This window comes from Streptomyces sp. AK08-02, from assembly GCF_033795085.1.
GTDB classification, from domain to species: Bacteria; Actinomycetota; Actinomycetes; order Streptomycetales; family Streptomycetaceae; genus Streptomyces; species Streptomyces echiniscabiei.
This window is the reverse complement of sequence record NZ_JARAZV010000015.1, coordinates 57,672-111,921: the sequence shown is the minus strand read 5'-3', so window position 1 is coordinate 111,921 and position 54,250 is coordinate 57,672. Positions and strand designations below refer to the sequence as shown.

The window sequence follows — 54,250 nt, the reverse complement described above, 5'->3', positions numbered from 1 at the left end:
ATGGCGAGCAACGCCTCGCGGCCGGCCGTGCAGGCGATGATCGCGGACATCGTGCGCCCCGAGGACCGGGTCCGCGCCTTCTCCCTGAACTACTGGGCCATCAACCTGGGCTTCGCCGTCTCGTCCGCCGGCGCCGGCTTCATCGCCCAGGTCAGTTACACCGCCGGGTTCCTCGTCGAGGCCGGTATGACGCTGGCCTGCGCGATCGTCATCTTCGTCAAGCTGCCCGAGTCACGGCCGACGCGGGCCGTCAAGGAGGAGCAGGCCGAGGCGTCCGTCGGGCTCGGGACCGTCCTGCGAGACGGGCGTTTCATGGGCGTCGTCGGGCTGTGCTTCCTCGTCGCGCTCATCTTCCAGCAGGGCGCGGTCGGGCTGCCGATCGCGATGGGCGAGGCCGGGTTCACGCCGGCGGACTTCGGGATGGTCGTCGCCGTCAACGGCGTACTGATCGTCGCGTTGCAGATCCCGGTCACCCGGTTCATCGAGCACCGGGACGCCCGCCGGCTCCTCGTCCTCTCGTCCCTCCTCGCGGGGTACGGGTTCGGGCTCACCGCCTTCGCCGGGTCGGTCGGCGTCTTCGTCCTCACGGTGTGCGTCTGGACCCTGGCCGAGATCGTCAACGCGCCCACCCAGACGGGGCTGGTCGTCCGGCTGTCGCCGGTGCACGGGCGCGGTCGCTACCAGGGCATGTACACGATGTCCTGGTCGGTCGCCGGGCTGGTCGCGCCGCTGATGTCCGGGTTCGTCATCGACCACTTCGGCGCGGAGTGGCTGTGGGCGTTGTGCGCGGTCATCGGAACCGTGGCGGGGGCGGGGTACTGGGCGCTGATGGGGCGGGTCCCGGCGGTGGAGACGGCGGAGGGAACGGAAGAAGGAACGGCAGATGGAAAGGCAAAGGGGACGGTAGAGGGGGCGGCGCAGGAGGAGGCTGGAGGGGCGGCGGCGGAACCCGCCCAGGATCCCTCGCCTGCCGACGTGCTCTCCCCTGCCGAGGCGCTCTCGCGCGTCGACCTGCTCTCCCCCGTCGATACGGCCTCCCCCGTCGACACGGCCCCCGCCGCCGGGGCCGTCACGGGTGCATCCGTGACCCCTTGATCACCTTGTCCACCGCGTTCTTCGGCCCGTACACCGCCACCCCCACCACATCCAGCTCCCCGGCCCCCACGGCCCGTACCGCCGCCCGGTTGTCCCGGTCGTTGCCCGTGGTGAACAGGTCGGACGTGAAGACCGCGCACGGCAGGGCACGGGACACCGCCCGGCCGTGTGCCGTCTTCAGCGTCTCCTTCGTGGCCTCGAAGACGAGGACCGGCTGGCGGAACATCGGGAGGTACGGGGTGCCGTCCGCGTCCTCGTAGGGCTCGCCGATCACCTCGGGGACCCGCGTGCCCAGGCCGCTGACCAGGAACGCCGTCACGTTCAGGCGCTGCCAGGGTTCCAGGTCCTCGCGCAGGACCACGGTGATCTTGGTGTCGAAGCGGATCGGGGCGGGGGCGGTACCCGTCGGGGTCTCAGTGCTCGTGCTCATGCTTCGAGACTGCCGGGCGTCGTACGAACCCGTCTTGTACGTTCTTTGCATGGCCACCCGGCAGGAAGTCTCCGCCTGGCGCCCCAGTGTCCCGGGGGTCCTTGAGGTGTTCCACGCCCACTTCGTCGAGTACGCCTACCCGATGCACGTACACGACTCCTGGACGCTGCTCATCGTCGACGACGGCGCCGTACGGTACGACCTCGACCGGCACGAGCGGGGCACCCCGCACGACACCGTGACCCTGTTGCCGCCTCACGTGCCGCACAACGGGTCGCCCGCCACTCCGGGCGGGTTCCGCAAGCGGGTGCTGTATCTCGACTCCACCCATCTCGGCGACGAGTTCATCGGTGCCGCCGTCGACCGGCCCGATCTGCGGGATCCCCTGTTGCGGCTGCGCGTAGGGCAGTTGCACGGTGCGCTCGCCCGGTCCGGGGAGGAGTTCGAGGCGGCCGGCCGGCTGGCGCTCGTCGCCGAGCGGCTGCGTGCGCGGTTGCGGGCGGGCGGCGAACCGCGTCCGCCGCGTGCCGATCCGGCGCTCGCCCGGCGGTTGCGGGAGTTGCTCGACGAGCGGCTCGTCGACGGGATCACGCTCGACGAGGCCGCGCTGCTCCTGCACGCCCATCCCGCGCATCTCGTACGGGCGTTCAGCGCGGCTTTCGGGATGCCGCCGCATCGGTATCTGACGGCTCGGCGCGTCGAGCTGGCCCGGCGGTTGCTCCTCGACGGGCAGGCTCCCGGGGTGGTCGCCACCGCCACCGGGTTCTACGACCAGGCCCATCTCACGCGCCACTTCAGGAAGTTGGTGGGCGTGCCGCCCGGACGGTACCGGCTCGGGCGGTACGCGATCGGCTCCGGCGTCAGTCGGCCGTAGGGCGCTGGGTGAGGTGGGCGAAGGCGTCCAGGTTGCGGGTCGACTCCCCCCGGGACACCCGCCAGGCGTACTCCTTGCGGATCGCCGACGCGAAACCCAGCTCCAGAAGGGTGTTGAAGCTGCCGTCGGCCGCCTCCAGGACCGAGCCGAGGAGGCGGTCGATCTCGTCCGGGGTGATCGCGGACAGCGGGAGCTTGGCCGTCACGTAGACGTCGCCGAGGCGGTCGACCGCGTAACTCACGCCGTACAGCTTGAGGTTGCGTTCCAGGAGCCAGCGGTGGACGCCGGACTCGTTCTCGTCGGGGTGGCGGATCACGAACGCGTTCAGGGAGAGGGAGTGCTTGCCGACGAGGAGTGAGACCGTCGTCGAGAGTTTGCGGGTGCCGGGGAGTTTCACCACGTAGTTGCCGGGGTTCGGGCTCTCCCAGTCCAGGTCGGCCTCGGTGAGGACCTGCTCGATGATCGACGCCGAATCAGCCATGCAGCGAGCGTACGCGACGCCTGTGGGCCTGCATCGCGGCCGTGTAGACGTCCCCGGTGGCGGCGGCCGAGGCGTCCCAGCCGAAGCGCCGGGCGTGCTGGGCCGCCGCTTTGCCCATACGGGCGGTCAGGGTCTCGTTGTCGGCGAAGTCGCGCAGCACGCGCGCGTAGGCGGCCGGGTCGTGACCCTGTACGAGGAATCCCGTACGTCCTTCCGCGACCGCCACCGGGAGACCGCCCACCGCCGCCGCCAGCACCGGCGTGCCCGCCGCCTGGGCCTCTATGGCGACCAGGCCGAACGATTCGCTGTACGACGGCATGACGAGGACGGAGGCCGCCCGGAACCAGTCCGCGAGCTGTTCCTGGCCGACGGGCGGGCGGAAGCGTACGACGTCCGCGATGCCCAGGCGGGCGGCGAGTTTCTGCAGGCCCTCCGGCTTGGCCAGGCCGCTGCCGCTGGGGCCGCCGACTATCGGGACGACGATGTTGGCGCGCAGCTCAGGACGCTGGTCCAGGAGGACGGCGACCGCGCGAAGCAGCACGTCGGGAGCCTTGAGGGGCTGTATACGGCCGGCGAAGAGGGGGATCAGGGCGTCCTGCGGAAGGCCGAGACGGGCCCGGGCGGCGGCACGGCCGTCGGCCGGGGAGAAGCGGTCGAGATTGACGCCCGGGTGGACGACGGCGACCTTGCCGGGGTCCGCGTCGTAGTGGCGGACGAGTTCGTCGGCCTCTTCGGCGGTGTTGGCGATGAGGCGGTCGGCGGCGGCCACGACCTGCATCTCGCCGATCACGCGGGCGGCGGGCTCGGGGTTGTCGCCCGCGGCCAGGGAGGCGTTCTTGACCTTGGCCATGGTGTGCATGGCGTGTACCAGGGGGGCGCCCCAGCGTTCGGCGGCGAGCCAGCCGACGTGGCCGGAGAGCCAGTAGTGCGAGTGCACGAGGTCGTAGTGGCCGGGACGATGGCCGGCCCAGGCCTGCATGACGCCGTGCGTGAAGGCGCACAGCTGGGCGGGGAGGTCCTCCTTGGGGAGGCCTTCGTAGGGGCCCGCGTCGACGTGTCGCACCAGGACGCCGGGGGCCAGTTCGACGGTCGGGGGGAGGGCGGCCGTGGTGGCCCGGGTGAAGATCTCGACCTCGATGTTGATCGCGGCGAGGCGCTGCGCGAGCTCGACGATGTAGACGTTCATGCCGCCCGCGTCGCCCGTGCCCGGCTGGTGGAGCGGGGAGGTGTGCACGGAGAGCATGGCCACCCGGCGGGGCCTGCGGCGGCGTCCCAGTCGGCCGATGTACTGGCTCACGTGGCGTTCCTCCTTCTCGGCCCGACTCAACCCGCTCCGGATCGCAGAGCACCGAAGGGTCAACGCCCGGGGGAGGCGACCCATTTCCTCTTTGCCCAATCATTACCATTTACCGCTCAACCGTTCGATAGCACGCCGCCCCTTACCCTCGTACTCATGGCTCCCCGCGCATCGGCCCTCCCCCGCGTCGTGGGCACGGTGACGCGCGGGACGACCAATCCCAACCGGCTGCGCCGGATGGACCGCTGGATCGCGGCCACCCACGGCTCCGCCCTGCGCGGCGCCCCCTCCCCCGTCGCGGTCGACCTCGGGTACGGCGCCGCCCCCTGGACGGCCGTGGAACTGCTGACACGGCTGCGTACCGTGGCGCCACGCGCGCGCGTGGTGGGCGTCGAGATCGAACCGGCCCGGGTCGCGGCGGCGAAACCGTACGAGCGCGACGGGCTCGTCTTCCGGCACGGCGGCTTCGAGATCCCGGTGCCGGAGCGGCCGGCGCTCATCCGCGCGGCGAACGTGCTGCGGCAGTACGAGGAGGGCGAGGTCGCCGCGGTCTGGGCGCGGCTGTGCGCCCGGCTCGCGCCGGCCACGGAGATCCCGGGGGGCGGGCTGCTCGTCGAGGGCACGTGTGACGAGATCGGGCGCCGGCACGTCTGGGTCGCCCTCGGGCCCGAGGGTCCGCGCACCGTCACCTTCGCGACCCGGCTCGGCTCCCTGGACCGCCCCTCCGACCTCGCCGAGCGCCTCCCGAAGGCCCTCATCCACCGCAACGTCCCCGGCGAGCCGGTGCACGCCTTCCTGCGCGACTTCGACCGCGCCTGGGCGGCCGCGGCGCCCTATGCGTCGTACGGGGCCCGCCAGCGCTGGATCCGGGCGGTGCGGGACCTGACGGCGGACTGGCCGGTGACCGGCGGCCCGGTGCGGTGGCGGCAGGGTGAAGTGACCGTGGCGTGGGGGGCGTTGGCGCCTCGCAGCTGAGCCGCCGGCTCAACGGGACACCCGGGGCCGGATCTTCCGGCCTCCCTCACTTCCCCGGATGCCCTCACTCCCCCGACTCCCTCTGCTTCCCTGCCTTCCCCTGCTTCCCCGGCGCCTCAAATTGCTCACGATTCGTGGGCAACGATCTCCGTACGCCGTTCGTCACACATGCGGGGACGCGGAAAGGACAGGCAACTCGCGGGAGGCCTGTTGCTTTTTGCGGTGACATGGCACGATCCCCCGGGCGTCCGTAAGTTACTGACGGTTAATCACGTGGGCGAAAGGTACGGGGGTACGGCGAATGGGAGTCGGCAAGCGGAGTCTGATCGCGGCAGCCGTGGGACTGGTCTGCGCGGTCACCGTCCTGGGGGGCGCGGGCACGGCGTTCGCGAGCCCCGCACCGACCCCGACCGGGACCCCGACGCCCGCACCGACCACGACGCCGAGCGTGACGCTGCCGCCGAACAAGGACCTGGAAGCCGTACACAAGAAGCTGGAGCGGCTCTATCACGACGCCGCGGTCGCCACGGACGCCTACAACGCGGCGGAGGAGCAGACCGAACGGCAGTCCGCCGAACTCGTCGACCTGGCCCGGGAGATCGTCAAGGGGCAGAAGCGGCTGGCCGAGCTGAAGGACCGCGCGGGTGCCGCGGCGCGCTCCCAGTACCGCTCGGGCGGCCTGCCACCGGAGGCCCGGCTGTGGCTCAGCGGTGATCCGCAGGCATGGCTGGAGGGTGTCGACCGGATCCGGCAGGGCCAGAAGGCGACCACGGGCATGCTCGCCGAAATGGCGCGCACACAGCAGGACCTGGAGCTGTACGCGCGGGACGCCTCGGCCCAGTGGACGAAGCTGGAGACCAGCCGGAAGGCCCGGGCCGCCGCCCAGAAGCAGATCAAGCAACAGATCGCGGCGGCCGAGCAGTTGGAGTCCCAGCTGCAGAAAAAGGAGAAGGAACGCCTCGCGGAGCTGGAGCGCGAGGCCGCCGCCAAGGCGCAGACGTCCTGGCTCGGTTCCGGCATCCTCGACGACATCGACGGCAGTGCGACGGCCCAGGGCAAGAAGGCCGTGGAGTTCGCGACGGCCCAGATAGGCAAGGCGTACGAGTGGGGCGCCGAGGGCCCCGACACCTTCGACTGCTCGGGCATGACCTCGGCGGCCTGGGCGGCGGCCGGAGTACCCATCCCGCGCACCTCGCAGCAGCAGTGGGCCCAGCTTCCGCACGTCGACGTCAAGGACATGCGCCCCGGCGACCTGATCGTCTACTTCGACGACGCGAGCCACATCGCGATGTACATCGGCGACGGCAAGATGGTGCACGCCCCGCGGCCCGGGCGGACGATCACGATCGCGGGGGCAGGATCGATGCCGATACTCGGGGTGGTCCGGCCGGGCGCGTGAACGCGGGATCGCCACTGTCGCCGAGAGCACCCAGGACACCGAGCCGGCTGGGCTCGCCGGGTCGCCGGAAACACCGGACCACCGGGACCACCGGGACCACCGGGACCACCGGGACCACCGGGATGGAAATCGGGCCACTCTCCACATACGGCACCTTTCGCGCCGCGTTGAGAATCCCTCGCCGCGCGTGACCCGCCCCACGTGACCCACCGCACCACACCACCCCCACCGGCGACTCCCAACCCTCCGACGGACGTGACATTCGTCATTCCTGGGCGGGCAACCTCACGCCCAAGTGCGTTACGGGGCAAGGCATATGTCACCGGGGCGACCCCGGGGACGCGCCGGTGACCCCGTCAACCATTCCGCTGCGGGCCTGTCAACCGCTATGGTCCCGGTCGGTGGTTCGAGACCCCTCGCCCATCGTGCCCTCGGGGGGAGGGAAGGAACCCACGACGATGCCCGCACCCATACCGCGGCAGAGAGCGATCCCGGCCGCGGAAAACGGTCAGGCGCCGACCCCGGCCGTGCCCGGAGTGGCCCCGGCCACCCCCGTCATGCCCGGAGGGACCTCCGCAGGCACCCCCGGCCCCGGCGCGGCGATCAACGCGCCGACCAACGCGGCCGCCTCCGTCGCCTCCCCCGGCACGCATCTGACCCTGCTGCTGATCCAGGACGACCCGGGCGGCTCGCCCGTCGTTCCCGAGCTGCTCGACGCCACGGGCAAGCCGATCCGCGTCCGTACGGCCCGCAACCTCACCGAGGCCGAGCGGCTGCTCACCGACGACGTCCACTGCATCCTGCTGGACCTCGCGCTGCCCGCACCCCACCACGCCGAGGACGGCAACGACGACGAGCTGGCGGTGCTCAAGCACGTGCTGAGGATCGCGCCCCGGCACGCCGTCCTCGCGCTCACCGCCTCCGGCGACGCCGAGCGCGGTACGGAGGCGGTGCGCGTCGGCGCCCAGGACTACCTCTTCCGCGACGAGCTGGACGGACGGCTGCTGAGCCGTGCGATCCGCTACGCGGTGGAGAGGAAGCGCTCCGACCGGGCGGAGCGCCGGCTCACCGAGTCCCGGCTGCGGGCCCAGGAGAACGCCCGCCTGGAACGCGGCCTGCTCCCCACCCCGCTCCTCGACGGCTCCTCGCTCCGCTTCGCCGCCCGCTACCGCCCCGGCCGCTCCCGTGCCCTGCTCGGCGGCGACTTCTACGACACGGTCCGGACGCCCGACGGCACGGTCCACGTGATGATCGGCGACGTGTGCGGGCACGGCCCCGACGAGGCGGCGCTCGGTGTGGAGCTGCGCATAGCGTGGCGGGCGCTGACGCTGGCGGGCCTGTGCGGCGACGCCCTGCTGGGCACACTGCAGCAGGTGCTTGAGCACGAACGCGAGAACGACGAGATCTTCGCGACGCTCTGTACGGTCGACATCTCGCCGGACGGCCGTAGCGCGGGCCTGTGCCTGGCCGGCCACCCGGCTCCGCTGCTGATCCGCCCGGCGCCCGTGGCCTCCGGGTCGGAGACCGTGGCGGAGCTGCTGCCGTACGACAACAACGGCCCGGCGCTGGGCCTGCTGCCGGGGGCCCGCTGGCCTCGTACGCAGGTGCGGCTGGGGGCCGAGTGGACGCTGATGCTCTACACGGACGGCCTGATCGAGGGCCATATCGGCGAGGGCCGGGAACGGCTCGGCCAGGACGGCATGGTGGCGATGATCCGCCGCCAGCTCGCCCAGGGCCTGCGCGGCGAGAAGCTGCTGCGGGCGGCCGTGAGCGAGGTGCGCGAGCTGAACGGCGGGGAGCTGACCGACGACCTGGCCGTCCTGCTGCTCGACCGCCTGGCGTAGTCCGCCCGGGGCGGGGGCAGGACCGGCAGGGCGGGTTCGGTTCAGCGGCCGCCGTTGTACGGCCCGTACGGACCGTCACTGCTGGAGCCGCCGCCTCTGCGGCTGCGTCCGCCGCCCGGGAGGCCGCGCAGGGCCGGTCGTACGTCGACCATGTACACGATCGTCGCGACCAGGCCGATGATCGGCAGGAACGACAGGATGTTGAAGATCAGGTTCACCACGAAGGCGAGCCCGAGGACCACCAGCCAGAACGGCTTGGTCTTCTTGTCCGCCGCCCGATAGGCGTCCTCGCGGCGCACCGCGGCGTCGAACAGCGCGAAGCCGCTGAAAATGATCAGGGCCACGCTCAACAGCCACATGAACCCCGCGAACCCCTGCATCAGCACAACGTCCACCACCAAGCTCGGTCAGTTCGTATGTGCGGTCACCGTACCCGCAACCGCAAACCCGCTACCCGCCAAACGGGCCGGGCACTCATGGAGTGCCCGGCCCGTCCCTGTACCTACCGTTTCACCCGTTCGGCTCTGCCTACTTGGTGGGCGGGGTCGTCTTCCTGGCGGCGGGCTTGCGGGCCGGAGCCTTCTTGGCGGCGGGCTTCCGGGCCGACGCGGCCTTGGCCTCGACGGGCGCCGGGGTCGGGGCCGCGGCCGGGGCGGGCACCTTCTCGTCGGTCGCCACCTTGACCTCGACCGGCTCGGCGTTCGGCTCGACGGCGATCGCCAGTTCCTCGATCTCCTCGGCGGCCTCGCCGCGCCAGGTGCGCACGGCCTGCTCACCGTGCTCGGCGACCTTCTCGTACGTCTCCCGCGCCTTCACGGCGTACTCGGCGGCGACGCCGACACCGCGCAGGGCCAGGTCCTGGGCGCTCTCGCCGAGCTTCTTCAGGTCGGCGTCGATGGTGGAGCCGAGCTTCTTGAAGTCGCCGTCGAGCGTGTTGATGAACTCGCCGACCTTGGTCTGAAGGGTCTCCTGCGCCTCCTTGGCGCGGACAGAGGCCTTCTCCTGCGCCTCCTTGGCGCGAGCGGCGGCCTTCTCCTGCACGGCCTTCGGGTCGGTGCCCCGTACGGCCTCGATCCGGGCCGGCGCCTCGGCACGCAGCTGCTCGACCAGACCGGGCACCTTCTTGGCCTGCTGGAGAGCGAGGTCGGCGGTGCCGGCGGCGAAGTAGAGCGGCGTGGGGTCGCTGAAGGTCTTGCGCAGGTCGTCGGTGATGGCCATGGTGATGGTCCTCCCGTGTCACTTGGGCTGAGGGTTTTGGGTTGTCGCGTATCGCTTACGTCCGGCCGGTGTTGACGGACGCGCCCGGGGCGCGGAGTGCGTCCGTCACGTCGGGTGCGTCAACTGGCCGTCTGCTGTGGGTCGGCGTCGCTGCCGGTGCCTATCTCGGTGTCTCTGAGAGCACCGCTCGGAACGTCCGGCACAGGAACGTCCGTCGCGGCCGGGGCGCTGTCCTGATCGGCGATCTCGAACCCGTTCTCCTTGCGGAAGGACTCGTAGATCTGCAGGAGCACCTGCTTCTGCCGTTCGCTGAGCGTGGGATCGGCGAGTATGACGGCACGCGTCTCCACCTCTTCCCGGTCCCGCTCGGCGTCCAGGATCCCGGCCCGCACATACAGCGTCTCGGCGGAGATCCGCAGCGCCTTGGCGACCTGCTGCAACACCTCCGCGCTCGGCTTGCGCAGCCCGCGCTCGATCTGGCTCAGATACGGATTGGACACCCCGGCGGCATCGGCGAGCTGCCTGAGGGACAGCTGCGCGGTGCGCCGCTGATCACGCAGGTACTCACCAAGATTGCCGACGTTGAGCGTTGCCATGCCTCTACCTTGCCCCACGCCTGCTAACTATTGCAAGCGCCTGCTTGCAATAGTGCGCTACGCCACTTCGGCAAGGCGATGTGACTTCACGAGGTAGATGTCACCTTGCAGCGATACCAGAGCTTCGGTAGGTATCTGCTGTGGCTGCCGCGGAAGGTGCCGGTGCGGCAGGCGTCAGGCGACGGCCGCGCGGGCCTGCCGCGCGGTCTCCGGGCCCGGGGCTCGAAAGAAATCCTCCGCGCGGCGGTGCAACGAAATCCGATCCTCATGGACTCCTTCAACCATCTAGGAGGTGCCCATGTTGGATCGGAAAGAGGCTCGGGACGCGGAGTTCCAGAGCTTCGTCGTCGGCCGCTGGCCACGGTTGCTGCGCACGGCTTTCCTGCTCACGGGGGAGCAGCATGCCGCGGAGGACCTGGTCCAGTCGACGCTCGAACGGGCCTATGCGGCCTGGCGCAGGGTCGGCGCGGCCGACGACCCCGACGCGTACGTACGGCGCGTGATGATCAACGCGCACGCCCGCAGGCACCGCAGACGCCTCAAGGAGTTCCTGGCGCCGAAGGACCACTCGGGCCTCACCCACGAGCTGCCCGACGCCGACGACCGCATCGCGCGGTCGGACGACCGCGGCGCGCTGCTGACGGTGCTCGCCGCACTGCCCGCGCGACAGCGGGAGGCGGTGGTCCTGCGGTACTGGGAGGACCTGAGCGAGGCGCAGGCGGCGGAGGCCATGGGATGCAGCGTCGGCACGGTGAAGAGCAACGCGGCGCGGGGGATCGCGAAGCTCCGCGCCCTGCCGGGACTGGTCGAGGCACTCACGAACGGAGGGCGGAAGTGATGAGCGGGGACAGGGAGACGAACCACGACATGACGTACGACGAGGCGCACACGGACATCGCCCTCCTGCTGGCGGACGCGGCGGACGAGTTGGAGGTCGGCGCGGCCCCCTATCAGGCGGTGCTACGGGGAGGGAGGCGCCGCAAGACGCGCCGCTGGGCGGTGGCCGCCGCGGCCGCGACGGTGATCGCGGGGTCCACGGGGACGACGCTGGCGCTGGCGGGAGGCATGGGCGACGGGCACGGGGCGGGGCAGGTGGCCGCGCGGCCCTCGGCGGGGACGGTGAAGCAGAGTCCCGAACGGCGGGTGACGACTCTGGCCAGGGGCACGGACCACGGCAGGAAGTGGAAGGTCGACGCAGCCGTCTGGACCGCGCCGAAGACCACGGCGAAGGCACGCGCCCAACTCGCCGAGATGGCCCTGTACGGGGAGGAGCCGGTCAAGGTGGACAAGGCCTCGGACCTGGTGGGCGAGAGCTGGCACTTCGTGCACCTGACCGTGGGGGGCAAGCCGTCGACGGTGATCCTTAGAGCATTCAAGAAGGACGACGTGGTCGTGGGCAAGGCCCTCGAGGCGTACCCGATGCCGTTGGACACCGACCGGGTCGACGCCCCGCAGCGCCTGGTGATCGGGCAGGTCGCCCGGACCGTCCAGGAGGTCACCTGCACCTGGGGCGACGGCACGAAGACCCGGGTGGAACGGGCCCCTGCGGGGGCCGGCGACTTCAAGAACCTGATCCGCGAGGTGGACGGCTCCCCGAAGGACTGGTTCGTGTGCCTGGGACCGGACGGAGTGAACTTCGAGAAGGCGAAGGCCACGGGGTGAGGTGAGCGATGCGGGCAGGGCGGCGGCAGGGGTCACAACCCCCGCCGCGGCAGCAGGGTCACAACCACCCCTGCTGCCGCGCCTCCCGCATCGTCTCCATCCCGGTTGCGGGTGCCTGTCCTGCCGATCGCGGAGGAGAGGTGGTTGCGGACCGTGGACTCCGAGAGGTGGAGCTTGGCCGCGACGATCTTCCTCAGCGACGCGGCGCGGAGGGTGAATTCAACTGGTCGTCGCAGCACTTTGATCTCGGAGGTGTGCGACGTGGCCACGGCGGACTGGAGTTTGAAGACCTTCGTGCAGGCTGCTCGGTTTGTGGGGACGGTCGAGTCAGGAAGGCTTGACTGCCGAGACCGGGGTGACGGTCACCTTGTTGTCGCACTCGGCCCACACCCCGTCGTTCAGGGCGACCTGGTGCTTCCCGGAGGACGGCAGCCCGATGACCATCGTCGGATACGTCACCGGGGCCTTGCCCGACACGCAGTAGCCGTCGCCCTCCCCCTGGACCTGGACGAAGGTCAGCTTCACCCACGCCTTGCCCTGAGGCCGGACCGTCACGGTGGCCGCCCTGCCGGTGGGGGTGACCTTGAGCGGGGTGTTGCGGGTGGGGGAGCCGTTGCCTGCGCCCGCGACCGTCGGATGGCCCTTCAGGACGCACGTCCTCCGGGAGACGTTGGTGAACTCCACGACCGCCGCCCCGGTCCCGGTCCCGACGGGCCGGTGGGCGGCCTGCCAGGCGCTGACCTGGAGAGCGGAGGCCCGGCAGGCTGGCGGCGGGGTTGAGGCGGTGGTGCTCGCCGCCATGGCGGTGCCGGGCAGGATGCCGGTCACCGCCGCCGCGACGGCCGTGACCGCCGTCGTCGCCAGAGCCGCCCTGCGAATGCCGTTGCTGTGCCGCATGCTGTGGTCCCCCTGAGTCGTCTCGTCCGCGGGTTTCGGTGGTCGGTCGTTGCCCCGCGGTACGAGTGGTCGTCGTACGTGAGTGCAGACGGGGCGGGAGAGCGGCAGGGTTCCGTGCGGCGACTGCTCGTGACGGAACGGTGACGACAGGCCGCCCCCGGCGCGTACCGAAGGTGCGCTGAGTCGCTGGTCGCACAACCCGGCCCTCGTACGGACTCCGGGTCGCGGTGCTCCCCTCCTCAAGGGGACCGTCGGTGTCAGCTGCGGCCGGTCACGTACAAGGTCTGGGTGCTGCGGCCGAGTGGGCCCTTCTCGTCGTGCAGGGCGGACTCGGCGAGTCCGATGCCCGCGCCGTCCACCATCGTTCGGGCGTCGAGGCAGACCCATTCGCCCTGCGGGTGGCGGAGCAGGCTGACGGTGAGGTCGGCGTTGACGAAGGAGTAGTGGCGGAAGTCCAGCGCGGCGCTGACGCCGTTGCCGGAGTCGGCGGCCGTCAGTACCCGGCTGAGCGGTGTGGTCTCCTCGCCCGCGACCAGGGGGACCCGCATCCGCATCCAGGCCGTGGCCGGCCCTGGCTCCAGGAACGAACCGGCGGCGAAACGTACGTCCATCGCGGTGTGGTAGCCCTGGTCCCACGGCACCGGGAAGAACGCCTGCGGAGCCACGGCCCCGGGTACGGGCACCTGCTGACCCGGCGACACCTGCGGTACCGAGTCCGGCACGCTCTTCACCAGCAGAGCCGTCGCCCGCATCACCTCCTGGCCGCCGTCGGGTGTCAGAACGACCTCCACGAGCTCCACGCTGCGCCCGGCACGCAGCACCCGCGTGGCCACGCTCAGCGGCCGGATGGGGACCGGCCGCATGATCTCGTACGTGAGCCGGGCGACCCGCATGTCCGGGCGCCCGCCCGGCCGTTGTTCGACGGCCAGAGCGAGCAGCGCGGCCGGGGGACCGGCATGCTGGGATCCGGCGTCCCAGGGGCCCCGGGTGTAGGCGGTGGGGAGGAACCGGTCGTCGGCCTCCCGCTCGTAGAAGGCCTCGGCTTGCGACATCGGCATGTCTGCTCCTCCCGGGTCACACGGACTACCGAGGCATATTACTAAGCGCTTGGTCAGGACCCTGCGGCGGCGCCGAACCACCTGGTCAGCCGGCCGAGCAGCTCGCGCTGGTCCTCCCCGACCCAGGCCACGTATCCGTCCGGCCGCAGCAGCGCCGCGGGTACGTCGAGTTCGTCCAGTTCCTCGCCGGTGTCGACGACATGGTCGACCCGGTCCGCCCAGCCGGTCACCGAGAGCCGGCCCGTGGGGTCGAGGAGCAGGCCCCGGCCGGTGCGGGTCAGCTCGTAGAGGCGCCCCTGTTTCAGGGTCACGTCCCGCATGCGCCGGCCGAGCAGGTCGTGGCCCTCGCCGAAGTCGTAGCGGATGCCGATCCCGACGAGCTTCTCGATCAGGTGCCGCTTCACGTCCTCGAAGTCCATCAGCTCCGACAGCAGCCGGCGCACGGACCGCGGACCCGGCTCGGCGGACATCAGCAGCGTCTGGGCGCGGGTGCCGTCCAGTACGTCGGCGGCCACCTCGTGCCGTTCGTCGTGGTAGCTGTCCAGCAGCCCCTCCGGAGCCCAGCCGTTGATCTCCGCGGCCAGTTTCCAGCCGAGGTTGAACGCGTCCTGGATGCCGAGGTTGAGCCCCTGCCCGCCGACCGGCGGATGGATGTGCGCCGCGTCACCGGCCAGCAGCACCCGGCCGGTGCGGTAGCGCTCGGCCAGCCGGGTGCCGTCGCCGAAGCGGGAGATCCAGTGCGCGGAGTGCACACCGAAGTCGGTACCGGCGTACGCCCGCAGCTGCCGCTTGACCTCGTCGAGGGTCGGCGGGACCGAGCGGTCCTCGGCCACCCCGTCGGCGGGCACGACGACCCGGTACATCCCCTCGCCCCCCATGGGCCCGAGGCCGAACCACTTCTCGGTCTTGCGCACCTCGGCCACCACGGCGGCCACCGTCTCCTGCGGAACGCCCACCTTCATCTCGCCCAGCAACGCCTCCTGGCGGGTGGGTTCGCCGGGGAAACCGACGCCGAGCAGCTTGCGTACGGTGCTGCGCCCACCGTCGCAGCCGACCAGGAAGCGCGAGCGCAGCCGGGTGCCGTCGGCCAGTTCCGCGGTCACCCCGTCCTCGTCCTGGCTCAGCCCGACCAGCTCGCGGGAACGCCGGACCTCGACACCGACCTCGACGGCGTGCTCGTACAGCAGCCGGTCGGTGATGGTCTGCGGGATACCGAGTACGTAGGGATGCGCGGTGTCGAGCCGGTCGGGCGCGGGCTTCTCGATGGCGGCGAAGAACCCGCCGCCGACCGGATACCGCTTGCCGTGCTCCAGGAACCGCTCCAGCAGACCGCGCTGGTCCATCACCTCGATGCTGCGCACATGCATACCGAGCGAGCGGACGACCGGCGTCGGCTCCGCGTCCCGCTCCAGCACGACCACGCGTACGCCGTGCAGCCGCAGCTCGGCGGCCAGCATCAGGCCGGTGGGTCCGGCACCGGCCACGATCACGTCCATCATGAAACCCCCATTTCGGCAGCCTCGGTCGTCGCGATGCCCCGTTGCCCGCGATGCCCTCGATGCCCTCGATCCCCGCGTTCTCCGCAGGTCCGGGCTGCCTCGGCCGACGATTCTGCGGTACGAGGGGGGTCTTGCCACAAGCCCCCCACTGCGCTATAGCTTGAGAGTGGCAAGGAGTGCTGGACGACCTCCTTGCCTTTTCCTTTTCCTTCGGTGGCCCGGTGGTACCGTCGCGGAATGGACCCGCAGGAGCTCGCCAACCTCGCGCATCTGCGTCGGGCCCGGGATCTGATCGACCGGGAGTACGCGCGTCCGCTCGACGTCCCGACGATGGCCAGGCACGCGCTGATGTCACCGGCGCACTTCTCACGACGGTTCCGAGCGGCCTACGGCGAGACGCCGTACAGCTATCTCATGACCCGCCGGATCGAACGCGCGATGACGCTGCTCCGCGCCGGTATGAGCGTGACCGACGCGTGCATGACCGTCGGCTGTACCTCGCTGGGCTCGTTCAGCTCACGGTTCACCGAGATCGTCGGTCAGACACCGAGCGCGTACCGCGGCCGGGAGCACGACGCCGTGACGGCGATGCCCGCCTGCGTGGCGAAGGTGCGGACCCGGCCGAGCAGAAACCCTCCGGGCGACACCGGAAACGTACCGAGCAGGATTCGAGAAGCGGGCCCCACGGCCGCCGCCTAGCGTTGTCGGCATGGACATCGCACTGCACTACTGCCACATCACCGTCAACGACCCCGACGAGGCGCTCGCCTTCTACCGCGACGCTCTCGGCTTCGAGGTCCGCAACGACGTCGCCTCCGGCGAACACCGCTGGGTCACCCTCGGCAGCGCCGCCCAGCCGGACCTGGAGATCGTCCTCTCCGAACCGCACGCGGGCCGCTCCCAGGCCGACGGCGACGCACTCCAGGAACTGCTCACCAAGGGCGTCATGCCGATGTTCGTCTTCCGCACGGACGACCTCGATGGCATGTTCGAGAAGCTACGGGCCTCCGGCGCCGAGGTTCTCCAGGAGCCCATGGACCAGCCGTGGGGCCCGCGCGACTGCGCGTTCCGCGACCCCTCGGGCAACCTGGTACGGATCTCGCAGAAGCCGAAGGGCTGAGGGCTGAAGAGCTGAAGAGCTAGGGACTGCACCGCGGGAGCGACCGCGTCAGCCTCCAGGAAACCCGGACCAGCCAGACGAGACGGACGAGACGGAGACCCGATGAGCAGGACCCCGAGGTCGGACTCGCAGCCGGCCGCCGAGCCGCACGGTGCCGACACCCATGATCTGATCCGTGTGCACGGCGCGCGCGAGAACAACCTCAAGGACGTCAGCATCGAGCTGCCGAAGCGTCGGCTGACGGTGTTCACCGGTGTCTCCGGTTCGGGCAAGAGTTCGCTGGTGTTCGACACGATCGCGGCGGAGTCTCAGCGGCTGATCAACGAGACGTACAGCGCGTTCGTCCAGGGGTTCATGCCGACGCTGGCGCGGCCCGAGGTCGACGTACTCGAAGGGCTGACGACGGCGATCATCGTCGACCAGCAGCGGCTCGGTGCCGACCCGCGCTCCACGGTCGGCACCGCGACCGACGCCAACGCGATGCTGCGCATCCTGTTCAGCCGGCTGGGGCAGCCGCACATCGGGCCGCCGAGCGCGTACTCCTTCAACACGGCCTCGGTCCGGGCGAGCGGCGGTATCACCGTCGAACGCGGCGCGGAGAAGACGAAGACCGTCAAGGCGACCTTCAACCGCACCGGCGGTATGTGCACACGCTGCGAGGGCCGGGGCGCCGTCTCCGACATCGACCTCACCCAGCTCTACGACGACTCCAAGTCGATCGCCGAGGGCGCGTTCACCATCCCCGGCTGGAAGTCGGACAGCCAGTGGACCGTGCAGCTCTACGCCCAGTCGGGCTTCCTCGACCCGGACAAGCCGATCCGCGACTTCACCAGGAAGGAGATGCGGGACTTCCTCTACGGCGAGCCGACGAAGATCAAGGTCAACGGGGTCAACCTCACCTACGAGGGCCTGATCCCCAAGATCCAGAAGTCGTTCCTGTCCAAGGACAAGGAGGCACTGCAGCCGCACATCCGGGCGTTCGTGGAGCGGGCGGTCGCCTTCGCCACCTGCCCCGACTGCGAGGGCACCCGGCTCAGTGAGGGGGCCCGGTCGTCGAAGATCGGCAAGGTCAGTATCGGTGACGCCTGCGCGATGGAGATCCGGGACCTGGCCGAGTGGGTGCGCGGCCTCGACGACCCCTCGGTGGCGCCGCTGCTCACCGCGCTCCAGCACACGCTGGACTCGTTCGTGGAGATCGGGCTCGGCTATCTCGCGCTCGACCGCGCCTCGGGCACCCTGTCGGGCGGTGAGGCGCAGCGCGTCAAGATGATCCGCCACCTCGGTTCGGCCCTCACCGACATCACGTACGTGTTCGACGAGCCGACGATCGGCCTGCACCCGCACGACATCCAGCGCATGAACGACCTGCTGCTGCGGCTGCGCGACAAGGGCAACACGGTGCTGGTCGTCGAGCACAAGCCCGAGGTGATCGCCATCGCGGACCACGTCGTCGACCTCGGCCCCGGCGCCGGTACGGCGGGCGGCACCGTCTGCTTCGAGGGCACGGTGGAGGGACTGCGGACCGGCGGCACGGTCACCGGCCGCCACTTCGACGACCGGGCGTCCCTCAAGCCGGCCGAGGCGGTGCGCAAGCCCACCGGGCAGCTGCCGATCCGCGGCGCGACGAAGCACAACCTCCAGGGCGTCGACGTGGACATCCCGCTCGGGGTGCTGTGCGTGGTGACCGGTGTCGCCGGGTCCGGCAAGAGCTCGCTCATCCACGGGTCGCTGGTCGAGACGCGGGGCGCGGTCGACGGGGGTGTGGTGGCGGTCGACCAGACGCCGATCCGCGGCTCCCGACGCAGCAACCCGGCGACGTACACGGGACTTCTGGACCCGATCCGTACGGCGTTCGCCAAGGCCAACGGCGTCAAGCCGGCGCTGTTCAGCGCCAACTCGGAGGGCGCCTGCCCCACCTGCAACGGCGCCGGTGTCATCTACACCGACCTGGCGATGATGGCGGGCGTGGCCACGACCTGCGAGGACTGCGAGGGGAAGCGGTTCCAGGCGGCGGTGCTCGAGTACCGGCTCGGCGGGCGGGACATCAGCGAGGTGCTGGCCATGTCGGTGACGGAGGCGGAGGAGTTCTTCGGCGCGGGCGACGCGCGTACGCCGGCCGCGCACCGCGTCCTCGACCGGCTCGCGGACGTGGGCCTCGGCTACCTCAGCCTGGGCCAGCCCCTCACCACCCTGTCGGGCGGCGAACGCCAACGCCTCAAGCTGGCCACGCACATGGGCGACAAGGGCGGCGTGTACGTCCTCGACGAGCCGACGACCGGCCTCCACCTCGCCGACGTCGAACACCTCCTCGGCCTGCTCGACCGGATCGTCGACTCGGGTAAGTCGGTCATCGTCGTCGAGCACCACCAGGCGGTCATGGCCCACGCCGACTGGATCATCGACCTGGGCCCCGGCGCGGGCCACGACGGGGGCCGCATCGTCTTCGAGGGGACACCGGCGGACCTGGTGGCGGCCCGCAGCACCCTGACGGGGGAGCATCTCGCGGGGTACGTGGGGGTCTGAGGGCGGGGGCAGGGTCGGTCAAGGAGCGCGAGCGGGGCGTTCAGAACGGCAGCTCCCGTCCGTGCACGACCTCCAGCCGTGACACCGCCCGGGTCAGCACCACGTACAGCCGGTGCAACCCACGCCCGGTCGTGCCCTCGTCCTCCACGATCGCCGCCGGTTCCACCACGACCACATGGTCCCACTCCAGGCCCTTCACCGCCTTCGCCGGCAGCACCGCGACCCTTCCGCCGCTCACCGTGACCCCCGCCGCGCCCAGCGTCTCCCGCACCCCGGCCACCTCCCCGTCCGCCGCCACGACCCCCACCGACCCCTCCCCGGCCAGCGCCCGGCGTACCGCGGCCACCACATCCGCTGCCACGTCCGCCGACTCCACCACCCTCAACTCCCCGTCGCCGCGCAGGGATCGGGCCGGTGGCACCGGTACGTCCAGGTGGGCCAGCAGCCGGTTGGCGAAGGCGACCACCGTCTTCGGTACCCGGAACCCGATGGTCAGCGGGATCACCGTGGCGTCGGGTTTGCCCAGGTGGGCAAGGAGGGGCTGCCAGGCCCGGGCCGCCCACGGTGTGGTGCCCTGTGCCAGGTCGCCCAGGACCGTCAGAGAGCCGTACGGCACTCGGCGGGCGATCGCCCTGCACTCCATCGGGGAGAGGTCCTGCGCCTCGTCGATCACGACATGGCCGTAGCCCTCGGGGTGTTCGATCAGGCCGGCGACCTCGTCGAGGAGGACCAGGTCGGCGGCCGACCAGCGCGCCGACTTCCATGACCTCGGCGGTCGCGCCCAGTGCACCGCCCGCCGCTCCTCCTCGCCGAGGATTCCCTCGGCGGCTCGCGCCAACGCACCCTCGTCCGCCAGGAGTTCGGCCACCACCTCCGCCGGACGCACCCTGGGCCACACCGCCTCCACGTAGGCCCCGATCGGCCGCGCCCGCTCGATGCGCCGCACCCAGGAGTTCGGCTGCGGCCCCGCCCGCCGTTCCGCCTCCCGCTGGACGCGGTTCACGATCCGGGTCCGTACGCGCTCGCGGCCCACGGCGTACGGCGGTTGCTCGGCCCGTACGCCCGCCACGATCCGCGCCAGTTCCGCCGCCGGGATCCGCCAGCGGTACGAATCGTCCTTCACCTCAAGGGAGTTGGCGCGTTCCATGACCTCCTTGGTCGCCACGCGCGCGTACAGCGCCCGGCGCAGCACCTCCGCCATCCGCGCGTCGTGCTTCACGACGGCGGCCCGTTCGTCGTCCTCGGCGCGCACCGGGTGGCCCGCGATCTCGTCCGTGACCGTCGACTGCCGGACGCCCGTCTCGCCCAGGGCGGGCAGCACCTCCGAGATGTACGAGAGGAACGTGCGGTTGGGGCCGAGGATCAACAGGCCGCCGCGCTGGACGCGTTGGGGGTGGGTGTAGAGGAGGTAGGCGGCCCGGTGCAGGCCGACGGCCGTCTTGCCGGTGCCGGGGGCGCCCTGCACGCAGACGGAGACGCCGAGGCCCGCCCGTACGAGGTCGTCCTGTTCGGGCTGGATCGTCGCGGCGATGTCCCGCATGGGTCCGACCCGGGGCCGGGCGATCTCCCGGGCGACCAGACCGTCCGCGCCGCCCGCCAACTCCCTTTCCCTCGGGTCCGCTTCCCCCGCACCCGCCTCCGTGAGGTGCTCGTCCTCCAGGCCGGTGAGGTCGGCGGAGTCGCCCGTGCTGCCGGGTGCCCAGCCGAACCGGCGCCGTACGGCCACGCCCTGCGGGTCGCGGGCGCTCGCCTGGTAGAAGGCCCGGGAGACGGGTGCCCGCCAGTCCACGACGAGCGGCGGGCGCGTCGGGTGCTCGCTGATGCGCAGGCGGCCGACGTGGTAGCTCGCGCCTCTGTGATCGCCGCCCCGGTCGCCACCGGCGAAGTCCAACCGGCCGAAGAACAGGGGCCCTTCGGGCAGTTCGCCCAGTTCCTTCGCCTTGCTGCGCAGCTGGTAACCGAGCACCTCCGCGTCGGCCCCGGAGGCGGAGACGTCCGCGCCGGTGACGACGTGCTCCCGGGCACCGTCGATCATCGCTGCGAGGGCGGCGCGGCAGATGTCGTGATGGGCGCGTTCGCGGCGCAGCGAGTCGTGGAGCGGTGACTCGGGTGGCGGGGATTCGGAGCGCGGGGAGTCGGAGGGCGTCATTCCAGCCAGCCTACCGAAATAACGTAACCGAGTTACATATTTTACTCGGTCGCGTTGCTCACATCCCGCACCGCTTCCGCCGCCGACGCCGGCCGCAGCCACGGCAGCACCGCCTCCAGCTGCCCGAAGGCCTCCTCCGCCGCCGCGACCGCGTCCCCCCGCACCGCCTCCACCGACTCCCCCGCCGCGATCCGCCGCCAGTTCTCCTGCGCGAGAATCCGCTGTACGGCGATGATCTGGCCCGCCGCGAGCCGGGCCGCCAGGGTGTCGCCGAGGGCGGCGGCGAGCACGGCCTCAGAGCGCTGCTGGTACTCGTACGCCCGCGCGACCAGCGACGGGGTGCCGTAGAGCAGACGGTGGAAGGCGAGCACCGCCGGGGCGCCGTTGAGGCCGGTCACCGGGTCCTCGCGGCTCAGCCCGTCGAGGAAGTGCCGGCGCAACGCGTCGACCGGGGACAAGCCCGCACTCTCACCCTCGGCCGCCCGGGCCGCCCGCACCACCCGGGCCGCCTCGTCCTCGTGGTCCGCGAAGCGGTGCAGGACGAGGTCCTCCTTGGCCGGAAAGTACCGGAACAGCGTCGGCTTGGAGATCCCGGCCGCCGCGGCGACCTCCGCGACGGAGACCGCGCCGAAGCCCTTCTCCATGAAGAGCCCGATCGCGATCTCGGACACGTGTCGGTACGTCTGCTGCTTCTTGAGTTCGCGCAGTCCGGTTCCAGCCATGGGAGCGAGGGTACGCACCACCGCGCCCGCACCGGAAAATCGCGCCCACAGCGGTGGATGCCGGCCGCACGGCACGGGCTTCGGACAACCCACGGCAAACCCGCGGCTAACCCGGCAACGCGAGCCGCAGATACGGGTTCCCCATCGGCCCGGTCCCCAGGTTCAGCGCGGTCAGCGCGGCGTCCAGGGTCCGTCTGATCGACGCCACCGCCCGGTCGACGTTGGGTGCCTCCAGGTCGGTACGGGTGACCAGCCGGTCCAGGTCGACGTAGGCCGACCGGACGGTCTCCAGGCGTTCGTAGGTGGGCTGGTCGTGCCGCCAGTCGCGGGTGTAGTGCACCGGCAGGTTCCGCTCCCAGCGGGTCATCATGCTGTGCCGCTCGGCCGTACCGGACCGGGTGAGGTGCTGGTGGCGGATCAGGTCGTACAGCGGATCCCCCACCATCGCCAGTTCCCAGTCGACCAGCCCCAGAGAGAACCTTTCCTCGGTCAGGCGTACGAGGTTCCAGGGGTGCAGATCGCCGTGCAGGAGGGTCGGGGTGCGTGGGGTGACCCGGTAGCGGGACAGGATGCGGCGAAGGTGTCCGGGGTCGGGAAGGCCGTACTCCTCGGCGAGGCGGCGCGACCTCTCCGGCAGCGACTCGACCATGCGTACGAGGCGATCCGTCATCCGCTCGTAGAAGTCGCAGGCGGAGGCCGTCCGGTCGAGGCCGAGGTAGTCGACGGCGGTGAGCGCGCAGAGCTGGTCGACCAGGTCGTCGACCTCGTTCGGCCTGAGGCCGTCCACCGGGTGCTCGGGCGGAGTGTCACCGTCGCCCTGACCGACGTACGTCTGCACGGCGAAGGGGTCCCCCCGCTCACCGTCCACGCCCACGGCCAGCAGCCGAGGCGCCGACACATCGGGCGTCGCGCGCTCGATCTGCCGGAGCACCAAGTGCTCCGGCAGCACGCCCTGTTCACGCCGAGGGCAGGTGCCCTCGATCCGGCGGCGCACGACGACCGGGGTGGTCCAGCCCGGCACCCGCACCACCGAGTTGGCGTACGCCGTGCCCCTGCGCACGGCGCTCGCCGGCACCGACCGCTCCGCGAGGAGCGCGGCCCCGACCTGGGTGTCCGTGAAGTCGACCCGGTAGGGGTGGCCACGGCCCGGCCGCCAGTCGACGGACTCCGTCGCGCGACCGACGACGACCTCCTCGCCGTGCGCGAAGAGCGTCACGCGGAGCAGAATCCGGGCGATCGCCTCCGGGTCGGGAACGTCCCGCATGCCGAGTGGTTCGGCGGCGACCGTCAGGGCCCGGTGCACCCGCAGCACGGCGTCCGCGAGGTGGTGCCGGTCGGGCGAGCGTTCCAGGTCGCGCGCCGCGCGGATCACGTCGGGGAACACGGACTGGGCCCGTTCGAAGGCGAGATAGTGGGGCAGGTCCTCGTGCAGTCCGCGTACCGAGTCCGGACTCGTCCGGAGCATCCCCTCCTCCCAGGTGTCGATCACCTCCTTCACCTGCCACTCGGGGTAGCGCATGCGGATCAGATGGACGGCGAGATCGTGCAACGGATCGCCGTACGTGGCGAGTTCCCAGTCGACGACGAGCACCGACGGGTCGCCGGCGTACGGGATGACCACGTTGCCGCGGTGCAGATCGGCGTGGAGCAGGCTGTACGGGCGGGAGGTCATGTCGGGCAGCCGGGCGGCCAGCGTCGCCAGACCGTCCGCGGGGACACCCAGCGCCCGGAACAGCGGGCCGTACTCCGGCATGTTGGGCTTCCGGACCTCCCGGTCGGTGAGACCGGCGAGATGCCGCAGAAAGCCCCGACTGTCGCCGTCCCGCGGCCAGTCGGCGGGCAGCCGGGGCAGGGCGTCGCGCGGGACCAGCGCCAGCTGTGCCATTACGTCGGTCAACGCCACGATCCACTCCACGTCGACGGCGGAGTCGCCATGGTGGAACGCGGACAGCGGTTGTCCCTGCGCGAAGGTGTAGAGCTCGGACTGCCCCCAGTCCTCCATCAGGCACGTCGGGGCACCCAGCACGAAGTCCCTGATGGCGACGAGGATCGCGGCCTCCTCGAACGGCCAGGTCTTGACCGTCACGGTCGGCACGCCGGCCCTGGGTATCCGGACCATGACCTCCGTCCCCTCGGCGAGGGGTACGAGCCGGGCCATTTCCGGAGTGAGAGGGAGAACGAAGTTGTCGTTGTGTTGCCCGTTGTACAGCGTCCCGGTGTTGCGGGCCAGTTCCACGAACTGGCGGTACACGGTGGGCCGCCGGGCTGGATGTGCGCCCATGGAAGTCCTGTGCTCAGCGCTTCGAACGAGGGGATACTGACGATAGACCACGCGTGAGCACCCTGATGCCGAAGTCACTCGAAGGAGCTCAGGAGAAGCGGGTTTCCTTTTTCCTCCCACCCCGTTCCCAGTGCCAGCGCACTAGCGCCTTCATGACATCCCGAATAGTCGGTACGGCTGCGAGCCCCAGCGGATCCGCCGCACCCAGCAGAGCCTTGTGCACTTTCGAGGCCTCACGATAGAGCTGCGTCCAGTTGAACCTCGTACCGGAAACCAGAATCTGGGTCGCCCGGATGGAATCCGTGAAAACGGATTGCGCCCGTTTGAAGTCCATGATTTTCGGGAGGTCCTGTTCCCAGTTCTTCGCGCTGCCCGGCCTGATGTCCTCGGCGAGTGAACTCCAGCGCTCTGCCAGGGAATTCTGCTGCGCTCGCGGATATCGCATCAGGTACAGATGGGTGGCCAGGTCGTAGAGCGGGTCACCGAACATCGCCAGTTCCCAGTCGATGGTCCAGAGCCGGCCCTGGGGGTCCAGGACGAGGTTCTCCCTGTGGAGATCTGCGTGAAGCAGGCAGAACGGGCGTTCGGTCAGGTCAGAAACGTTCTTTCTGAGCCTTTTGAAGGAGTCCGCGTCGACGCCGAGCGCGTCGAAGAGGGACGCGAAGTCCGCCAGGTTGTCGCGGTAGACACGGTCCTCGGCGAAGGCGATGAGCCGTTCCAGGAATTCCGAGCTGTCTGGGTCCACGGCCCGGTCCTCGGGCTCGCACCGGCGCTTCGTGCCGAGAGTCTCCGCCGTGATGGCGAGCAACTGCCCGAAGAGCACGAGGATCTGGTCCACCAGCTCCTCCGGGACCTGCTGGCCGGAGCGATGGTGCGCGCCCAGCGTGCGGCCCTCGATGAACCGCTGGAGCCGCATGTCCCCGGCCGTGATGAGCTCGGGAATCCGGACCACACGCTTCTGGAGGTCCGCCAGCAGCTGTTCCTCCGAGACGAAGCAACGCCGGTCGAACCAGAGCAGGTTGCTGCGCGGCTCGCGCACCTTGCCGCGCAGTCGGCGGCCGTCCGCGGCCACCCCGGGCAGCGGGATCACGTGCGTCACGTGGTGGTAGCCCTGGAGCGTCTCCTCGACCACACGTACGTCGCCATCGGCCGGTCCGGTGGCACCCGCACGGCCCGCACCGGCGGCTCGCTCCGGAGCCGGAGACACTCGTTCGGCTGACATCGCCCGCTCTCTTGCCTGAGGACCCGTGAGGACCTGGGGTGACCCGGCTCGCCCCACCGGAACCCCTGGGGCCCGTTCCTGGCACCCCTCGTGACCCGCACCGACGATCGCGCACCACTGAACCCGCGGTGCCCACAACCGTGGTGGAGGAGTGATGCACGGTACTCCTCCGTGATTCAGCATGTTGCCAGAAGCGATTCTCCCGACCGCACCGGGCGATTGAGCGCCAGGTGCGCGCCCGCCGTAACTTCCGACGAACGAGGAGACTCATGAGTGGCGCCCCCGGTGATCCCCGCGCCCAGGACCCGCACCGTCTGCGCGCCCTGCTGCGCGACACGAACGCGGTACTGATCGACTTCGACGGCCCGGTCTGCGACCTGTTCGGCGGAGCCTCCACCGCGCACATCGCCACCGAGGTCAAGGCCCGTGCGGCACGGGTGTGGCCGCGAACCGAACTGGACGACGACGTCCGGGACTGCGACGACTCGCACGGCGTCCTCCTCCGGCTCGCCGCGATGGCCGACCGGCACGCGCCCGCGCTCGACGGTCCGCTCGACTGGGCGGACGAGATCGTCGAGAAGTACGAGTACACCGCGGTGCGTTCGGCCTCGGAGACAGCGGACGCCGGCCTTCTCGTCGAAGCGCTGCACGCCCTTGAGAAGCCCCTGGCGATCGTGAGCAACAACGCGGAGGGCCCCGTACGGGAACACCTGGAACGGGTAGGCCTGCTGAGGTTCTTCACAGCGGTCCGCGGCCGCGATCCGCACGATCCCCGGCTGATGAAACCCCATCCGGATTCGATCCTGCGGGCGTTACGGCTGCTCGGCGATCCGAAACCCGCGCAAACCCTACTGATCGGCGATCAGTTGACGGATCTGGCCGCCGCCGAAAGGGCCGGAGTACGTTTCCTCGGATTCACGCCGTACGACGACCGGGCCCGCGAAATGCTGCGCCGGGGCGCCGATTTCGTGGTCGCCTCGCACGCGCCGGTCATCAGCGTGGTGGAAAGTCTCACGGGCGACTAATCCGTCGCGACGTATTTCCAGACCGAGTCGAACCACGACTGCATACTTTCCACGAACAACGATCCCGAGGATTCAGGACCTCCGGAATCAGGACCGCCGGAAGCGGGACCTACGGAATCGGGGCGCCCTGAATCCGGGGTACCGGAATCGGGGCCCGCCTCGCCACGCACGTAGTGCATGAGGGTGGCGCCGATACCGATGACGTCGATCGCCGCGAGTGGCTTCGTCTCGTCCTCCAGCACGATGGGACGCTCGGTCACCTCGTACATGCCGTACAGCGCGTCCGTGCCGTTGAGCAGATAGAGCTTGAACACCGGGGCGATCGGCACCTGCCGGATCTCCACCTCGACGTTCTCCACCAGCCCTTCCGCCCGCAGCGTGCCCAGCACGTGCCGCAGCGAGGAGGTGTGCCGGTCGGTGATGGCCCGGAGGCGGTCCACGGGGCGGGTGTCGGTCGCGTCGCCGACGGCCCGTGGATACGGCAGGGGCAGATCGTCGGCGGGCAGCAGCATGCGCAGGGCGATGCTCCGCGGGGCGGCGATCTCCCTGGTCCTGATCCGTTCCGCCTGGAGCCAGATGTGGCCCTGGAGCGACTCGGACGTCAACGTGTAGACATCCAGGGTGACTTGGGGCTTCGTGAACGCCTCACGGATGTGCGGGGCCAGGGTCGTACGACCGGGATGCGCGATCCGCGCCGCGCCCACCGGTCGCACGGCGCCCACCGGTTGCGCACCGCCCGGTTGCGCACCGCCCGCCCGCCCGGGTTCCGGCACGCCGATCACCCGGGAGCCGCTGCCCTGCCGGGAATCGATCAGCCCCTCCCTGGTGAGCTCGCGCAGCACCCGCTGGACGGTGTCCCTCGACACCCCGAACTCCTGGGCCAGTTCACGCTGCGGAGGCAGCAGGGACCCCAGTGCGTAGACCGCGGGTTCCCCTTCGGTGACGGACATCCGGCCGAGCAGTTCGGCGAGGATCCGCTCGAACTCCCTACCGCCGCCCTCGGTGGCACGCTGACTGTCCTGTTGCTCACCCACACATCGACCGTACCTCTTCCGGACCGCCGCCACACCAATTTGCGTCAACCAACCAACCTACTGACCTGGGGAGTTAAGGGATCTCTCCATCCGGGAAAACCAATCCCGAAGGCAACCAGTCCAATTGGACGGCAAGTTGCGTGATTGACCGCTGCGGAAGGTGCGGGTGGGGGACATGCTTCTTCTTCAAGTGCTTTGGGCGTTATGCCAGTTCACACTGAGCACGCTGGCACAACTACGGCTCGGGCTCACCGGCCTGATCCTGCTGAGCGCGATATTCGTCGGAATCAGGGCGCGCCACAACGGCCTGGCCGTGGGCGCGGCCGTGGTGTTCACCCTGCTGATGACTCAGGCCTGACCCCGGAGCACCTTCAGCAGGGGCTCCAGTGAGCCCACGACCACCTCGGCACCAGCGTCCCGCAGCAGCTTCTCCTTGTGCTCGTTACGCGCGTAGCCGAGGAACGGAACACCCGCCTCCTGTGCGGCGAGGTAGTCCGAGGGGGTGTCGCCGATCATCAGGGCGGCCGACGGCGCCGCCCCCATCGCGTTCAGCGCACGGTTGAGACAGTGCGGGTGGGGCTTCAGATAACGGAGTTCCTGTGTACGGCCGTAGACGTGCGGGGCGAAGCACGAGGCGAGGCCTCGGCCGGCCAGATACTCGCGGACGACGAGCGGGGAGTTGTTGGTGGCGACCGCGAGCCGGGAGCCGACCGCCGACCAGGTGCGGATCAGCGGGTCGGCGTACGGGGTGGGCATCGCCAGGGACGCGGCCCGGAGTTCCTCCTGGGTGAGACGTTTCTCCAGCTCGTCCACCAGGTCGCTCCCGGGGTGCCGGCGGTCGACGGCGCGGAGCACGACGTGCGGGTCCAGGGACTCGCGCTCCGCGTCCGTCAACAGACCGTGCAGGCCCCGCCCTTCGAGCCACTCGACGAGTTCGACCGCCACCAGTTCCGCCGAATGGCCCGCGAACAGGCGGCAGACGGGTCCGTCGAAGTCCCAGAGCACGAAACGTGCGCGAGCGATCACTTCCCGCAGGTTCTCGGTCACGGAATCGTCCTTGGCGGTCGCCTGTTGGGTCTGTGCCGCATGGGTCTGTGTCGCGTCAGAGGTCACTAGGAGAGTGTCAGGTCCGTCGTGATGGTTTCCCAGAGGGCGTCGAACCACTTCTGGGATTGCTCGACGAACGCCGTGTCCCGTTCCCCGGCACCCTTCTCGAACGAGAAGAGGAGCGACTCGGTCCCCAGGGTGTCGTACATGTCGAGTGTCCCGCTCTCCATCGGCTCCTCGCGGCGGGCGATCATGTAGTACGCGATCAGCGCTTCCGTCTCGTTGAGCAGGTACAGCTTCACCGGCGGGGTGAACGGCAGCGCCCTGAACGTCACGCGTACGTCGATGCCGTGCGACGAGCGCAGGGCCAGCAGGTTGTGCCGGAGCACATGGCCCTGGGCGTTTCGCTGGGCCAGCCAGCGCTGGTGGACCGGGGCCTCTGCGTCGCCGCTGTCCTCGACGGGGACCGGGAAGGCCAGGGTGATGTCCCGGGACGGCAGCAGGATGCGTACGTCGATCGACTGAGGCCGGATGCGGCCCTCGTGGATCAGCCGGACCGGCTCGCCCACGGCCAGCATCAGGGTCTCCGCGGTGAGGCAGGCGGCGTCGACACGGACCTGCGGGGCCGAGAACGCCTCCGTCAGCCTCGGCGCCAGCCCCACCATCGTCGGCTGGGGGCCCTCCCGGGGCGGGAGGGCCTCGGCGACGCGCGGCGGGCTGCCCTTGCCGCCGTTGGTGAGCAGTTGCTCGGCGTGCAGGACGCGCAGCGCCTCCCGTACGGCTCCGCGCTCGACGCCGAACTCCTCGGCCAACTCCGCCTGGGTGGGCAGACGGTCGCCGGGTCGCAGATCGCCGGTGCGGATGCGGTCACGCAGGGCGGTTGCGATCTCCTGGGGCGACTGTCTTCTGCTGCCGTTCACTGTCCCGTTCTCCTGAGTCACGACCAAACGCTACAACTCCAACCCATCTTTGGGGAGTTGTTCGAAAGTTGTTTATGAGTAGTGCCCAAGTGGGGACAACTTAATCAGAGTTGGTTACCAACTTAGTGAAGTTGGCATAAGTTCCGCTCTCTACCCACCAACTCTGTGTGACACCGCTCCGGACACGCCCTGAAGGAGGAACCACCATGCCCGCCATCGCTCTCCTCGCCGCCGTCCTCATCACCGGCTTCCAGCAGTTCGTCAGCTGGCAGTACGGCACCTCCGGCGTCGTCGGCCTGACGCTGCTCACCATAGGCATCAAGGCCAGAAACCCGACCATCAGCTCCATCGGGGCCGTCGTGCTCGCCCTGCTCGTCACGGGGCCCGCCCTGTGACAGTGCCGGCACCAGGGACAGTCGACCGTGGGAGACCTCAGTCCGTGAGCACCAGCTCCGAACTGATCGTCTCCCACAGCGCGTTGAACCACAGGCGCGACTGCTCCACGAACGTCGTGTCGCGCAGTCCGGTGCCCCGCTCGAACGCGAACAGCATCGACCGGACGCCCTCGGCGTCGTACATCTCCACCTGCTCGTGGTCGATCTCCGCCTCGCGCCTCTTCAGCGTGTAGTACGCGAAGAGCGCCTCCGCCCCGTTGAGCAGGTACAGCTTCACCGGCGGTGTGAACGGCAGGGCCCGGAAGGAGACGCGCACGTCGATACCGTGCGTGCCGCGCAGGGCCAGCAGGTTGTGCCGGAGCACCTGCCCCTGGGCGTTGCGGTGGGTCAGCCAGCGGCGCTGCAGCCGACCGGTGGCCGACGCCCCGGCCGGGGAGCCGTCCGCGAGCTCCACGGGCGCCGGGAACGCGAGGTCGATGTCCCGGCTCGGCAGCAGCACCCGGACGTCGATCCTGGCCGGATTCAGCCCTCCGGCGTGGATCTGGCGCAGCGGTTCCCCGATGGCGAGGGTGAGCGAGACTGACGTCAGACACAGGGCGTCGATCTGGACGTGCGGCACCGCGAAGGCCGCCGCGATACGGGGCGCGAGGGCGACGGTGGTGGGCAGCGGCAGAGCGCCGGGGCCGGTCGGCACCGGTCCGGGGGTGGAAGCGACCGTCGCCGGACTCCCCTTGCTGACGTTGGTCAGCAGCCGCTCGGTGTGCAGGATGCGCAGCGCCTCCCGGACGGCACCCCGCTCGACGCCGAACTCCTGGGCCAGCCTGGCCTGGGTGGGCATGCGCTGACCCGGCCGCAGCTCACCGGTCCTGATCCGGGTGCGCAGGGCGTTGGCCACGTCACGGTGTGACGTCTGAGGCTCCACAGCCAAACCCTACAACTTCTTGCCATCTTTGTGCAGTTCAAGTGAAGATGGTTATGGGACGCCCCCAAGTGGAGATAAGTACAGTGAAGTTGGTGACCAACTTCCACAACATGGTGAAACCTTCCACAGGTTGGCGACCGAACTCTCTTCCGGAGGGGAGCCTGGAGCTCGGCAGCCATCACGACCGGAATCGAGGTCGGATCAGAAGATGTCCGGGCACCACGGCCGCCTGGACGTACGCAGCAGGGCGTCGGCCACCCGGGCGGCGCCCGCTCGTTCCTCCCGCACCCGACCCAGCGCGGCCAGCCGCACCGCCGACTCGTCACCGAGCCACAGCGCCGCCAACTCCCTTACATCCAGCGTAAGTTCGGCCGATTCACGCACCCCGGGCGTACACGAGCCGACGCCCTGCGGCGACACCTCCAGGCGGTACCGTCCCCCGGCGAAGCCGGCCTCGTCGACGACCTCCAGGACAAGACCGCGACCGCCGGCACCCCCCTCGTGACCGTCGTACGGACGCGCTTCCAAGGCCCGTACGACATCCAGGAGCCGCACCCACAACCAGTCCGCGTGCGTGGTGAGCCTGGCCGCCCGCGGGTCCGGCAGGAAGAAGGGGAGCAGGTCGTCCGGGGCCCGCCAGCCGGTCTTGACCTTGGTGATCCAGTCGATCGAGCAGAGGTACTGCCACAGGGCGCGCTCGGCGCCCGGGGTCGTGGCGATCAGCCAGTTGACGTCGGCGGTGTCGTGCGGCTGCTTGCCGTCCCACTTGTCGTCGGACTCGTACGAGACAAGCCCGTCGACCTGCCCGTCCGCCGACCGGTGGACGGCGTAGAAGGGCTCGTCCCAGGTCTCCCCGTACCGCACCACCCCGGTGTTGAGCTGCCACCAGCGCTCGTCGCGGCTGACGGCGCCCGGCTGCTGCCGGGCGAGCCGCGCGTGCAGCTCGGGCCCCAGCTTCCGTACGTCCGCCGCGTCCACGAGGTCGATACGGCCGCCGTCCGCCGGGCCCGCCCAGCGGGGGTCGAGGCCGGCGCGCGGGACGTCGATCGTCCACTCGGAGGTCGAGGTGGCGGGCCCGAAGCCGTACCGCCCGTAGATCGGGTACTCGGCGGCGATCAGCGTGGCGACGACGTCACCGCGCTCCTTCGCGGCGGCGAGGTCCCGCGCCATCATGCGGGTGAGGATGCCCCGGCGACGGTGGGTGGGCGACACGGTCACGTTCGAGACGGCGTCGGCGGGGACGGTCGCACCACCGCCGACGCTCAGTTCCTGCGGGAACGAGCGGAACGTCGCCACGCAGCGTTCACCGTCGAAGGCGCCGAGGGACCGCCCCGGCCGGAACGCCCCGCGGTTCGCCTCCAGCCCCGCGTCGGTGACCTCGGGCGACCGGAGGAACCCGACCTGCAGGGCCCTGGTCCACTCCCGGAGTCCGTCCTCGGTGACGGCGCGAATGTCGATGTCGGCACGGGGGGTCATGCATTCAGGCTAGGGGGAGGGGTGGAGGGTGTCGCGCGGATTTTTCTCGCCCGACCACTCCGACCGACCCGGGTCAGATGAGCAGGTCCTCCACCTGTGCCTCGCCCTCCCGGTACCGCCGGGTGATCTCGCCGCTGCAGTCGTCCGCCGTCCGCTGCAACCCCTGCCGCCGCTGGGAGACCTGCTGCTCGTACCCCACGAGCCTGCCCATCGCCGCCGTCAGCTCCGGGTCCGTCCGCGCGTCCAGGTCCGACAGCTCCACCTCGGCGAGCATCTCCGCCGCGAGCTGCCCGTACTCCTCGCTGTGCGGCGTCCCCAGCGTCAGGTGCCGCGCCGACGACCGGTGCCGGGCCGGGGCGTCCGTCAGGATCTCCGACAGCCGCTCGACGACCGACCCCTCCCCCACCGCGACCACGGACGTGGGCCCGCGCCGCGCCAGCTCCGCCCGCAGGATGTCGATGCGCCCCTGCAGCAGCCGCCGTACGTAACTGAGGTCGGCCTCGTCGCGCTGGGCGTCCCGGCGCAGGGCGCGCAGCTCGGACAGCCGCAGCACGGTGAGGTCGTGGCCGGGCGGAGCGGGGGCCAGCAGCGCACTGATCGACGTGACCGGAGCGGCCGGAACGGCCTGACCCGCGTTGCGCTGCGCGGGCGGCCGGGCGGCCGTATGAGGCCGCCCGGTACTCGGTGTGCTCATGTGCCTCAACCGTCCCCTCGACAGGCGAATGGGAGCATCGTGCCACCCCAAGTGGCCGCTATGTGACCGAGTGCCCCCGAACGGCCCCAGATAGGGGCTTAAGGATCAAAAAGAATCCCTCCAACGGCACGGCATGATGGGCGTATGCGAGCAGTGGTGCAGAGGGTGGACGGCGCGAGCGTCGTCGTCAACGGTGAGGTGACCGGCGAGATCACGGGCGAGGGCCTGTGTGTCCTCGTCGGGGTCACGCACGAGGACACCAAGGAGAAGGCGGCCCAACTGGCCCGGAAACTCTGGTCGATCCGCATGCTGGCGGACGAGAGGTCGTGCTCCGACATCGACGCCCCGCTGCTCGTCATCAGCCAGTTCACCCTGTACGGCGACGCCCGCAAGGGCCGCCGCCCCACCTGGAACGCGGCGGCCCCGGGCGATGTCGCCGAACCGCTCGTCGACGAGGTGGTCGCCCAACTCCGTTCCCTGGGCGCGACGGTGGCGACGGGCCGCTTCGGCGCCCAGATGCGGGTGACCCTGACGAACGACGGCCCGTTCACGGTCCTCGTGGAGATGTGAACGTGAACTACGGAACGTGAACTACGGCTCGACCACGACCTCCTGTGCGGCGGCCGTCGTGTCGGCCATCAGCCGTGCGTCCACCGCCACGTTCCGCTTCACCAGCGCGAGGGCGACCGGCCCCAGCTCGTGATGGCGTACGGACGTCGTGATGAACCCGATCCTGCGCCCGTCGGGCCCGTCGTCCGCGAGCCGCAGTTCCGTGCCGGCCGGCGGCAGATGGACCTCGCTGCCGTCCAGGTGCAGGAAGACGAGCCGACGCGGCGGCTTGCCCAGGTTCTGGACCCGGGCGACCGTCTCCTGGCCCCGGTAGCAGCCCTTCTGCAGATGCACGGCCGTGCCGATCCAGCCCAGCTCGTGCGGGATGGTCCGGTGGTCGGTCTCGAAGCCGAGCCGCGGCCGGTGCTGCTCGACCCGCAGCGCCTCGTACGCCAGCAGCCCCGCCGCCGGTCCGGCCTTCTCGGCGTACGACTCCAGGTCGGCCCGGGGCAGGAACAGATCCCGCCCGTACGCCGTCTCGCGTACGGCGACGCCGTCAGGGACCTCGGCGATGGCACCGGCGGGGAGGTGCACCACCGCGAACTCGTCGGTCCGGTCGGCGACTTCGACCCGGTAGAAGAACTTCATCGACTCCAGGTAGGCGATCAGCGCCTCCTGGGTGCCCGGTTCCACATGGGCCCAGGTGGTCGTACCGTCGTCGACCAGATACAGCGCGTGCTCGATGTGACCGTGCGCGGACAGCACCAGCGCCTCGGTGGCCTGGCCCACGGGCAGGTCGCTGACGTGCTGGGTGAGCAGCAGATGCAGCCAGGTCAGCCGGTCGTCGCCGGTGACGGTGACCACGCCCCGGTGGGAGAGGTCGACGAATCCGCTGCCCTCGGCGAGGGCCCGCTGTTCACGGAACAGCTCGCCGTAATGGGCGGCGACACCTTCGTCCACCCCCTCGGCGGACACGGCACCGGGCAGGAACAGCAGAGGGCTCTTCATGGGACAAGCCTACGACGACGCTTACGACTCGGTAGTTGAACCCTTGAGTTCCTTGCCGCCCACGGCCCCCTCGGCCCCGTTGGCCCCCTTGGCCGAGCAGTCCTTGCACCGGCCGAAGATCGCGAAGTGCTTCATGTCGGTCTCGAACCCGAAGTCCGCGCGCAGCTTGGCGGTGAAGTCGGCGGCGACGGCGACATCCGTCTCGATCACGTTGTCGCAGTCGCGGCAGACCAGATGGATGTGGTGGTGCCGGTCGGCGAGGTGGTAGGTGGGCGCGCCGTGCCCGAGGTGGGCGTGGCTGACCAGCGCCAGCTCCTCCAGGAGCTCCAGGGTCCGGTAGACCGTGGAGATGTTGACCCCCGACGCCGTCTTCCGTACTTCCACGAGGATGTCGTCGGGTGTCGCGTGCTCAAGGGTGTCCACGGCTTCGAGGACAAGCTGGCGTTGCGGGGTCAGCCGGTAACCGCGCTGTCGCAGATCACTTTTCCAGTCGGTGCTCACCACACCGCCCAGTCTAGGTCTACTTGAAAAATGCGATGCCGTCGTCCGGCATGTCGTCCGGAAGGGCCTTCGCCCAGCGTTCGACGTCCTCCGGGGTGACGACCTTCTTCAGGTGGGCCGACATGTACGGGCGCAGCTCGACGTCCGGGGTCTGCTTCTCGCCGACCCACATGAGGTCGCTGTGCACGTACCCGTAGAGCCGCTTGCCACCGGTGTACGGCCCCGAGGCCGCCGTCCGTGCCACGGCGTCGGTGACGATGTCGATCTGCGGCTTCTTGGCGGCCAGGTCGCCGTACCAGACCTCGACGACACCGTCCTGGCGGACCATGACGACCTCGACCTTGCGGTCGGCGTCGATGCGCCAGTAGCCGGACTCGGACTCCAGGGGCCTGACCTTGTTGCCGTCGGCGTCCAGCACCCACGAGTGGGAGTGGTACTCCAGGAAGTCACGTCCGTCGTGCGTGAAGGTGACCTCCTGCCCGAAGTTGCACTTCTCGTCGCCAGGGAAGTCATAGACCCCCGCGCCGGCCCACTCGCCGAGCAGGAAGACGAGAGGCACAAGGTCCTTGTGCAGGTCGGACGGGATCTCGATCATGAGCGACGGTTCCTGTGATTCCTGGAGAAGGGGGTCAGCGCTGGCCCTGGTACAGCTTCTTGACCGTCAGACCGGCGAAGGCGAGAACGCCGACGGCGACCAGAACAAGCAGGGCTTCGAAGAATGCCTCAAGCACGGGGTGCTCCTCGGACGATCGGTTGTGTGCACAAGAGCCGGGCCCAAGCTTACGCGGCCTGGGCCCGGCTCTCTCGGCCAGGTGGTGCAACGGTCAAGGGCGCGCCCTCAGCGGAGGAGCTGGCGCTGCAGGGTCACCGTCTGCTGGAAGGGCACGGCCAGGGCCTCGCCCTTCCGGGACTGCAGGATCACCGCGAGGGTGTCCCCGGCTGTCTGGTAGGCGTACCGGACCTGCTCCGCGCCGTACGGCTTCGCCTCGACGTAGGCGGCCGGCTGCGGAATGTCGTCGGCGTCGCCGACTTTCAGCAGGAAGTCCTCGTCGACCTCGGCGGCGAGACCGGTGCCGCGCATCTGGTAGCCCGCACTGGTGTACACGGCGAAGCCGTCGGCGAACAGTTTGTCCACGACGGCGGCGCCCTCGAAACGGAGCAGGTAGATCCGCGTGTGCGTACCGTCCTCCGTGGTCCAACCGCGCGCCGCGATGTGCCTCAGGCCGCTGTCGACGAGCTTCTGCCGGAAGGTGTCGCGCTCGCCCGCCTCGGCGAACTCCCTCAGCAGGACCCCCGGCGCGAGCCACCCGTCCGAGCCACGCAACGCCTTGTCCTCCGTCGCCCCCTCGGGCGCGGGCAGCACGAGCGCGCGCAGATCGGCGTGGTGGATCCCGGCCGTGTTCCCGTCGTCGAAGGGCCCCGGACTGCCGGACGGCAGGGGCGGCAGGGTGATCTCCGGGTACACCCATCGGCCGTCCGACGCGGTCGCCAGGCCCGGTACGTCCGTCCGCTCCATGCGCGTGATCCCGTAGGCCGCCGTTGTGCCGACCGCCGCGAACACGGCGACGGCGGCGGTCCAGCGCAGAGCGGCCCGCAGGCGGCGCCGGTCCTTCTTCACGACCGGTGGCACGAGCGGTGGCAGGACAGGCGCGGGCTGAGGCTCCGGCTGGGGCTCGGACTGGGGCTCGTTCCGGGACACTGCGGGTTCGGTGCTCTGCTCGGTCATACCGCCTCCCCCGGATCGACGATGCGGTCGAGCTGCGTGCTCAGAAGCATCGCGGCTCCCTTGGTGTCGAGTGGAGCGGGGCCCGTGGCGTTGACGGTGACCAGGACGTCTCCCTGATAGGCGGTGCAGAACATGCTTTCGAGGGCTCGGTAGTCGTACTCGTCGTCCGCATCGCCCTCGATCCCGTAGGCGTCCTCCGCCTTGGGCGGCAGGAAGCACTTGGCGTTCTTGTGGCCCTTGACCTCAGGGCCCTGACGCAAGCCGTCCTGGGCATCGAGGTACTGCTGCTGGAACCTGCCGAGGTTCCTCACGGTCGACGTGCTGGGGAACTGCGCCAGCGCGACGCGCACGGAGTAGATCCCGTCTTTGTCCCCGCCGGGGTCCACCGCCGAGCTGAGGTAGCTGCGTACCGCCATGCCCTTGATGTGCTGCTTGTCGATCTGCTTCTCCAGCTGCCTGCGCTGGGAACGGGGCAGCCCGCTCAGGGACTTCTTGCGCAGCGCCGTGGACTGGGCATCGCTCAGTACGGCGTCGTGCCCGAACTCCCCGAGGTCGGGCCCCTGGTACCAGCCACTGGCCCCGTACGGGACGAGCACCCCCGCGAGTCCGGCCGCGGACGCCTTCCTGACGTCGTCGCTGTCGGCCGGCGTCTTCGGGAGCGTGAAGGCGGGCGCATTCGCCTCCCGGTCCGCGTCGACCACGGTCACGACGGTGTAGCCGACGCCAGTGACGACGACCCCGGCCAGCAGCGACGCCCCGAGGACGGCGGCGATCCGGCGCGGCCGCTTCTTGGCGGGTACGGATTCGGGTACGGGTGCGGATTCGGGCACGGGGACCGGTGCGGATTCGGGTACGGGGTTATCGGTCACAGCCGCTCCATCTGGCGCTTGGCGAGGTCCACGATCCTCTGCCCCGGGATCGGCTTGGAGTCGTAGACCCAGATCTCCAGAGCGATGTCGCCCCGCCAGGCGTGGGCCTCGGCGCTGTAGTCGCCCTCGCCCTCGTCCGACTCCGTGTGGACGTACGCCATCCCGTCCCCGGTGCCGGGCACGGGATAGCTCTTGGTGCCGTACTCGTCCTCGTCGTCGTAATAGCTCTGGTCGACGGACTCGGCGGCGCCAAGAATCTCCTCCTGCCGGAACTGGACCAGCCGGATCTGCACGCCGTACTCGCCGGTCGTCCAGCCGGTGACGGCCGCCCTCCGGAACTCGTAGCCGACAAGGTCGCCGAACACTGAGCCCGGCATGCCGTACCCGCCCGCGTAGTCGGCCAGGTCCATCCAGCCGTCCCCGCTCGACAGGTACTCGTCCGCTCTCGCCCCCTTGGGCTTCGTCAGCAGCAGCTTTCGCAGATCACCGTCGGTCCTCACCCTCCGGTCCTGCGCGGCCGAGAGCGGCTCCGGTCCCTCGCCCTTGGCCTGTGCGACCACCGGCTGCGACAAGGAGGGCAGTTTGGTCGGCTCACGGTCCGCCTGCACGAGATACCCGGCACAGGTACCGGCGACCAGGCCCAGCACGGCCGCCGTGGCGATCAACAGGGTCGTACGGCCGCGTCGACGCGAAGGCGGGTCGGGTATTTCAAGTGCTTCGAACACGCTGATCACTTCTGCCACTCCGGGCACTTCCAAGACGTCCCCCACGCAACATGACGCACGGATTTCGTATCCGCGCGCACAGGAGACCCACGGGCCACACCCAGAGTTGTAAGAGAGTTGATTACGATTCGGACTCCCGCCCGGCCTACGATGCGGCCATGGCGAAGAAGCTCGTGATCAAGGTGACCGCCGGGGCCGACGCCCCCGAGCGCTGCTCGCAGGCGTTCACGGTGGCGGCGGTGGCCGTCGCCAGCGGGGTCGAGGTGTCCCTGTGGCTGACCGGGGAGTCGGCCTGGTTCGCGCTGCCGGGCCGGGCCGCCGAGTTCGAGCTGCCGCACGCGGCACCGCTGCCCGACCTGATCGACTCGGTCCTCGCGGCAGGACGCCTCACCCTCTGCACCCAGTGCGCGGCCCGACGGGACATCACGGAGAAGGACGTCATCGAGGGCGTACGGATCGCGGGCGCGCAGGTGTTCGTCCAGGAGGCGATGGCCGACGACACCCAGGCCCTCGTCTACTGAAGCGAGTCGTCCCTGACAGCCCCGACGAAGACGGCCCAGGCACCGGCCTCGACGACCAGGGCACCCCGGGCGGGGTCCTTACTGTCCCGGACGGGGACGATGGCGGGGAGGTTGGGGGCGACTTCGAGGCAGTTGCCCCCATCCGGATTGCTGTAGCTGCTCTTGCGCCAGGCGGCGGCGCCGAGGTAGTCGTCGGAGACTTCGATGCACTGGCCGCCGTCCTGGTTGCTGTAGCTGCTCTTGCGCCATGTCACGCTGCTCAGGTCGATGGCTCGCATGAGACTTCCTCCAACATCCGCCTGATGAACTTCCGCGATTCGTCCGGCGATAGAGCCAAATCGCGTACCAGATCGTATCGGAGCTGAAGCCGTTCGACGTCTGCGGTTTCCTGGACCAGTTCGCCCGAGTATCCCGTCTCCACCCACGCGACGGTGCGGCCGTCGGCGTTCCGCAGAAACATCGCGTCAGTGTTCGTCAGTCCGTGGAGTCCGGCGGACAGCGGCATCACATGGACGGTGACATTGTTGCGCTGCACCATGAGCAACAGGTGCTCCAGCTGCTCCCGCCACTTGGCGGCGTCTGCCAACGGCGTGCGCAACACGGCCTCGGAGAGGATCGTGCGGAACCGTGGGGCGCCGTCCGCCAAGAGCACGGCGCGACGGCCCACTCGCGCCTCGACCTGTACCTCCAACGCGTCCCCGTCGAGCCCACCCGCCGCGAGCAACTCACGCGCGTACTCCGAGGTTTGGAGAACACCAGGCAAGGCAGCAGCTGCATAGTGCCAGAGACTGACCGCCTCGGCCTCCAGCACCATGTATCGCCGATAGCGCTCTTTGAACTGAGCCGGATCCCCAACCGCCAGCTCCCACAAGGCAAGTAGGAGTCCAGGCGTCCCGTAATGCTGATCCAGCGCCTGAGCCACCTCAGGGCTCCCCAACGTCGCCCCGCTCTCCAGCTTCCCGAACAGAGACGCGTCCCACCCCAAGGTCTCCGCAAGCTGCCGCAGGCTCTCCCCCCGCTCTGCCCGGAGTAAGCGCAGCTCCTCCGCGAACCGTCGCCTGGGCTCCTGGCTGCGCCCGGTGATCACCCTTCTCGACGGCATCGCACCGCACTCCTCACTCCCACGCACGGAATTTGTGGAACTTGCGCCCCCGGGCGCCGAACAACCGCTAGTCAGCGGCGTTTTGGCGTCCTGGATGAGCCATGCTCAGCCTGAACCCGAATACGCAGAGTAGTACAAACAACGCATTCCGTATAGAAGTTGTACGAGTTGGATGAAAGGAACGGCATCCATGACAACCGAGCCGACGACATCCTTCGAGCCCGGCACACTGGTCCACGACCCGGAGACCGACAGGGTCGGCGCGTACCAGGCCGTCGTCGGCCCGTACGCGATGCTGCGCCCCGTAGGCGGCGGCCGCGAGTGGCAGGCGGCCCCCGCGTCGCTCCGCGTGGCCACGCCCGAGCAGCGGCTGAGCGCGGGCGTGCGGGCGGCCAACGAGCGTGCGGGACGGGCGACTTGGGGCTACCTGGACGTGGGTCTCCCGCCACAGCCGGTGGCCGGCTGCGAGACGTGCGCCGAAATCGTAGGGCTACGGAGGGCCGCGCAGGCCGAGTCGGACGGCAGCGCGGAGACCGACGCCGACGTCCTGCTGCGCAGACACCAGCGGGCGGAGCACGGTTCGTGACCCGACGGGTCTTCCGGTACGTGGCGTACGCGCTCGTGCAGGACCCGACCGCCTACCCGGAGTACTCCGCGCGCTGCGTCTCGGGCGATGACGCGGACTGCGGGGCCGAGTCCGGTATGCGGCCGGGTCCGGGAGACGTCGAGGAGTGGCAGCGCAGGCACACCCAGGAGACCCGGCACACGCGGTATCGCCGCATCTTCGCGGACTACGCGGTCATGGAGCCGCTGGAGGGGCCCGACAGCCTGCCCCCGGAGCTGGAACCGGCGCGCGTCCACAGGCAGAACGGGTGACCCGCCGGGGCCTGGGCCGTCTCCGCCCCCTACTGCTGTCGCCGCCTCTTGCCGTCCAGCTCGTCCCACCACTCGTCGGACTTCTGGTCGCCGGACGGGTCGTCCCACCAGCGGTCGTCCGGGCCCCGGCGGTTGGCGACGATCGCCGCCAGGGGCGGGATCACCATCGCCACCACGCACATACCGACCGCCACCGGCATCGACCAGAGGCGCACGACTCCCCACGCCAGGACGAAGAGCGTGACGCAGGTGCCCATCATGGCGAAGTACACGTGCCGGCGACGTGCGTACATACGTCCAGGGTAGGCCCGTACGCCCGTACACGGCGAAGGGCCGCACCCCGGAAACCCGGGGTGCGGCCCTTCGGACACCAGGTGTCAGACGGCGATCGCGACCTCCGAGAGGCCGCCCGTCTGGGCGACGACCGTGCGGTCCGCCGTGCCGCCGGGGACGAGTGCGCGGACGGTCCAGGTGCCCTCGGCCGCGTAGAAGCGGAACTGTCCGGTCGCCGAGGTGGGGACCTCGGCGGTGAACTCGCCGGTCGAGTCCAGGAGGCGGACGTATCCGACGACCGGCTCGCCGTCGCGGGTCACCTGACCCTGGATCGTGGTCTCACCGGGCTTGATCGTCGAGGCGTCCGGGCCGCCGGCCTTCGCTCCACACATGTCTTTTCTCCATCAGAGGTCTGACCGGAGGGAAGGCCGGTCGGGGTGAACGGGGTGCTCGCCTGCTACTGGGACTACTTGTTGGCGCCGAGCTCGATCGGAACGCCGACCAGGGAGCCGTACTCGGTCCAGGAGCCGTCGTAGTTCTTGACGTTCTCCACGCCCAGCAGTTCGTGCAGGACGAACCAGGTCAGGGCCGAGCGCTCGCCGATGCGGCAGTACGCGATGGTGTCCTTGGCGAGGTCGACCTGCTCGTCGGCGTAGAGCTCCTTGAGCTCGTCGTCCGACTTGAAGGTGCCGTCGTCGTTGGCGTTCTTCGACCACGGGATGTTGCGCGCGGACGGGACGTGGCCCGGACGCTGCGACTGCTCCTGCGGAAGGTGGGCCGGGGCGAGCAGCTTGCCGCTGAACTCGTCGGGCGACCGCACGTCGACCAGGTTCTGCGAGCCGATGGCCGCCACGACGTCGTCGCGGAAGGCGCGGATCGACTTGTTCTGCGGCTTCGCCTTGTAGTCGGTGGCGGGACGCGAGGGGACCTCCTCGACCAGCTCACGGGCGTCGAGCTCCCACTTCTTGCGACCGCCGTCGAGCAGCTTGACGCTGTCGTGGCCGTACAGCTTGAAGTACCAGTAGGCGTACGAGGCGAACCAGTTGTTGTTGCCGCCGTAGAGGACAACGAGGGTGTCGTTGCCGATGCCCTTCGCCGAGAGGAGCTTCTCGAAGCCCTCCTGGTCGATGAAGTCACGGCGTACCGGGTCCTGGAGGTCCTTGGTCCAGTCGATCCGGATGGCGTTGCGGATGTGGTTCTTCTCGTAGGCGGACGTGTCCTCGTCCACCTCGACGATGGCGATGTCGGCGTTGTCGAGGTTGGCCTCGACCCAGTCGGCATCGACCAGGACGTCGCTGCGGCTCATGCTGTTTCTCCTCCGGGGCAGTTGCGGCGGGGTGGTGCGTAGTGCGTGAGCTGGGGGTACGTACGTGTCGGTCGTACCCGGTCGTGTGCGGTCAGGCCTGCTGCGACGCGCGCACGAGGGCCCTGGGGACAGGGCGCCGGGGGACGCGGGGGTGGTGCGCTGCTGGACGCCGCGCGCTCCCGCTCAGAAAGGGCGACAGAGCATGGCGGCGACGCGGCACAGGTCTACTGCCCGCCGCTTCGTGAGATCCGCCTGTCGGTGCATAGCGTCGATCGTAGGGACGGATTGCCGGGGATGTCACCGGCGTGTCGCATGATGAGACGCGATCGTCCGCGATGTGAGATGCGAGGGGGGAAGGGCCGGTGATTGCGGGAGCGCGGGTGCGGGAGCGCGGGATGTGCCCGCCGTCCCATCTGCGGTACGGACGGACCCGTCTCGCCAGTTGGACGCCTGTCCGACCGGCCGATGCTCCCGGTCCGACTCCTCACGCCTTCTGCCCGGCCGCCTCCTACCCGGCCAGGTTGACGTTCGAACCCTTCACCGTGATGTCCACGCCGGTCTTCGCCGCCTCGACCGAGTCCAGCTTGATACCGCCGGGCAGGCCCTCGATCTTCTGCTGGAAGTCCGTCACCGCGCGCATCCTGCCGTCGGCGAGGTCGATGCCCAGGTTGGGCAGGGAGTCCGCCTTCACCTTCACCGTGTCGCCCGCGACCGTGACCGTGCTGAGGACCGTCACCGGCTGCGGCAGCTCCTTGCCGAGCACCGTCGCCTCGACGGCGACCTTGATCTTGCCGTTGCCGCCGTCCGAGAGGCCCACGACCTTCGCTGTCACACCGGGCACCACCTGCGTGGGCTCCGATCCGGTGGTCGCCCTGGCCGCCTTCAGCAGCTCGGCGTACGTGATGTCGGCGCTGCCGGTCGCGGTGGCCGCGGTGGCGGAGCTGTAGTCGCCGCTGAACGCGACACCGCGCATCCGGGCGTTCAGGTCGTCGATGCGGATGTTCTGGCCGGAGGTGCCGGTGGCCGCGTCGTAGTCCTTGATGCCGACCTCGACGTCGTCCAGCTCACCGCCGGCGACCTGGGTGAGGAAGGGGAAGCCCTTGATGGACACGTCCGGGGTGGTGGCCAGGCCCTCGTTGGCCTTGAGGCGGTCCGCGACCTCGTCCTCCGCGAAACCGACGGCGACGCGGTCGGCGATCACGAAGAGGCCGCCGAGGATCACGGCGACGATGAGGAGTATTCGGAGTGCACGCATGTTCGTGACGGTACCCGGCCTGCCCGGAAGTACCGGTGGGGGCGGCCGGGTTGTCGATCAGCTGTGACAGGGCCCGGGGACTGTCCGGATGGGGCCGGCCGGAGGGGGCCGGCCAGAAGGAGCTGTCCCGGGACCGGGCGAACATCGCCCGGCGCGGTACTGGGACTAGTACTCCAGTCGCAGATCGCGACCTGACGTGGTGTCATTCATTGAGGGCGAGTCGGGTTTGGTAGTGGTGCCAGCGGGCTCGGGCCTGGTGTTGTCGTCGCCAGTCGGACCAGTTCAGATGCTGGGCGATCCGGGCGCGCATTGCCGGCGGCGGCAGGTCGCGGATGCGCGTGGTGAGCAGGTGAAACAGTCGCTGGGCCTCGGGGACGGTCAGCGCGATCGCGCCGCAATCGGCTGGCGGGTCCTGGTCGGGATCGTCGGGCAGGATGGGGGTGGGGTGTCTGGTCTTGTCGAGGGCCGCGAGCACGGCGAGCAGGGCGAGGGCCGCCATGGTCATGGTGACGTGGCGTTTCCACGCCCGGTAGCGCCTGACCTGGGTCTGGTCGAGTGAGACGGTGGTTTTCGAGTCCTGGAAGTCGTCCTCCACCTTCCATCTCATCCCGGCGATCTTGATCAGGTCGGTCAGGGGGCAGGGATGGTCCTCGGTTGCGTACGCGTAGAAGTACGCGATCGCGCTCCGGTCGGCGATGGAGCGGCGGATGAGCAGCCATCGGCGCGGGTGGTCGGTGGCGATCCACGCCCAGTCGTAGTAGCGAGGGCCCTTCGCGCCCGCTCCACACGAGCGGCGGTTCCATCCGTCCGGCTCGACCAGGTGCAGTGCCTGGTCCGCGCGCATGCGCCCGCCGCCGGAGCTGGTGAACTGGTGGTCGACGGGCACCGCGAACACATAGCCGATGCCGGCGCCTTCCAAGAACTCGCGCAATTCCCGGCTGCGTCCGTACACCTCGTCCCCGGTCGCCCACTTTGGTCTGATCCCGGCGGTCAGCGCCCGTTTCGCCTGCGCGAGGGCGAGCGCCGGCTTGGTGGCGAATGCGTGACCCTTAGGGAAACCCGCCGTCGCCATCCGCGCCGGATCGTCGAACCAGGCGGCCTGCACATACAGGTCCCGGTCGATCAGGGCGTGGCCCCGCTGGGTCGCGTACGTCGTGTACACCGCAACGATCACGTTCTCGACCCGGCCCATCGTGCCGGAGTACTGCCGACCTACGGCCGCCGTCTTCGTCCCCTTCTTCGCCTGACCCGTCTCGTCGAAGATCAGGACCCCGCCGTCGGCGCCGAGGTGCCTGGTCAGGAACGCGCGCACCACGTCTCTTGCGGTGTCCTCCTCCCAGCGGGCACGTTCGAGCAGGTGGTGCAGGCGATACGGCCGGTCCAGGCCGACTGCCTCCGCGATCGACCAGCAGTTGCCCGCAACGCCCGGCATCAGTAACCCGCGCAGGTACAACACGCCGTTGGCCCGCAGGTCGCGGCGGCGGTAGACCGGCGCGAGGTCTGCGGCGAGTTCGGCGAATACCGTTTCCATCTGCTCGGGATCTGCACTGCGGCGCGGTGCAGATCCCGAGCCGTGGGCATCGTGTGCGAGGCCGGTCATTTCCGATACCGCTGGGCCACTGCCGTGAAGGCGGCCTTGGGTTCCCATTCCATGTCGGGGTAGGTCTGCCCCCGGCGTCCTTCGAGGAGTTTGACGATGCCCAGGCCGGCCCGGTCCAAGTCGTCCCTGGGGTCGCCGTCCGGGCGGTGCGGGTATCCGGGCAAGGCGAACAGGAACACGAACGCGCTGTCCACGCCCTCGGTGTCGAAGATTTCCAGGAGTTCGCTCAGATATGCGGCCTGGCCGGCTTCGTCGCGCTCGTATATGCCGTTCAGTCGTACAGGGGCCTTGGTCTGCGGGTCGTGCTCGACCACTTCCAGCACGCGCCCGCCGCGGTCTCCCGCGCCGCGGTAGGCGGCGGTGCCGAACCCGGTGATGGCGAGCGGCTTCGGGCCTTGGGCCAGGGTGCGCACCGCGTCCCGGAACCGGTCGGCGACCTCGGCGGAGCGGATCAGCTCGAACGTCACCAGGTCGAAGGGAGTCCAGTCGACCTGCTCGAACTGGATGGATGCGTAGGTGAGCTTGCCCTGGAAGCGCTCGCGGACCGTGCTCGCGGCATCGCGGAGGAACGCGTTGATGCGCACGCCGAGCTCGCGCATCACTTCGGCCCGCCGCTCGGGCCGGCTCATCAGCTGCTCGACCCGTTCCTCGGGGCTTTCTCCGGGCAGGAACCCGCAGTTCATCACGCTCAGCTCGGCCCCTGCGACGAACACGACTGTGGCCCCCTGCTGCCGGAGCCGCTCCGCTCGCGCGGCGCAGTCGCGGAAGAGCGTGAGGATCTGCTCCGGGTCCAGTTCCAGCGGATAGGGCGAGAACCAGACCTCCAGGCCGAGCTCGGCGGCGGCACCGGCGGCCAGCTCCAGTCGGTCCGGGTCGCCGCCGATGATCTGGACCGCGTTGCAGTGCAGGTCGTCGCGGATGATGGCGAGCTCGCGCCGGACCACCGCGGGGTCGAAGTGCTCGCGGGATATCTGGCCGTGCACGACGAATCCGGTGTCGTAGGTCATTCCTCGTGCTCGCATGGTGACGTCCTCTCTGTCGGTCTCGGGCGGGTCGAGGCTGACAGGAAAAGTGCGTGCACGCAAGTTTGCGTGCACGCAGTCGAGTGTGGAACGCTAAGCACCGTGACGACACCACCGCCAGGGCTGCGGGAGCGGAAGAAGCAGGCCACGCGTGAGGCGCTACGCGAGGCGGCCCTGCGCCTGGCCGTGGAGCGCGGACCGGACCAGGTGAGGGTCGAGGACATCGCCGAGGCCGCCGGCGTCTCGCCGCGCACCTACAACAACTACTTCGCCAGCCGCGAGCAGGCGATCGTCTCCGCCGTTACCGCGGACCGGGAGGCGCGGATCGCGGCGGCGGTCACGGCCCGGCCCGCAGGAGTGCACCTAGCCGACGCCGTCACCGAAGCAGTGGTCGAGCAGTACACGAACACCGGCGAGCGCGAACAGCAGGCGCTGCTGCTAATCACCACCCGGACCGCGCTGCGCGACGCATTCCTCGACACCACCGCCGACATCGAGCCCCCGCTCACGGCGGTGATCGCCGAACGCCTAGGTGACACCGGAGCGCACACAGCCCGCGTTCTCGCGGCAAGCGTGGCTGCGGCGGTTCGAATCGCGCTGGAAGGCTGGCTCCGGCCGGCCGGGAACGCAGAGGCCGCCGAGAGTTTCGGCGCCGGAGGACTCGTCGTGCCCTCCGGCTCACTGCCCGACCAGCTCCGCGCGGCACTGGCCCCGCTCGCGCCCGCGTTCGACGCCGCCGAGCGACGCACCCAGCCGTGAAGCCGACCCAACTGGGGCATTCCGCTGGACAAACCGTAGATCCGGAACATGCCGATGCACCCGGCCGTCATCATCCTCGTCAGCCGAGTCAACATAGATGACACCGCGTCAGGTCGCGATCTACGACTGGAGTACTAGGCCGTGGTGCGCCCCCGTACCGTGTCGCGGAAGGCGATCGGGGTCTGGCCCGTGCGCTGGTGGAAGTACTTGCTGAAGTGGGTCGCGCTGGAGAATCCGAGCCGGTCCGAGATGCCGGCGGCGGTCACTTCGCTGTGGACCAGGAGGCGTTTGGCCTCCAGTACGACGCGACGGTCGATGAACTCCTTGGCGCCCAGGCCGGTGGCGGCCAGGGTGGCGCGGGAGAGGGTGCGGGCCGAGTAGCCGAGCGCCCGCGCGTAGTCCTCCACCCTTCGGGTGCGGGCGAAGTCCCGTTCGACGGCGTCACGAAAGCGCGGCCAGGTGGCGTCTGGCTCGGGAGCGTGGCCGCCCGCGGGGGTTGTCAGGTGGGCCAGCCGCAGGACGAGGACGGACAGCAGGTGGCGCAGGGCGGCGGTGTGCACCTCCAGCGGCAGCTGTCCGAGTGCGCGGAACTCCGCCGCGAGGTGTTCCGTGGCCAGGCGCAGTGCCGCGTCGATGTCGGGCGGGCAGCGGCGCAGTACGGGGGCGTGGGGGTCTTCCACGCGGGCGCGGACGGTGGTGGCCGGGTCGAGGAAGTCCTGCTGGAACAGGATCAGGGTGCCGTCGGCGCCGGTGAGGTCTCCCCACTGCTGGACCTGCCCCGGGCGTACCCACAGCCAGGAGCCGGGTTCCAGGGCGTAGGCGGTGAAGTCCACCGTGTGCCGCAGGGTTCCGCCGGTGAGGGTGATCAGGTGGTGGAAGTCCGGGCGCAGGGGAACCACGAGACGCTCGGCCGGTACCCGGTGACACAGCTCGGCGAGGGACAGCACCTCGACCCCGGCCGGGGTGCCGACGGGCGCGGCGAAGGGGAGTTCCCGGATTCCCCGGTCGGCATGTTGTCGGTTTCTGACCATGGCTGGTCGCCAGCGTATCCGGATATGCCTGCTCACCGCCCCTAGCGTGAAGGTGTCATCTCGTCCGGCGGCACGTAGCTGACGGAAAGCAGTAATCGGCACCATCAACTCCGTTTCGCGCAAGGAGCACCCGTCATGAGCGATGCCAAGAACGCCAAGCACACCGTCCTCACCGCCGCCGGTGAACTGTTCGGCGACAAGGATCCGGGCGCGGTGGACCGCTGGGTCGCCGCCGACTACACCCAGCACAGCTCCCTGGCCGCCGACGGCCCCGATGCCCTGCGCCTGCTGGTCGCCGGGCTGCCGGAGGGCTTCCGGTACGAGGGCGCCCGCGTGATCGCCGACGGTGACCTGGTCGCCCTGCACGGCACCTACCACGGCTTCGGCCCCGATCCGCTGGTCGCCTTCGACCTCTTCCGCGTCGACGCCGACGGCAGGCTCGCCGAGCACTGGGACGCCCTGACCCCGGTGGTGGCCCGGACCGTCTCGGGCCGCTCGCAGACCGACGGTCCCGCCGAGGTCACCTCGCCGGAGACGACCGAGGCCAACCGCGCCCTGGTCGCCGAGTTCGCGCAGAAGGTCCTGGTCGGCGCCGACTACTCGGTGCTCACCGACTACATCTCCACCGAGACCTACCACCAGCACAACCCGGAGGCCGCCGACGGCCTCGACGGCTTCGGCGCCGCGGCCGCGAAGTGGGCCGAGGAGGGCAAGAACCTCGTCTACAAGACCGTCCACGGGGTCGTCGCCGAGGGCGAGTTCGTCCTGCTCCAGTCCGAGGGCGAGTTCGGCACCCCCGTCGCCTACTACGACCTCTTCCGGGTCCAGGGCGGCCGGATCGTCGAGCACTGGGACGTCATCGCCCCCGTCCCGGCCGAACTCCCCCACGGCAACGGACTGTTCTGACCCCGCCTCATCCCGACTCATCCCGAGTCACACCGACTCGCCCGACACGCCGTCGCGCCCGCCCACCGGGCCGGGAGAACACGGCGGCGTGCCGCACCCCGCGCGCATCCGCGCCGCACCCGGCGCCCGACCCTACGGTGGCACCATGAGCGATCTTGAGCAGAACAAGAACACCGCGAAGGCGTTCTACGACCTGATGTTCAACCAGTGCCGTCCGGCCGAGGCGATCGACCGGTACGCCGGGGACACCTACACCCAGCACAACCCGCACGTCGCCGACGGCAAGCAGGCGTTCATCGACTACTTCGACCGGATGGCCGCCGAATACCCGGGCAAGCACGTCGAGTTCAAGCGGGCCTTCGCCGAAGGCGACCACGTCGTCCTCCACTGCCACCAGACCTGGCCCGGGGAGGAGTACGCGGGCATCGACGTCTTCCGCTTCGACGGCGACGGCCGGATCGTCGAGCACTGGGACGTCCTCCAGGTCATCCCGCCCACCTCGAAGAACGACAACACCATGTTCTGAGGAGCGGCCGACGCCGGTGTGCCGGCCCCTCGGATCAGACCAGCGCCCGTCCCACCAGCCACACCGCCGGTGCCGCCGCTGCCAGCGGAAGGGCCACGCCCGCCGTGAAGTGGACGAACCTGGACGGGTAGTCGTAGCTGGCCACCCGGTGTCCGACAAGCGCGCAGGCTCCCGCCGCCGCCCCCAGCAGCGCACCCCCGCTGCCCAGCCCCGTCATCCCGCCGACCGCGATCCCCGCGCCCGCGGCGGCCAGCAGGGCGACGACCACCGAGGCCGCCGTAGGCATCGGCAACGCCCGGGCGAGCACCGCCGCCGCGACCGCCGCCGCCCCGACGCTCACCGCGTCCGGGTCCGCCGCGAGGTGACCGGTCGCGATGATCGCCAGCGCCGCCGAGGCGACCGTCGCCATCAGGCTCGACATCCGGGTGTCCGGGTCGGCGTGGGACCGCAGCTGCAGGACCAGGGTCAGCAGGACCCAGGCCCCGAGCGTGCCGAGGATCGCCGCCGGCGCGTTCTCGCGGCCCACCGCCAGCAGCGCCACGTCCGCCGTCACCGCGCCCAGGAAGGCGAGGGCGATGCCCTGGCGGGCCGGCCACATCCCGTTCAGCCGGAACCAGCCCGCCGCCGTGACCGCCTGGAGGATCACGAGGGGCACGACCAGCGCGTACGAGCCGATGGCCGCCGTACCGGCCAACAGCAGCCCGAGCACGGCGGTGAGGGCGGCCGGCTGCATCCCCGGCTCGATGATCGGCGAACGTCCCTCAAGGCGGGCCCGCTGCGCGTCGGTGACACGGGTGTTGCCCGCGACCGTGGCCGGACCGTACCCGGCGTCCGCGGGGGCACCCTGGGGCGGCAGGTACGGAGCCGGCGTCTCCGGCACCTCCGCCTGCGCGACCGGGGCCACCGGAGCGGCCGTCACCGGGACGACGGGGGCGTGCATCTGCGTCTCCCAGGTCTGTCCCTGCCACTGCTGCGTGTACTGCTGCGCCTGCGCGTCGTCGTACGCCGGCTGCTGCCCCGGCCAGGCCTGGGGCTGCTGCCCCCCGTACGGCTGCGGCTGCTCCTGCTGCTGTTGTTGCTGCTGCTGGTACGGGTCGTAACCCTGGTACCCATCCTCGTACTGCCCGTTGTGCTGCCCACTGTGTTGCCCGTTGTACTGCCCATATGGCTGCTGGTCGTTCATGACGCTGTGCTCACCCTCCTGCGAACGGCGGGAGCACCTCGACCGTGCCGCCCTCGGCCAGCCGTACCGTCTCATGTGCGCGGGTGCCCACGGGGTCACCGTCGATGAGGAACGAGCATCGGCGCAGGACCCGGACGAGTTCGCCGGGATGCCGCTCGCGGACCCCGTCGAGCGCCTCCGCGAGGGTGGCCGCGTCGTACGGCTCCTCGGCGACCCCTGCCGCGGCTTTCGCGGCGGCCCAGTAGCGCACCGTGACCTTTGGCATCTGCCTGTCTCTGCTCTCTGCTTCCTCGATCAACCGGCTGTGACTACGTTCAGGCTAGCCCGCCTTCGCGACAGCCCAGTCCCCGATGCGCCGCAACAACTCCTCGCCCGCCGCGTGTTCCGCGTGCCCCATCCCCGGCTCCAGCCACAGTTCGCCCGCGTCACCGGCCGCTTCCGCGAGCATCCGGGGGTGGTCCACCGGGAAGTAGCCGTCCCGGTCGCCGTGCACGATCAGCAGCGGCCTCGGCGCGATCCGCGCCGCCGCCTCCACCGGAGAGAGGGGTACGGGGTTCCAGTCCCGGTGATGGATGCGCGTACGGAGGCCGTAGCGGCCGACCAGGCGGCCCTCGGGACGGGTGATCAGCCAGTGCACGCGCCGCATGGGGGCAGTACCCCGGTAGTACCAACGGGCCGGCGCACTCACCGAAACCACCACGTCCGAGGCAGCCCCCGTGCGCCCCTCGTGCTCCTGCCGCCCGGAACCCCCGTACAGCGCCGCGTGCCGCAGGACCACCGAGCCGCCCATCGAGAAGCCGACCGTGGCCACCCGGGTGTGCCCGAGCTCACGTGCCCAGCGGACCGCGGCGGCCAGATCGAGGACCTCGCGGTCGCCGACCGTCGAGCGCCCGCCGGACGCCCCGTGCCCCCGGAAGGAGAACGTCACGACGGCCCCGTACTGCGCGAACACCTCCGCCACCCGTCGAACGTGCGGCCGGTCCGCGTCGCCGGTGAAGCCGTGCGCGACGACGATGGCGACACGATCGGAGGGGTTACCGGAAGGTGGCGCGGAGCCGTCGTATACAAGGCCTCCCGGCTCGTATACGGCATCGATCGTCACCCCGTCGTCGGTGGTCAGAAACCTACGCAGAGGGGCGCGATCGGCCGTCTCAGAGTTCGGGACGGCGAAAGATCGCGTCACATGACCTGCCGGACCAGTGCTCATGTGGGCTATTCTGCTGGGCAGAGGACTCGGGCAGCGCAGCCCCCGAGTCCTTTTGTGCTTTCGGTGGCGCTGTATACGAAGCGGACCAGGAGCGGAACGCTCAGGGAAACCGCAGGTGTACGGCGCATGGATCGCGCAGCAGTGCCGCAAACGTCCTCGCAGGGACCGAGGAGGAACCAGACGTTATGGGCGAGCGAAACGTGTACGACCGTATGACGACGACTATCCGGGTGGGTGGGACGCGATGAGTTCACTTCTCCTCCTGACCAATGCCCTCCAGCCGTCGACGGAGGTACTTCCCGCCCTCGGCCTGCTGCTGCACAACGTGCGCGTAGCTCCGGCCGAGGGACCCGCTCTCGTCGACACCCCAGGTGCCGACGTCATCCTGATCGACGGCCGGCGGGACCTCCCGCAGGTGCGCAGCCTCTGTCAGCTGCTGCGCTCCACCGGACCCGGCTGTCCTCTCATCCTCGTCGTCACCGAGGGCGGCCTCGCGGCCGTCACCGCCGACTGGGGCATCGACGACGTCCTGCTGGACACCGCCGGGCCCGCCGAGGTCGAGGCACGACTGCGGCTCGCCATGGGGCGCCAGCAGATCGTCAACGACGACTCCCCCATGGAGATCCGCAACGGCGACCTCTCGGTCGACGAGGCGACGTACAGCGCGAAGCTGAAGGGCCGGGTCCTCGACCTCACCTTCAAGGAGTTCGAGCTCCTCAAGTACCTCGCCCAGCACCCGGGCCGCGTCTTCACCCGCGCCCAGCTCCTCCAGGAGGTCTGGGGGTACGACTACTTCGGTGGCACCCGTACGGTCGACGTGCACGTACGGCGGCTGCGCGCGAAGCTCGGCCCCGAGCACGAGTCGCTGATCGGGACCGTCCGGAACGTCGGTTATCGATTCGTTACGCCGGAGAAGGGCGACCGCACGAGCGACGAGGCGAAGGCCAAGGCGGCCCTCGCGAAGTCGGACGATGCGGGCGGTACGACAGGCGCTACGGGCGATACGGCGGCCCTGGACGCCGTCACGGAGTCGTCCGAGGTCAACGCCGAGGCGTGACCGGCGCTACGGCGACGCGATCGGTGACAGCGCACGCCGTGGTCCGCGCTCCGGGCGGGTGGTAACGAAGTCCTTACGCCCTGCCCAGAGCCGGTCCATCCGCGTAGACTCCGCGAGTGGCCAAGGTGACTAGGGATGATGTGGCTCGGCTGGCGGGTACCTCCACCGCCGTCGTCAGTTATGTCATCAACAACGGACCCCGGCCGGTTGCCCCGGCCACGCGCGAGCGTGTCCTCGCAGCTATCAAGGAACTGAGCTACCGGCCCGACCGGGTCGCCCAGGCGATGGCGTCGCGGCGCACGGACCTCATAGGCCTGATCGTGCCGGACGCGCGCCAGCCCTTCTTCGGGGAGATGGCGCACGCCGTCGAACAGGCGGCGTCCGAGCGCGGAAAAATGGTGCTGGTCGGCAACTCCGACTACGTCCCCGAGCGCGAGGTCCACTATCTGCGGGCCTTCCTCGGGATGCGGGTCTCCGGGCTGATCCTGGTCAGCCACGCCCTCAACGACAACGCGGCGGCGGAGATCGAGGCCTGGGACGCCCGGGTCGTCCTCCTCCACGAACGCCCCGAGGCGATAGACGACGCCGCCGTCGTCACGGACGACCTCGGCGGCGCCCACCTCGCCGTCCGCCATCTCCTGGAGCACGGCTACGAGTACGTCGCCTGTATGGGCGGTATCGCCGAGACCCCGGCGGTCGGCGACCCGGTCTCCGACCACGTCCAGGGCTGGCGCAACGCCATGGACGAGGCCGGCATCCCCACCGAGGGCCGCCTCTTCGAGGCCCTCTACAACAGGTACGACGCCTACCAGGCCGCCCTGGAGATCCTCGCCGACCCGGACCGCCGTCCCCCGGCCGTCTTCTGCTCCACCGACGACCAGGCGATCGGCCTGCTGCGCGCGGCGCGCGAGCTGCGTATCGACGTCCCCGGTGAGCTGGCGGTGGCCGGCTTCGACGACATCAAGGAAGCGGCCCTGGCGGACCCGCCGCTGACCACCGTCGCCTCCGACCGCTCGGGCATGGCCCGCGCGGCCGTCGACCTGGTCCTCGACGACGGCGTGCGGGTGGCGGGTTCGCGCCGCGAGCGCCTGAAGCTGTTCCCGTCGCGACTGGTCACCCGGCGTTCCTGCGGCTGCGAGTAACCGCCCGGAACCGTTCGGTCGCGCCTTTATATCGGGCATACGAGGTTCTGCCGGGCTTCTCAGGGAGCACTCAGCCAGCTCTCATGCTGGGGCGACAAGCTCTCTTCCATGACCGAGAGCTTCCGCCGCAGCGGCGAGTACGAGACCCCCCAGGGCCACGAGCCGCAGTCGGCGTACCCCCAGCAGCAGTACGCTTCCGCACCCCACACTTCCTCCCCGGTGAACCCCGAGTGGCCGCCCCCGCCGGCGTA

At 70.1% G+C, this 54,250-nt stretch carries 61 protein-coding genes and 1 pseudogene (2 of these 62 only partly in view); 23 read left to right on the top strand and 39 right to left on the bottom strand.

Annotated features, from left to right (window positions below; genetic code table 11):
- Positions 1–1,095, top strand: the 3' portion of a protein-coding gene (locus PV734_RS30015; protein WP_319292788.1) for an MFS transporter. The gene continues 354 nt to the left of window position 1, outside the view; only the last 1,095 of its 1,449 coding nucleotides appear in the window; its start codon lies off the left edge, out of view; the stop codon is at positions 1,093–1,095.
- Here the strand turns inward: PV734_RS30015 and PV734_RS30010 are convergent.
- On the bottom strand, positions 1,070–1,525 hold the full coding sequence (locus PV734_RS30010) for a DUF2000 domain-containing protein (protein ID WP_319292786.1): 456 nt from the start codon (positions 1,523–1,525) through the stop codon (positions 1,070–1,072). The genes PV734_RS30015 and PV734_RS30010 overlap by 26 nt on opposite strands.
- A gap of 49 nt (positions 1,526–1,574) precedes the next feature.
- Between PV734_RS30010 and PV734_RS30005 the strand changes: the two genes are divergently transcribed.
- A complete protein-coding gene (locus PV734_RS30005) occupies positions 1,575–2,399 on the top strand; it encodes an AraC family transcriptional regulator (protein WP_319292784.1) in 825 nt (274 codons plus the stop codon).
- On the opposite strand, the gene PV734_RS30000 is transcribed toward PV734_RS30005, so the two are convergent.
- A complete protein-coding gene (locus PV734_RS30000) occupies positions 2,386–2,880 on the bottom strand; it encodes a YbjN domain-containing protein (protein ID WP_319292782.1) in 495 nt (164 codons plus the stop codon). The genes PV734_RS30005 and PV734_RS30000 overlap by 14 nt on opposite strands.
- The gene (gene mshA, locus PV734_RS29995; RefSeq protein ID WP_415924287.1) at positions 2,873–4,177 is read right to left on the bottom strand and encodes a D-inositol-3-phosphate glycosyltransferase; all 1,305 of its coding nucleotides are present in this window, start codon (positions 4,175–4,177) and stop codon (positions 2,873–2,875) included. The genes PV734_RS30000 and mshA overlap by 8 nt, the downstream gene beginning before the upstream one ends.
- 156 nt (positions 4,178–4,333) lie before the next feature.
- Here mshA and PV734_RS29990 point away from each other — a divergent pair, with 156 nt between their 5' ends.
- From PV734_RS29990 to PV734_RS29980, 3 genes are all read left to right on the top strand, one after another.
- Entirely contained in the window at positions 4,334–5,152 is an 819-nt protein-coding gene (locus PV734_RS29990) for a class I SAM-dependent methyltransferase (RefSeq protein ID WP_319097155.1), read from the top strand.
- A gap of 301 nt (positions 5,153–5,453) precedes the next feature.
- Positions 5,454–6,551, top strand: coding sequence for an NlpC/P60 family protein (locus tag PV734_RS29985; RefSeq protein ID WP_319097154.1), 1,098 nt, complete (start codon positions 5,454–5,456; stop codon positions 6,549–6,551).
- A gap of 458 nt (positions 6,552–7,009) precedes the next feature.
- On the top strand, positions 7,010–8,395 hold the full coding sequence (locus PV734_RS29980) for a PP2C family protein-serine/threonine phosphatase (RefSeq protein ID WP_319097153.1): 1,386 nt from the start codon (positions 7,010–7,012) through the stop codon (positions 8,393–8,395).
- Between the two features lie 41 nt (positions 8,396–8,436).
- On the opposite strand, the gene PV734_RS29975 is transcribed toward PV734_RS29980, so the two are convergent.
- The 3 genes from PV734_RS29975 to PV734_RS29965 form a co-directional block, all read right to left on the bottom strand.
- Positions 8,437–8,775: a DUF2516 family protein gene (locus PV734_RS29975; protein WP_079061340.1), complete on the bottom strand. Its 339-nt coding sequence runs from the start codon at positions 8,773–8,775 to the stop codon at positions 8,437–8,439.
- A gap of 148 nt (positions 8,776–8,923) precedes the next feature.
- Positions 8,924–9,613 carry a hypothetical protein gene (locus PV734_RS29970; RefSeq protein ID WP_319097151.1) on the bottom strand — a complete coding sequence of 230 codons (690 nt, stop codon included), beginning with the start codon at positions 9,611–9,613 and terminating at the stop codon, positions 8,924–8,926.
- 119 nt (positions 9,614–9,732) lie between these two features.
- On the bottom strand, positions 9,733–10,209 hold the full coding sequence (locus tag PV734_RS29965; RefSeq protein ID WP_319292779.1) for a helix-turn-helix domain-containing protein: 477 nt from the start codon (positions 10,207–10,209) through the stop codon (positions 9,733–9,735).
- A gap of 298 nt (positions 10,210–10,507) precedes the next feature.
- Here PV734_RS29965 and PV734_RS29960 point away from each other — a divergent pair, with 298 nt between their 5' ends.
- On the top strand, positions 10,508–11,047 hold the full coding sequence (locus PV734_RS29960; protein ID WP_319097149.1) for a SigE family RNA polymerase sigma factor: 540 nt from the start codon (positions 10,508–10,510) through the stop codon (positions 11,045–11,047).
- Positions 11,047–11,871 (top strand): hypothetical protein, encoded by an 825-nt coding sequence (locus PV734_RS29955; protein ID WP_319292777.1) that lies wholly within the window; start codon positions 11,047–11,049, stop codon positions 11,869–11,871. Before PV734_RS29960 ends, PV734_RS29955 begins: the two co-directional genes overlap by 1 nt.
- 58 nt (positions 11,872–11,929) lie before the next feature.
- On the opposite strand, the pseudogene PV734_RS29950 reads toward PV734_RS29955, so the two are convergent.
- The 4 genes and pseudogenes from PV734_RS29950 to rox form a co-directional block, all read right to left on the bottom strand.
- Positions 11,930–12,056, bottom strand: a pseudogene (locus PV734_RS29950) (LuxR C-terminal-related transcriptional regulator); the annotation flags it as partial.
- Between the two features lie 142 nt (positions 12,057–12,198).
- Positions 12,199–12,768 (bottom strand): DUF4232 domain-containing protein, encoded by a 570-nt coding sequence (locus PV734_RS29945; RefSeq protein ID WP_319097147.1) that lies wholly within the window; start codon positions 12,766–12,768, stop codon positions 12,199–12,201.
- Positions 12,769–13,025: 257 nt separating this feature from the next.
- Positions 13,026–13,826 carry a thioesterase family protein gene (locus PV734_RS29940; protein WP_319097146.1) on the bottom strand — a complete coding sequence of 267 codons (801 nt, stop codon included), beginning with the start codon at positions 13,824–13,826 and terminating at the stop codon, positions 13,026–13,028.
- Positions 13,827–13,879: 53 nt separating this feature from the next.
- Entirely contained in the window at positions 13,880–15,325 is a 1,446-nt protein-coding gene (gene rox / locus PV734_RS29935; protein WP_319292775.1) for a rifampin monooxygenase, read from the bottom strand.
- 237 nt (positions 15,326–15,562) lie between these two features.
- Between rox and PV734_RS29930 the strand changes: the two genes are divergently transcribed.
- From PV734_RS29930 to PV734_RS29920, 3 genes are all read left to right on the top strand, one after another.
- Positions 15,563–16,024 (top strand): helix-turn-helix transcriptional regulator, encoded by a 462-nt coding sequence (locus tag PV734_RS29930; protein ID WP_319097144.1) that lies wholly within the window; start codon positions 15,563–15,565, stop codon positions 16,022–16,024.
- A 10-nt stretch (positions 16,025–16,034) separates the two neighbouring features.
- Entirely contained in the window at positions 16,035–16,445 is a 411-nt protein-coding gene (locus PV734_RS29925) for a VOC family protein (protein ID WP_319097143.1), read from the top strand.
- 102 nt (positions 16,446–16,547) lie between these two features.
- A complete protein-coding gene (locus PV734_RS29920; protein WP_319292773.1) occupies positions 16,548–18,968 on the top strand; it encodes an excinuclease ABC subunit UvrA in 2,421 nt (806 codons plus the stop codon).
- A 40-nt stretch (positions 18,969–19,008) separates the two neighbouring features.
- On the opposite strand, the gene PV734_RS29915 is transcribed toward PV734_RS29920, so the two are convergent.
- From PV734_RS29915 to PV734_RS29900, 4 genes are all read right to left on the bottom strand, one after another.
- Positions 19,009–21,117: an AAA family ATPase gene (locus tag PV734_RS29915; RefSeq protein ID WP_319292771.1), complete on the bottom strand. Its 2,109-nt coding sequence runs from the start codon at positions 21,115–21,117 to the stop codon at positions 19,009–19,011.
- A 41-nt stretch (positions 21,118–21,158) separates the two neighbouring features.
- Positions 21,159–21,839, bottom strand: coding sequence for a TetR/AcrR family transcriptional regulator (locus PV734_RS29910; protein WP_319292769.1), 681 nt, complete (start codon positions 21,837–21,839; stop codon positions 21,159–21,161).
- A gap of 106 nt (positions 21,840–21,945) precedes the next feature.
- Positions 21,946–24,120, bottom strand: a complete 2,175-nt coding sequence (locus PV734_RS29905) for an aminoglycoside phosphotransferase family protein (protein ID WP_319292767.1) — start codon at positions 24,118–24,120, stop codon at positions 21,946–21,948.
- 88 nt (positions 24,121–24,208) lie between these two features.
- Positions 24,209–25,342 carry a phosphotransferase gene (locus PV734_RS29900; RefSeq protein ID WP_319292765.1) on the bottom strand — a complete coding sequence of 378 codons (1,134 nt, stop codon included), beginning with the start codon at positions 25,340–25,342 and terminating at the stop codon, positions 24,209–24,211.
- 269 nt (positions 25,343–25,611) lie between these two features.
- Between PV734_RS29900 and PV734_RS29895 the strand changes: the two genes are divergently transcribed.
- On the top strand, positions 25,612–26,367 hold the full coding sequence (locus tag PV734_RS29895) for an HAD family hydrolase (protein WP_319292763.1): 756 nt from the start codon (positions 25,612–25,614) through the stop codon (positions 26,365–26,367).
- Here PV734_RS29895 and PV734_RS29890 read toward each other — a convergent pair.
- Entirely contained in the window at positions 26,364–27,401 is a 1,038-nt protein-coding gene (locus tag PV734_RS29890) for a winged helix-turn-helix domain-containing protein (protein ID WP_319097136.1), read from the bottom strand. The genes PV734_RS29895 and PV734_RS29890 overlap by 4 nt on opposite strands.
- Before the next feature lie 175 nt (positions 27,402–27,576).
- Here PV734_RS29890 and PV734_RS29885 point away from each other — a divergent pair, with 175 nt between their 5' ends.
- Positions 27,577–27,759 carry a hypothetical protein gene (locus PV734_RS29885; protein WP_319097135.1) on the top strand — a complete coding sequence of 61 codons (183 nt, stop codon included), beginning with the start codon at positions 27,577–27,579 and terminating at the stop codon, positions 27,757–27,759.
- On the opposite strand, the gene PV734_RS29880 is transcribed toward PV734_RS29885, so the two are convergent.
- Positions 27,750–28,565, bottom strand: a complete 816-nt coding sequence (locus PV734_RS29880; RefSeq protein ID WP_415924286.1) for an HAD family hydrolase — start codon at positions 28,563–28,565, stop codon at positions 27,750–27,752. The genes PV734_RS29885 and PV734_RS29880 overlap by 10 nt on opposite strands.
- Positions 28,514–29,395 carry a GntR family transcriptional regulator gene (locus tag PV734_RS29875; RefSeq protein ID WP_319097133.1) on the bottom strand — a complete coding sequence of 294 codons (882 nt, stop codon included), beginning with the start codon at positions 29,393–29,395 and terminating at the stop codon, positions 28,514–28,516. Before PV734_RS29875 ends, PV734_RS29880 begins: the two co-directional genes overlap by 52 nt.
- A gap of 179 nt (positions 29,396–29,574) precedes the next feature.
- On the opposite strand from PV734_RS29875, the gene PV734_RS29870 reads away from it, so the two are divergent.
- Positions 29,575–29,763 (top strand): hypothetical protein, encoded by a 189-nt coding sequence (locus PV734_RS29870; RefSeq protein ID WP_319097132.1) that lies wholly within the window; start codon positions 29,575–29,577, stop codon positions 29,761–29,763.
- A gap of 37 nt (positions 29,764–29,800) precedes the next feature.
- Here the strand turns inward: PV734_RS29870 and PV734_RS29865 are convergent, their stop codons facing one another.
- The 3 genes from PV734_RS29865 to PV734_RS29855 all read right to left on the bottom strand — a co-directional run bounded on the left by PV734_RS29865 (position 29,801) and on the right by PV734_RS29855 (position 32,855).
- Positions 29,801–30,685, bottom strand: coding sequence for a winged helix-turn-helix domain-containing protein (locus tag PV734_RS29865; RefSeq protein WP_319097131.1), 885 nt, complete (start codon positions 30,683–30,685; stop codon positions 29,801–29,803).
- 201 nt (positions 30,686–30,886) lie between these two features.
- The gene (locus PV734_RS29860) at positions 30,887–32,161 is read right to left on the bottom strand and encodes a GNAT family N-acetyltransferase (protein WP_319097130.1); all 1,275 of its coding nucleotides are present in this window, start codon (positions 32,159–32,161) and stop codon (positions 30,887–30,889) included.
- A gap of 73 nt (positions 32,162–32,234) precedes the next feature.
- Positions 32,235–32,855, bottom strand: a complete 621-nt coding sequence (locus PV734_RS29855; protein ID WP_319097129.1) for an aerial mycelium formation protein — start codon at positions 32,853–32,855, stop codon at positions 32,235–32,237.
- Positions 32,856–32,999: 144 nt separating this feature from the next.
- Between PV734_RS29855 and dtd the strand changes: the two genes are divergently transcribed.
- Entirely contained in the window at positions 33,000–33,425 is a 426-nt protein-coding gene (gene dtd, locus PV734_RS29850) for a D-aminoacyl-tRNA deacylase (protein ID WP_319292761.1), read from the top strand.
- Between the two features lie 21 nt (positions 33,426–33,446).
- Here the strand turns inward: dtd and PV734_RS29845 are convergent, their stop codons facing one another.
- The 6 genes from PV734_RS29845 to PV734_RS29820 form a co-directional block, all read right to left on the bottom strand.
- Entirely contained in the window at positions 33,447–34,412 is a 966-nt protein-coding gene (locus tag PV734_RS29845; RefSeq protein WP_319097127.1) for a folate-binding protein, read from the bottom strand.
- 21 nt (positions 34,413–34,433) lie between these two features.
- A complete protein-coding gene (locus tag PV734_RS29840; RefSeq protein WP_319292759.1) occupies positions 34,434–34,916 on the bottom strand; it encodes a Fur family transcriptional regulator in 483 nt (160 codons plus the stop codon).
- Positions 34,917–34,932: 16 nt separating this feature from the next.
- Entirely contained in the window at positions 34,933–35,508 is a 576-nt protein-coding gene (locus PV734_RS29835; RefSeq protein WP_319097125.1) for an FABP family protein, read from the bottom strand.
- Positions 35,509–35,751: 243 nt separating this feature from the next.
- Positions 35,752–36,639, bottom strand: a complete 888-nt coding sequence (locus tag PV734_RS29830; RefSeq protein ID WP_319097124.1) for a hypothetical protein — start codon at positions 36,637–36,639, stop codon at positions 35,752–35,754.
- On the bottom strand, positions 36,636–37,508 hold the full coding sequence (locus PV734_RS29825; protein ID WP_319292757.1) for a hypothetical protein: 873 nt from the start codon (positions 37,506–37,508) through the stop codon (positions 36,636–36,638). Before PV734_RS29825 ends, PV734_RS29830 begins: the two co-directional genes overlap by 4 nt.
- Positions 37,505–38,233: a hypothetical protein gene (locus PV734_RS29820; protein WP_319097122.1), complete on the bottom strand. Its 729-nt coding sequence runs from the start codon at positions 38,231–38,233 to the stop codon at positions 37,505–37,507. The genes PV734_RS29825 and PV734_RS29820 overlap by 4 nt, the downstream gene beginning before the upstream one ends.
- 158 nt (positions 38,234–38,391) lie before the next feature.
- Between PV734_RS29820 and PV734_RS29815 the strand changes: the two genes are divergently transcribed.
- The gene (locus PV734_RS29815) at positions 38,392–38,754 is read left to right on the top strand and encodes a DsrE family protein (RefSeq protein ID WP_319097121.1); all 363 of its coding nucleotides are present in this window, start codon (positions 38,392–38,394) and stop codon (positions 38,752–38,754) included.
- Here PV734_RS29815 and PV734_RS29810 read toward each other — a convergent pair.
- Complete coding sequence (locus tag PV734_RS29810) at positions 38,748–39,032, bottom strand: DUF397 domain-containing protein (RefSeq protein WP_319292755.1); 285 nt, start codon at positions 39,030–39,032, stop codon at positions 38,748–38,750. The two genes, PV734_RS29815 and PV734_RS29810, sit on opposite strands and share 7 nt — an antisense overlap.
- Positions 39,014–39,856 (bottom strand): helix-turn-helix transcriptional regulator, encoded by an 843-nt coding sequence (locus PV734_RS29805; RefSeq protein WP_319292753.1) that lies wholly within the window; start codon positions 39,854–39,856, stop codon positions 39,014–39,016. Before PV734_RS29805 ends, PV734_RS29810 begins: the two co-directional genes overlap by 19 nt.
- Positions 39,857–40,046: 190 nt before the next feature.
- Between PV734_RS29805 and PV734_RS29800 the strand changes: the two genes are divergently transcribed.
- Positions 40,047–40,442, top strand: coding sequence for a hypothetical protein (locus tag PV734_RS29800; RefSeq protein WP_319292751.1), 396 nt, complete (start codon positions 40,047–40,049; stop codon positions 40,440–40,442).
- On the top strand, positions 40,439–40,732 hold the full coding sequence (locus tag PV734_RS29795) for a hypothetical protein (RefSeq protein WP_319097117.1): 294 nt from the start codon (positions 40,439–40,441) through the stop codon (positions 40,730–40,732). Before PV734_RS29800 ends, PV734_RS29795 begins: the two co-directional genes overlap by 4 nt.
- Before the next feature lie 29 nt (positions 40,733–40,761).
- On the opposite strand, the gene PV734_RS29790 is transcribed toward PV734_RS29795, so the two are convergent.
- From PV734_RS29790 to PV734_RS29765, 7 genes are all read right to left on the bottom strand, one after another.
- A complete protein-coding gene (locus tag PV734_RS29790) occupies positions 40,762–41,025 on the bottom strand; it encodes a DUF3099 domain-containing protein (RefSeq protein ID WP_319292749.1) in 264 nt (87 codons plus the stop codon).
- An 84-nt stretch (positions 41,026–41,109) separates the two neighbouring features.
- The gene (locus PV734_RS29785; RefSeq protein ID WP_055524959.1) at positions 41,110–41,397 is read right to left on the bottom strand and encodes a DUF1416 domain-containing protein; all 288 of its coding nucleotides are present in this window, start codon (positions 41,395–41,397) and stop codon (positions 41,110–41,112) included.
- 74 nt (positions 41,398–41,471) lie between these two features.
- A complete protein-coding gene (locus tag PV734_RS29780) occupies positions 41,472–42,311 on the bottom strand; it encodes a sulfurtransferase (RefSeq protein ID WP_055524958.1) in 840 nt (279 codons plus the stop codon).
- Positions 42,312–42,494: 183 nt separating this feature from the next.
- Positions 42,495–42,575: an Ms5788A family Cys-rich leader peptide gene (locus tag PV734_RS45915; protein ID WP_408647551.1), complete on the bottom strand. Its 81-nt coding sequence runs from the start codon at positions 42,573–42,575 to the stop codon at positions 42,495–42,497.
- Positions 42,576–42,819: 244 nt separating this feature from the next.
- A complete protein-coding gene (locus PV734_RS29775; protein ID WP_319097115.1) occupies positions 42,820–43,566 on the bottom strand; it encodes a DUF2993 domain-containing protein in 747 nt (248 codons plus the stop codon).
- A gap of 202 nt (positions 43,567–43,768) precedes the next feature.
- Positions 43,769–45,214: an IS701 family transposase gene (locus tag PV734_RS29770; protein WP_319292747.1), complete on the bottom strand. Its 1,446-nt coding sequence runs from the start codon at positions 45,212–45,214 to the stop codon at positions 43,769–43,771.
- Positions 45,163–46,173, bottom strand: coding sequence for a hypothetical protein (locus tag PV734_RS29765; RefSeq protein ID WP_319292974.1), 1,011 nt, complete (start codon positions 46,171–46,173; stop codon positions 45,163–45,165). Before PV734_RS29765 ends, PV734_RS29770 begins: the two co-directional genes overlap by 52 nt.
- Positions 46,174–46,290: 117 nt before the next feature.
- Here PV734_RS29765 and PV734_RS29760 point away from each other — a divergent pair, with 117 nt between their 5' ends.
- On the top strand, positions 46,291–46,947 hold the full coding sequence (locus PV734_RS29760; protein ID WP_319292745.1) for a TetR/AcrR family transcriptional regulator: 657 nt from the start codon (positions 46,291–46,293) through the stop codon (positions 46,945–46,947).
- A 134-nt stretch (positions 46,948–47,081) separates the two neighbouring features.
- Here the strand turns inward: PV734_RS29760 and PV734_RS29755 are convergent, their stop codons facing one another.
- A complete protein-coding gene (locus PV734_RS29755; RefSeq protein ID WP_319292743.1) occupies positions 47,082–47,978 on the bottom strand; it encodes a helix-turn-helix transcriptional regulator in 897 nt (298 codons plus the stop codon).
- A 135-nt stretch (positions 47,979–48,113) separates the two neighbouring features.
- On the opposite strand from PV734_RS29755, the gene PV734_RS29750 reads away from it, so the two are divergent.
- Both PV734_RS29750 and PV734_RS29745 read left to right on the top strand, forming a co-directional pair.
- On the top strand, positions 48,114–48,884 hold the full coding sequence (locus PV734_RS29750) for a nuclear transport factor 2 family protein (protein WP_319097111.1): 771 nt from the start codon (positions 48,114–48,116) through the stop codon (positions 48,882–48,884).
- Between the two features lie 145 nt (positions 48,885–49,029).
- Positions 49,030–49,410 (top strand): nuclear transport factor 2 family protein, encoded by a 381-nt coding sequence (locus PV734_RS29745; protein ID WP_319097110.1) that lies wholly within the window; start codon positions 49,030–49,032, stop codon positions 49,408–49,410.
- Between the two features lie 34 nt (positions 49,411–49,444).
- On the opposite strand, the gene PV734_RS29740 is transcribed toward PV734_RS29745, so the two are convergent.
- The 3 genes from PV734_RS29740 to PV734_RS29730 are packed head-to-tail and all read right to left on the bottom strand — an operon-like array spanning position 49,445 to position 51,800.
- On the bottom strand, positions 49,445–50,593 hold the full coding sequence (locus tag PV734_RS29740; protein WP_319292741.1) for a hypothetical protein: 1,149 nt from the start codon (positions 50,591–50,593) through the stop codon (positions 49,445–49,447).
- A gap of 10 nt (positions 50,594–50,603) precedes the next feature.
- Positions 50,604–50,858, bottom strand: coding sequence for a MoaD/ThiS family protein (locus tag PV734_RS29735; RefSeq protein ID WP_319097108.1), 255 nt, complete (start codon positions 50,856–50,858; stop codon positions 50,604–50,606).
- Between the two features lie 54 nt (positions 50,859–50,912).
- Positions 50,913–51,800 carry an alpha/beta hydrolase gene (locus PV734_RS29730; protein WP_319292739.1) on the bottom strand — a complete coding sequence of 296 codons (888 nt, stop codon included), beginning with the start codon at positions 51,798–51,800 and terminating at the stop codon, positions 50,913–50,915.
- 244 nt (positions 51,801–52,044) lie between these two features.
- Between PV734_RS29730 and PV734_RS29725 the strand changes: the two genes are divergently transcribed.
- The 3 genes from PV734_RS29725 to PV734_RS29715 form a co-directional block, all read left to right on the top strand.
- On the top strand, positions 52,045–52,857 hold the full coding sequence (locus tag PV734_RS29725) for a response regulator transcription factor (protein WP_319097106.1): 813 nt from the start codon (positions 52,045–52,047) through the stop codon (positions 52,855–52,857).
- 116 nt (positions 52,858–52,973) lie between these two features.
- The gene (locus tag PV734_RS29720) at positions 52,974–53,999 is read left to right on the top strand and encodes a LacI family DNA-binding transcriptional regulator (protein ID WP_319292737.1); all 1,026 of its coding nucleotides are present in this window, start codon (positions 52,974–52,976) and stop codon (positions 53,997–53,999) included.
- Between the two features lie 108 nt (positions 54,000–54,107).
- Positions 54,108–54,250, top strand: the 5' end (the start) of a protein-coding gene (locus tag PV734_RS29715; protein ID WP_319097104.1) for a S1C family serine protease. 994 nt of this gene lie beyond the right edge of the window; only the first 143 of its 1,137 coding nucleotides appear in the window; it begins with the start codon at positions 54,108–54,110; its stop codon lies beyond the right edge, outside the window.

Bases quoted from the DNA above. Each gene is read 5' to 3' on its own strand.
- PV734_RS30000 (WP_319292782.1), bottom strand. From the start codon at position 2,880: ATGGCTGATTCGGCGTCGATCATCGAGCAGGTCCTCACCGAGGCCGAC.
- PV734_RS29990 (WP_319097155.1), top strand. From the start codon at position 4,334: ATGGCTCCCCGCGCATCGGCCCTCCCCCGCGTCGTGGGCACGGTGACG.
- PV734_RS29800 (WP_319292751.1), top strand. From the start codon at position 40,047: ATGACAACCGAGCCGACGACATCCTTCGAGCCCGGCACACTGGTCCAC.
- PV734_RS29975 (WP_079061340.1), bottom strand. From the start codon at position 8,775: ATGCAGGGGTTCGCGGGGTTCATGTGGCTGTTGAGCGTGGCCCTGATC.
- PV734_RS29885 (WP_319097135.1), top strand. From the start codon at position 27,577: ATGCTTCTTCTTCAAGTGCTTTGGGCGTTATGCCAGTTCACACTGAGC.
- PV734_RS29785 (WP_055524959.1), bottom strand. From the start codon at position 41,397: ATGTGTGGAGCGAAGGCCGGCGGCCCGGACGCCTCGACGATCAAGCCC.
- PV734_RS29810 (WP_319292755.1), bottom strand. From the start codon at position 39,032: ATGCGAGCCATCGACCTGAGCAGCGTGACATGGCGCAAGAGCAGCTAC.
- PV734_RS29925 (WP_319097143.1), top strand. From the start codon at position 16,035: ATGGACATCGCACTGCACTACTGCCACATCACCGTCAACGACCCCGAC.
- PV734_RS29870 (WP_319097132.1), top strand. From the start codon at position 29,575: ATGCCCGCCATCGCTCTCCTCGCCGCCGTCCTCATCACCGGCTTCCAG.
- PV734_RS29780 (WP_055524958.1), bottom strand. From the start codon at position 42,311: ATGAGCCGCAGCGACGTCCTGGTCGATGCCGACTGGGTCGAGGCCAAC.
- PV734_RS29930 (WP_319097144.1), top strand. From the start codon at position 15,563: ATGGACCCGCAGGAGCTCGCCAACCTCGCGCATCTGCGTCGGGCCCGG.
- PV734_RS29960 (WP_319097149.1), top strand. From the start codon at position 10,508: ATGTTGGATCGGAAAGAGGCTCGGGACGCGGAGTTCCAGAGCTTCGTC.
- PV734_RS29775 (WP_319097115.1), bottom strand. From the start codon at position 43,566: ATGCGTGCACTCCGAATACTCCTCATCGTCGCCGTGATCCTCGGCGGC.
- PV734_RS29740 (WP_319292741.1), bottom strand. From the start codon at position 50,593: ATGAACGACCAGCAGCCATATGGGCAGTACAACGGGCAACACAGTGGG.
- PV734_RS29815 (WP_319097121.1), top strand. From the start codon at position 38,392: ATGGCGAAGAAGCTCGTGATCAAGGTGACCGCCGGGGCCGACGCCCCC.
- PV734_RS29855 (WP_319097129.1), bottom strand. From the start codon at position 32,855: ATGAGCACACCGAGTACCGGGCGGCCTCATACGGCCGCCCGGCCGCCC.
- PV734_RS29835 (WP_319097125.1), bottom strand. From the start codon at position 35,508: ATGATCGAGATCCCGTCCGACCTGCACAAGGACCTTGTGCCTCTCGTC.
- PV734_RS29765 (WP_319292974.1), bottom strand. From the start codon at position 46,173: ATGACCTACGACACCGGATTCGTCGTGCACGGCCAGATATCCCGCGAG.
- PV734_RS29940 (WP_319097146.1), bottom strand. From the start codon at position 13,826: ATGCCGATGTCGCAAGCCGAGGCCTTCTACGAGCGGGAGGCCGACGAC.
- PV734_RS29790 (WP_319292749.1), bottom strand. From the start codon at position 41,025: ATGTACGCACGTCGCCGGCACGTGTACTTCGCCATGATGGGCACCTGC.
- PV734_RS29945 (WP_319097147.1), bottom strand. From the start codon at position 12,768: ATGCGGCACAGCAACGGCATTCGCAGGGCGGCTCTGGCGACGACGGCG.
- PV734_RS29980 (WP_319097153.1), top strand. From the start codon at position 7,010: ATGCCCGCACCCATACCGCGGCAGAGAGCGATCCCGGCCGCGGAAAAC.
- PV734_RS29725 (WP_319097106.1), top strand. From the start codon at position 52,045: ATGAGTTCACTTCTCCTCCTGACCAATGCCCTCCAGCCGTCGACGGAG.
- PV734_RS29905 (WP_319292767.1), bottom strand. From the start codon at position 24,120: ATGGGCGCACATCCAGCCCGGCGGCCCACCGTGTACCGCCAGTTCGTG.
- PV734_RS30010 (WP_319292786.1), bottom strand. From the start codon at position 1,525: ATGAGCACGAGCACTGAGACCCCGACGGGTACCGCCCCCGCCCCGATC.
- PV734_RS29845 (WP_319097127.1), bottom strand. From the start codon at position 34,412: ATGAAGAGCCCTCTGCTGTTCCTGCCCGGTGCCGTGTCCGCCGAGGGG.
- PV734_RS29745 (WP_319097110.1), top strand. From the start codon at position 49,030: ATGAGCGATCTTGAGCAGAACAAGAACACCGCGAAGGCGTTCTACGAC.
- PV734_RS29755 (WP_319292743.1), bottom strand. From the start codon at position 47,978: ATGGTCAGAAACCGACAACATGCCGACCGGGGAATCCGGGAACTCCCC.
- PV734_RS29895 (WP_319292763.1), top strand. From the start codon at position 25,612: ATGAGTGGCGCCCCCGGTGATCCCCGCGCCCAGGACCCGCACCGTCTG.
- PV734_RS29920 (WP_319292773.1), top strand. From the start codon at position 16,548: ATGAGCAGGACCCCGAGGTCGGACTCGCAGCCGGCCGCCGAGCCGCAC.
- PV734_RS29735 (WP_319097108.1), bottom strand. From the start codon at position 50,858: ATGCCAAAGGTCACGGTGCGCTACTGGGCCGCCGCGAAAGCCGCGGCA.
- PV734_RS29985 (WP_319097154.1), top strand. From the start codon at position 5,454: ATGGGAGTCGGCAAGCGGAGTCTGATCGCGGCAGCCGTGGGACTGGTC.
- PV734_RS30005 (WP_319292784.1), top strand. From the start codon at position 1,575: ATGGCCACCCGGCAGGAAGTCTCCGCCTGGCGCCCCAGTGTCCCGGGG.
- PV734_RS29860 (WP_319097130.1), bottom strand. From the start codon at position 32,161: ATGACCCCCCGTGCCGACATCGACATTCGCGCCGTCACCGAGGACGGA.
- PV734_RS29770 (WP_319292747.1), bottom strand. From the start codon at position 45,214: ATGGGAACCCAAGGCCGCCTTCACGGCAGTGGCCCAGCGGTATCGGAA.
- dtd (WP_319292761.1), top strand. From the start codon at position 33,000: ATGCGAGCAGTGGTGCAGAGGGTGGACGGCGCGAGCGTCGTCGTCAAC.
- PV734_RS29955 (WP_319292777.1), top strand. From the start codon at position 11,047: ATGAGCGGGGACAGGGAGACGAACCACGACATGACGTACGACGAGGCG.
- PV734_RS29750 (WP_319097111.1), top strand. From the start codon at position 48,114: ATGAGCGATGCCAAGAACGCCAAGCACACCGTCCTCACCGCCGCCGGT.
- PV734_RS29805 (WP_319292753.1), bottom strand. From the start codon at position 39,856: ATGCCGTCGAGAAGGGTGATCACCGGGCGCAGCCAGGAGCCCAGGCGA.
- PV734_RS29915 (WP_319292771.1), bottom strand. From the start codon at position 21,117: ATGACGCCCTCCGACTCCCCGCGCTCCGAATCCCCGCCACCCGAGTCA.
- PV734_RS45915 (WP_408647551.1), bottom strand. From the start codon at position 42,575: ATGCACCGACAGGCGGATCTCACGAAGCGGCGGGCAGTAGACCTGTGC.
- PV734_RS29910 (WP_319292769.1), bottom strand. From the start codon at position 21,839: ATGGCTGGAACCGGACTGCGCGAACTCAAGAAGCAGCAGACGTACCGA.
- PV734_RS29970 (WP_319097151.1), bottom strand. From the start codon at position 9,613: ATGGCCATCACCGACGACCTGCGCAAGACCTTCAGCGACCCCACGCCG.
- rox (WP_319292775.1), bottom strand. From the start codon at position 15,325: ATGATGGACGTGATCGTGGCCGGTGCCGGACCCACCGGCCTGATGCTG.
- PV734_RS29830 (WP_319097124.1), bottom strand. From the start codon at position 36,639: ATGACCGAGCAGAGCACCGAACCCGCAGTGTCCCGGAACGAGCCCCAG.
- PV734_RS29730 (WP_319292739.1), bottom strand. From the start codon at position 51,800: ATGAGCACTGGTCCGGCAGGTCATGTGACGCGATCTTTCGCCGTCCCG.
- PV734_RS29965 (WP_319292779.1), bottom strand. From the start codon at position 10,209: ATGGCAACGCTCAACGTCGGCAATCTTGGTGAGTACCTGCGTGATCAG.
- PV734_RS29900 (WP_319292765.1), bottom strand. From the start codon at position 25,342: ATGTCAGCCGAACGAGTGTCTCCGGCTCCGGAGCGAGCCGCCGGTGCG.